The sequence below is a fragment of the Streptomyces sp. NPDC003300 genome (assembly GCF_040610915.1).
GTDB lineage: Bacteria > Actinomycetota > Actinomycetes > Streptomycetales > Streptomycetaceae > Actinacidiphila.
The window spans coordinates 1-49,286 of record NZ_JBEXNE010000043.1 but is presented as its reverse complement, the minus strand read 5'-3'; the positions used below and the strand labels follow the sequence as shown (position 1 = coordinate 49,286).

The 49,286-nt window shown below is 71.3% G+C and carries 32 protein-coding genes, 2 tRNA genes and 1 pseudogene; 8 read left to right on the top strand and 27 right to left on the bottom strand.

Annotated elements, in window-relative coordinates:
- Positions 1-78: 78 nt before the first annotated feature.
- The 3 genes from ABZX65_RS34880 to ABZX65_RS34870 form a co-directional block, all read right to left on the bottom strand.
- Positions 79-4,278 carry an Rne/Rng family ribonuclease gene (locus ABZX65_RS34880; RefSeq protein WP_355349567.1) on the bottom strand — a complete coding sequence of 1,400 codons (4,200 nt, stop codon included), beginning with the start codon at positions 4,276-4,278 and terminating at the stop codon, positions 79-81.
- A gap of 216 nt (positions 4,279-4,494) precedes the next feature.
- On the bottom strand, positions 4,495-5,277 hold the full coding sequence (locus ABZX65_RS34875) for a TIGR03936 family radical SAM-associated protein (protein WP_355349564.1): 783 nt from the start codon (positions 5,275-5,277) through the stop codon (positions 4,495-4,497).
- 216 nt (positions 5,278-5,493) lie between these two features.
- Positions 5,494-6,765: a hypothetical protein gene (locus ABZX65_RS34870; protein WP_355349561.1), complete on the bottom strand. Its 1,272-nt coding sequence runs from the start codon at positions 6,763-6,765 to the stop codon at positions 5,494-5,496.
- A 544-nt stretch (positions 6,766-7,309) separates the two neighbouring features.
- On the opposite strand from ABZX65_RS34870, the gene ABZX65_RS34865 reads away from it, so the two are divergent.
- Complete coding sequence (locus ABZX65_RS34865; RefSeq protein WP_355349558.1) at positions 7,310-10,717, top strand: CARDB domain-containing protein; 3,408 nt, start codon at positions 7,310-7,312, stop codon at positions 10,715-10,717.
- Between the two features lie 98 nt (positions 10,718-10,815).
- On the opposite strand, the gene ABZX65_RS34860 is transcribed toward ABZX65_RS34865, so the two are convergent.
- From ABZX65_RS34860 to ABZX65_RS34810, 11 genes are all read right to left on the bottom strand, one after another.
- Positions 10,816-12,741, bottom strand: coding sequence for a TIGR03960 family B12-binding radical SAM protein (locus ABZX65_RS34860; protein WP_355349555.1), 1,926 nt, complete (start codon positions 12,739-12,741; stop codon positions 10,816-10,818).
- A gap of 172 nt (positions 12,742-12,913) precedes the next feature.
- Entirely contained in the window at positions 12,914-14,512 is a 1,599-nt protein-coding gene (locus ABZX65_RS34855) for a CYTH and CHAD domain-containing protein (protein ID WP_355349552.1), read from the bottom strand.
- 93 nt (positions 14,513-14,605) lie between these two features.
- Positions 14,606-15,805 (bottom strand): rod shape-determining protein RodA, encoded by a 1,200-nt coding sequence (gene rodA / locus ABZX65_RS34850; protein ID WP_355349549.1) that lies wholly within the window; start codon positions 15,803-15,805, stop codon positions 14,606-14,608.
- Positions 15,802-18,012: a penicillin-binding protein 2 gene (gene mrdA / locus ABZX65_RS34845; RefSeq protein WP_355349546.1), complete on the bottom strand. Its 2,211-nt coding sequence runs from the start codon at positions 18,010-18,012 to the stop codon at positions 15,802-15,804. Before mrdA ends, rodA begins: the two co-directional genes overlap by 4 nt.
- A complete protein-coding gene (gene mreD, locus ABZX65_RS34840; protein WP_355349543.1) occupies positions 18,009-18,665 on the bottom strand; it encodes a rod shape-determining protein MreD in 657 nt (218 codons plus the stop codon). Before mreD ends, mrdA begins: the two co-directional genes overlap by 4 nt.
- Before the next feature lie 6 nt (positions 18,666-18,671).
- Positions 18,672-19,658, bottom strand: coding sequence for a rod shape-determining protein MreC (gene mreC / locus ABZX65_RS34835; RefSeq protein WP_355349540.1), 987 nt, complete (start codon positions 19,656-19,658; stop codon positions 18,672-18,674).
- Between the two features lie 124 nt (positions 19,659-19,782).
- Positions 19,783-20,805 (bottom strand): rod shape-determining protein, encoded by a 1,023-nt coding sequence (locus tag ABZX65_RS34830; RefSeq protein WP_355349577.1) that lies wholly within the window; start codon positions 20,803-20,805, stop codon positions 19,783-19,785.
- A 264-nt stretch (positions 20,806-21,069) separates the two neighbouring features.
- Positions 21,070-21,483 (bottom strand): nucleoside-diphosphate kinase, encoded by a 414-nt coding sequence (gene ndk / locus ABZX65_RS34825; protein ID WP_188282321.1) that lies wholly within the window; start codon positions 21,481-21,483, stop codon positions 21,070-21,072.
- Between the two features lie 206 nt (positions 21,484-21,689).
- The gene (locus ABZX65_RS34820) at positions 21,690-22,061 is read right to left on the bottom strand and encodes a DUF4233 domain-containing protein (protein ID WP_355349537.1); all 372 of its coding nucleotides are present in this window, start codon (positions 22,059-22,061) and stop codon (positions 21,690-21,692) included.
- 13 nt (positions 22,062-22,074) lie between these two features.
- Positions 22,075-23,565, bottom strand: a complete 1,491-nt coding sequence (locus tag ABZX65_RS34815; protein WP_355349574.1) for a folylpolyglutamate synthase/dihydrofolate synthase family protein — start codon at positions 23,563-23,565, stop codon at positions 22,075-22,077.
- 186 nt (positions 23,566-23,751) lie between these two features.
- On the bottom strand, positions 23,752-26,385 hold the full coding sequence (locus tag ABZX65_RS34810) for a valine--tRNA ligase (RefSeq protein ID WP_355349534.1): 2,634 nt from the start codon (positions 26,383-26,385) through the stop codon (positions 23,752-23,754).
- A 118-nt stretch (positions 26,386-26,503) separates the two neighbouring features.
- Between ABZX65_RS34810 and ABZX65_RS34805 the strand changes: the two genes are divergently transcribed.
- Positions 26,504-27,496 (top strand): hypothetical protein, encoded by a 993-nt coding sequence (locus ABZX65_RS34805; RefSeq protein WP_355349531.1) that lies wholly within the window; start codon positions 26,504-26,506, stop codon positions 27,494-27,496.
- 128 nt (positions 27,497-27,624) lie between these two features.
- On the opposite strand, the gene clpX is transcribed toward ABZX65_RS34805, so the two are convergent.
- The 5 genes from clpX to ABZX65_RS34780 all read right to left on the bottom strand — a co-directional run bounded on the left by clpX (position 27,625) and on the right by ABZX65_RS34780 (position 32,499).
- Positions 27,625-28,908: an ATP-dependent Clp protease ATP-binding subunit ClpX gene (gene clpX, locus ABZX65_RS34800; RefSeq protein ID WP_188282316.1), complete on the bottom strand. Its 1,284-nt coding sequence runs from the start codon at positions 28,906-28,908 to the stop codon at positions 27,625-27,627.
- A gap of 165 nt (positions 28,909-29,073) precedes the next feature.
- On the bottom strand, positions 29,074-29,748 hold the full coding sequence (locus tag ABZX65_RS34795; RefSeq protein WP_223187111.1) for an ATP-dependent Clp protease proteolytic subunit: 675 nt from the start codon (positions 29,746-29,748) through the stop codon (positions 29,074-29,076).
- A gap of 69 nt (positions 29,749-29,817) precedes the next feature.
- Positions 29,818-30,420 carry an ATP-dependent Clp protease proteolytic subunit gene (locus ABZX65_RS34790; RefSeq protein ID WP_355349570.1) on the bottom strand — a complete coding sequence of 201 codons (603 nt, stop codon included), beginning with the start codon at positions 30,418-30,420 and terminating at the stop codon, positions 29,818-29,820.
- Between the two features lie 399 nt (positions 30,421-30,819).
- Positions 30,820-32,214, bottom strand: a complete 1,395-nt coding sequence (gene tig, locus ABZX65_RS34785) for a trigger factor (protein WP_355349527.1) — start codon at positions 32,212-32,214, stop codon at positions 30,820-30,822.
- 208 nt (positions 32,215-32,422) lie between these two features.
- Positions 32,423-32,499: transfer RNA gene (locus ABZX65_RS34780), tRNA-Pro, on the bottom strand.
- Positions 32,500-32,619: 120 nt separating this feature from the next.
- On the opposite strand from ABZX65_RS34780, the gene ABZX65_RS34775 reads away from it, so the two are divergent.
- Positions 32,620-32,693 (top strand) — tRNA-Gly (locus tag ABZX65_RS34775).
- Positions 32,694-32,821: 128 nt separating this feature from the next.
- Here the strand turns inward: ABZX65_RS34775 and ABZX65_RS34770 are convergent.
- Entirely contained in the window at positions 32,822-33,274 is a 453-nt protein-coding gene (locus ABZX65_RS34770) for an Lrp/AsnC family transcriptional regulator (RefSeq protein WP_355349524.1), read from the bottom strand.
- Between the two features lie 193 nt (positions 33,275-33,467).
- On the opposite strand from ABZX65_RS34770, the gene ABZX65_RS34765 reads away from it, so the two are divergent.
- Complete coding sequence (locus ABZX65_RS34765) at positions 33,468-34,550, top strand: asparaginase (RefSeq protein ID WP_355349521.1); 1,083 nt, start codon at positions 33,468-33,470, stop codon at positions 34,548-34,550.
- On the opposite strand, the gene ABZX65_RS34760 is transcribed toward ABZX65_RS34765, so the two are convergent.
- Positions 34,515-34,709 (bottom strand): hypothetical protein, encoded by a 195-nt coding sequence (locus ABZX65_RS34760; RefSeq protein ID WP_093715861.1) that lies wholly within the window; start codon positions 34,707-34,709, stop codon positions 34,515-34,517. The two genes, ABZX65_RS34765 and ABZX65_RS34760, sit on opposite strands and share 36 nt — an antisense overlap.
- A 134-nt stretch (positions 34,710-34,843) precedes the next feature.
- Positions 34,844-35,989: a PP2C family protein-serine/threonine phosphatase gene (locus ABZX65_RS34755; RefSeq protein ID WP_355349518.1), complete on the bottom strand. Its 1,146-nt coding sequence runs from the start codon at positions 35,987-35,989 to the stop codon at positions 34,844-34,846.
- 117 nt (positions 35,990-36,106) lie between these two features.
- On the opposite strand from ABZX65_RS34755, the gene ABZX65_RS34750 reads away from it, so the two are divergent.
- Positions 36,107-37,336: a GNAT family N-acetyltransferase gene (locus ABZX65_RS34750; protein ID WP_355349515.1), complete on the top strand. Its 1,230-nt coding sequence runs from the start codon at positions 36,107-36,109 to the stop codon at positions 37,334-37,336.
- Between the two features lie 6 nt (positions 37,337-37,342).
- Here ABZX65_RS34750 and ABZX65_RS34745 read toward each other — a convergent pair whose 3' ends face one another.
- The 5 genes from ABZX65_RS34745 to ABZX65_RS34725 form a co-directional block, all read right to left on the bottom strand.
- Positions 37,343-38,167 (bottom strand): DNA-formamidopyrimidine glycosylase family protein, encoded by an 825-nt coding sequence (locus tag ABZX65_RS34745; protein WP_355349512.1) that lies wholly within the window; start codon positions 38,165-38,167, stop codon positions 37,343-37,345.
- Between the two features lie 8 nt (positions 38,168-38,175).
- Positions 38,176-38,664, bottom strand: a complete 489-nt coding sequence (locus ABZX65_RS34740; RefSeq protein ID WP_355349509.1) for a ribose-5-phosphate isomerase — start codon at positions 38,662-38,664, stop codon at positions 38,176-38,178.
- A gap of 42 nt (positions 38,665-38,706) precedes the next feature.
- Positions 38,707-39,291 carry a biotin transporter BioY gene (locus ABZX65_RS34735; RefSeq protein ID WP_355349506.1) on the bottom strand — a complete coding sequence of 195 codons (585 nt, stop codon included), beginning with the start codon at positions 39,289-39,291 and terminating at the stop codon, positions 38,707-38,709.
- 243 nt (positions 39,292-39,534) lie between these two features.
- Entirely contained in the window at positions 39,535-39,924 is a 390-nt protein-coding gene (locus ABZX65_RS34730) for a VOC family protein (RefSeq protein WP_355349503.1), read from the bottom strand.
- A gap of 37 nt (positions 39,925-39,961) precedes the next feature.
- On the bottom strand, positions 39,962-40,627 hold the full coding sequence (locus ABZX65_RS34725) for a DsbA family protein (RefSeq protein WP_355349500.1): 666 nt from the start codon (positions 40,625-40,627) through the stop codon (positions 39,962-39,964).
- Between the two features lie 236 nt (positions 40,628-40,863).
- Here ABZX65_RS34725 and pepN point away from each other — a divergent pair, with 236 nt between their 5' ends.
- From pepN to ABZX65_RS34710, 3 genes and pseudogenes are all read left to right on the top strand, one after another.
- Entirely contained in the window at positions 40,864-43,452 is a 2,589-nt protein-coding gene (pepN, locus tag ABZX65_RS34720; protein WP_355349497.1) for an aminopeptidase N, read from the top strand.
- Positions 43,453-44,457: 1,005 nt separating this feature from the next.
- The gene (locus tag ABZX65_RS34715) at positions 44,458-45,618 is read left to right on the top strand and encodes a hypothetical protein (protein ID WP_355349494.1); all 1,161 of its coding nucleotides are present in this window, start codon (positions 44,458-44,460) and stop codon (positions 45,616-45,618) included.
- A 202-nt stretch (positions 45,619-45,820) separates the two neighbouring features.
- Positions 45,821-49,164, top strand: a pseudogene (locus ABZX65_RS34710) (S8 family serine peptidase).
- The last annotated feature ends 122 nt before the right edge of the window (positions 49,165-49,286 follow it).

The following is a 49,286-nucleotide window of genomic DNA, read 5'->3' as shown; positions in this document are numbered from 1 at the left end:
GGGGGGCCCACCCCCCCCGGGGGGGGGCGCGCCGCGCGCCCCGGCCCCGGGCGGGGGCCGGCCCCCCGCGGGGCCGGACTACTCGGAGGGCGCGGCCGACTTCTTGGCGGCAGCCTTCTTCGTGGTCGTCTTCTTGGCCGCGACCTTCTTCGTCGCCGTCTTCTTGGCGGCAGCCTTCTTCGTGGCGGCCTTGCGCGGCGCCCGCTTCTTGGGCTCCGCGTCAGCGGCATCGGCGGCCGGTGCCTCGGCCGGGACGACCACGACAGCCGCGTCGTCGGCGCCCGACGGCGACCCGGCGGGAGCCGTCACCTTGCGCGTGGCACGACGACGGGCGCGCGCCGGGGGCTCCGTGGAGACCTCGGGCTCGGGCGCGGCCTCGACCGGGGCCGTGGGGGCCTCGGCGGGGACGACCACGACAGCGGCGTCCTCGGAGACCGCGGGAGACCCGGCGGGAGCCGTCACCTTGCGGGTGGCGCGACGACGGGCGCGCGCCGGGGGCTCCGTGGAGACCTCGGGCTCGGCGGCCGGCGCCTGCTCGATGACGGGCTCGCTGACCGGGACGACCACGACGGCCGGTTCCGGCTCGTGGTCGGCCGCGGGCGGCGCGCCCGCGGGCGAGGTGGCCTTACGGGCGCCGCGCCGCCGGGAGCGGCCACGGCTGCCGTGAGCGGCGGCCTCGGCCTCGGCCGCGGTGCCGAACCACTCCTCCTCGGGGTCGCCGACGGTCGGCACCAACTCGGCCTCGCCGACCTCGATCGGCTCCAGCTCGGGCAGTTCGTCGGCCGAGTCGACCGAGTCGGCGTCGTCCGCGTCCGCCTCCAGCACGTGCTCGTTCTCGTGGTCGTGACCGTCGCCCGCCGCGCCGCCGTTGCCGGACTTGCCGCGCCGCTTGCGCTTGCCGCCGCCACCGCCGGTGGTGGTCGCCTGGTCCATGTGGACGATGACGCCGCGCCCGTTGCAGTGCACGCAGGTCTCGGAGAAGGACTCCAGCAGGCCCTGGCCGACCCGCTTGCGGGTCATCTGCACCAGGCCGAGCGAGGTGACCTCGGCCACCTGGTGCTTGGTCCGGTCCCGGCCCAGGCACTCCAGCAGCCGCCGCATGACCAGGTCGCGGTTGGACTCCAGGACCATGTCGATGAAGTCGATGACGACGATGCCGCCGAGGTCCCGCAGCCTGAGCTGGCGGACGATCTCCTCGGCCGCCTCCAGGTTGTTGCGGGTGACGGTCTCCTCCAGGTTGCCGCCCTGCCCGGTGAACTTGCCGGTGTTGACGTCGACCACGACCATCGCCTCGGTCTTGTCGATCACCAGCGAACCGCCGGACGGCAGCCACACCTTGCGGTCCAGCGCCTTCAGAAGCTGCTCGTCGATGCGGTACGTCGCGAAGACGTCGATCTCCGAGGTCCAGCGCGACAGCCGGTCCGCCAGGTCGGGCGCGACGTGGGTGACGTACTCGTGGATCGTGCTCCACGCCTCGTCACCGCTGACGATGACCTTCGAGAAGTCCTCGTTGAAGATGTCGCGGACGACGCGGACGGTCATGTCCGGCTCGCCGTAGAGCAGCGTCGGCGCGTTGCCGCTCTTGGCCTTCTTCTGGATGTCCTCCCACTGTGCCTGGAGGCGTTCGACATCGCGGCGCAGCTCGTCCTCGCTGGCGCCCTCCGCGGCGGTGCGGACGATGACGCCCGCGTCCTCGGGGACGATCTTCTTGAGGATGGTCTTCAGCCGGGCCCGCTCGGTGTCGGGGAGCTTGCGGCTGATGCCGGTCATCGAGCCCTCGGGCACGTACACCAGGTAGCGGCCGGGCAGCGAGACCTGGCTGGTCAGGCGGGCGCCCTTGTGGCCGATCGGGTCCTTCGTCACCTGGACGAGGACCGGCTGGCCGGACTTGAGCGCGGACTCGATACGGCGCGGACCGTTGCCCATGCCGAGCGCCTCGAAGTTGACCTCGCCCGCGTACAGGACGGCGTTGCGGCCCTTGCCGATGTCGACGAACGCGGCCTCCATGGACGGCAGCACGTTCTGCACCTTGCCCAAGTAGACGTTGCCGACGTAGCTGGTGGCCTGCTCCTTGTTGACGTAGTGCTCGACGAGGACGTTGTCCTCCAGCACGCCGATCTGGGTGCGCTCGCCGTTCTGCCGGACCACCATGACGCGCTCGACGGCCTCGCGGCGCGCCAGGAACTCCGCCTCGGTGATGATCGGCACGCGGCGGCGGCCCTGCTCGCGGCCCTCGCGGCGGCGCTGCTTCTTGGCCTCCAGGCGCGTGGAGCCCTTGATGGACTGCACCTCGTCGGCGCCGGTGCCGCCACCGGACTCCGACTTCTGGCGCGGCTCGCGGACCTTGACGACCGTGCGCTCCGGGTCGTCGCCGCCGTTGGCGGAGTCGTCGGCGCCGGAGTCGGAACCGCGACGGCGACGGCGCCTGCGGCGACGGCTGGTGCTGGAACCCGAGCCGTGGTCGTCGTCGTGCGCCGACTCGTCGGCGGAGTCCTCCTCGTCGTCGCCCTCGGACGACTCGTCCTCGTCGTCGGAGGACGCGGTGTCCTCGTGCTCGCTGGACTCGCCCCGGCGACGGCGGCGACCGCCGCGGCGGCGACGGCGGGACGGACGGTCATCGCCGTCGTGCTCGCCGTCGGCGTCCGCGTCGTTGTCCTGCTCGTCGTCCGCGTCGGTGTCGGCCTCGTCCACGTCCACGGCGGTGGCCGCCTCGGCGGTCACCGGCTCCGCGGCGGAGCCGCCACGGCGACGGCGACGACGGCGCGGGCCGCTGTCCCGCTCCTCGGTCTCGTCCTCGTCGGCGACGGCGGGCTCCTCCGCGACGGCACCGGCCGCCACGGGCTCGGCCGTGGGCGCCTGGAAGACCGGCGGCTGGAAGACGGCCGTCGGCGGACGCGACGCCCTGCGGCGTCCGCGCGCCGGGCGCTCCTCGGTCCTGACCTCAAGGGTGATGGACGCGACGGGGATGCCGAACGCCTCGGCGAGGGCGGCCACCGCGTTGGCGTTCGCCTCCTCGACCGTCTGGCCGTAGCCGCGGATCTCGTACGCGTCGTCGACCTCGACGTTCCACTCGTCGCCGTCCTGGAGCGCCTTCCCGGTGTACTCGAAGCGCTCTTCCGGCGTGTCGTGCGCACTGGCGGTGACGGTGTCGCTCTCGGCCTCGGCCTCGTCCCGCGGCGCCAGCGCGCCCGGCTTCAGCCGCCGGGAGCCGTCGCCCGCGGAGAACGTCGCCGCAGGGGCTCCGGCCGTGCGCTTGCGCGACCGCCGGGCTCGCGGCTCCGGCTCGGCGGCCGGGGCGGGCGGCGCCACGGGCGCCGCGGGTGCGGGGGCCTCGGCGATCTCGCCCGCGGTGCCGTCGGCGGCGGGCGCCTCGGCGGGCGCGGCCACCTTGCGCGTGGCACGGCGGCGGGCGCGCGGCGGGGCCGCGTCCCCAGCGGGGGCCTCGGCGGCGGCGGGGGCCTCGGCGGCGGGCTCGGCGGTCACCGCGGCGGGCGTACCGCCGTCAGGGGCATCGCCCGAGGCGGTCTCGTCGGCGGTGGAGGCGGCCGGGGCCGCCACCTTGCGCGTGGCGCGACGGCGGGCACGCGGCGGGGCCGCGTCCCCAGCGGGGGCCTCGGCGGCGGCGGGCTCGGCGGTCGCCGGGGCGGGCGTACCGCCGTCAGGGGCATCGTCCGAGGCGGGCTCGTCCGCCGTCGAGGCGGCCGGGGCCGCCACCTTGCGGGTAGCACGGCGGCGAGCGCGCGGCGGCGCGGCGGGGGCCTCGTCGGAGGCGGCGGTGTCGTCAGCGGCGGAGCCGGACGACGCAGCGGTGTCCGTACCGCCGTCAGGGGCATAGCCCGCAGCGGTCTCGTCGGCGGTGGACGCGGCCGGGGCGGCCACCTTGCGCGTGGCGCGACGGCGAGCGCGCGGCGGGGCGGCTGCCTCGGACGCGGAGGCGTCGTCGGAGGCCGGAGCCAGGCTCTCGGCGGTCTCGGAACTCATGGGGGCGGCCGTGGCGCCGTCGGAGGCGGCCTCGTCACCGGCGGTCACGGCCGGAGCGGCGACCTTGCGGGTGGCGCGACGGCGGGCGCGCGGCGGGGCGGCTGCCTCGGACGCGGAGGCGTCATCGGAGGCCGGAGCCGGGGCCTGGGCCGCGGGCTCGGCGGGGGCGGAGCCGCCGGCGGCGTCGGTCGGGGGGCCCGCGGGGCGGGAGGCGGCCCGGCGGCGGCGCGGCGGCGCGGCCTCGGCGGCGGCCTCGGATGTGGGGGTGGGTTCGTTGGAGTCGGTCTGGTCGTGCATTCGGGCAATGCTCCCGTCGAGCTCCCGGGCGCCGCGTCCATGTCCGGTGCGGCGGGCCGCTTGGTCGCGGTGCCGCTGTCCGGGGGCGCGGGCGCCGCACGGGAGCTGCTGTGTCGCTCGTCGGCACCGCGTCGGCGGGTCGACGAAAGTCTCATGTGGTCTGCGGCGCCGGACCCGGGTGGCTCCCTGGTGCGTCGGCGACGCGTGACGACGTGGCTACGCGGACCCGGCAGGTACCGTCACAGCGTCGCGATCATGCGCGAGCGGGTCGGTGACCGTGCCGGACTCCTCGTCGAGCGGCCCCTGCGCCAGCCTGGTCACCGCTGCGGGGACCGGCGGCGCGAGGTCGGCCGTCGCATGGAGGCCGGACAGTACGTCGTCGGGCCGTACGGCAGGTGTCAGGTGCCGTACAACCAGCCGCAGTATCGCACAGGCGCGGTCCTGCGGCCTATCGGCACCCTGTTCGGACATGTCCGCGTCGTGCCCGGCGCCGTTGTCCGGCGTGTCGTCCACGACTTCCAGGCGCGTGACGGCGCCGCGGGTGTCGAACGTGCGGATGCCGTTCTTCGTCTTGCGCTGTACTTCCACGGTCTCCGCGGCGAGGAACGCCGCGACGGCCTGTCGTGCCTCGGCCGGGTCGACACCGTCGAGCCTGACCTGCCAGACGGACGCCTCGAGGCGTTCGGCGAGTCCCGAGGTCCGGGCCTCGACCGCCTCGATGACGTCGAGTCCCGCGGGCAGCGACTCGTCGAGCAGCAGCCGCAGCTTCTCCGGGTCGACGCTGCGCGCGAGGGCGATCTCCAGATACTCCGCCTCGCTGCCGACGCCGGTGGGTGCGGCGTTGGCGTACGACACCTTGGGGTGCGGGGTGAAGCCCGCCGAGTACGCCATCGGCACCTCGGCGCGGCGCAGGGCCCGCTCGAAGGCGCGCTGGAAGTCGCGGTGGCTGGTGAACCGGAGGCGGCCACGCTTGGTGTAGCGCAGTCGAATGCGCTGCACCGCCGGTGCGGGCGGCGGACCTTCGGGCTGTCGCTTGCCCAGTGTCGTTCAGTCCCTCGTGCGTACTCGTGTCCCGGGAGCCCGTCACCGGGCCCGCTTGTCTTTTACAAGGTTACGCCGCGTCGCGCGTTGCTGTTGACGGGTGACCCCCGCCCTGTGGACAACCCGGGGTCGACAGTCTCGGGGGAACGCCCTGAACCGGTGCCGGTCCCCCGCTCAGCGGTGGGTCGGCGGACGCCGCTTGGCGAGGTCGGGGCCGGGCTGCTTACGGTGGCGGGCCGCCGGCCGGGGCAGCGCTCGCGTGGCGTGCGCGCTTGCCACCAGCGCGTCGGCGGGATCGGGCGCCTCTGATACGTCGGCCGCGTCCGTCGCCGGTGCCGGGCCGAACGCCCCCGGCTCGTACCCGGCCCGCCGCGGCGGCAGCCGCCGCTCGGCGGCGCCGACCGGATCGCCGAAGAGCGCCCTGCGGGTCTCGGCGCGCAACTCGCGCAGCGAGCGGCGGGCGTCGGCGACCGCTTCCTTGACCGGCTGCCGGACCGCGCGCCGGTACCAGCGGCCCGCGGCCCGTACCGCGCGCAGTACGGGAGCGCCGGTCCGGCTCCAGACCCAGGCGGCGGGGACCGCGATCAGCACGCGAGCCAGCCACGCGATGCCGCGGCCGACGGCGCGCGAGACATAGCCGGTCACCCGCCAGGCGTGGCCGAGCGCCGCGCCGATCTCGCGTGCGACGGGGACGACGACGCGCCGCCACACGAAGCCGACCGGCAGCACGACAAGGGTTCTGACCAGCCAGAGCAGGCCGAGCCACGTCATCCGCAGCGTCCACGCGAGGCCGCGGCCGACGGGCGTGAGCACGTACCGCCACAGCGCCGCCAGCGGCCACACCAGCGCGTACCGCACGAAGAAGACGACGGCCGCGGCGAGGGCGAGGGCGACGGGCACCAGCAGGGAGTGCCAGAGCCAGCGGGCGGGCACGGCCAGGAGGTAGTGGCCGAGCCAGGAGGCGCCCGCGCCCAGGCCCGCGCCGAGGGTCAGCAGCGTCCAGCGGACGGCGCGGCCGACGGGCGCGAGGACGTACGCGTAGAGGGCGGTCAGGGGGACGACGAGCAGCCAGTGCGCGAGCAGTCCCGTGCCGGCGCCGAGCATCCGCAGTGTCCAGGCGGCGGCGTGGCCCAGCGGCACGAGCACGTACCGCCACAGGGTGACGAGCGGGACGACGACCAGGTAGCGGGTCAGGAAGGCGGCCGGGATCACCACCAGGGTGCGCACCGCCCAAGCGAGCGCGGCGCCGAGGACCCGCAGCGGCGGGAGCAGCAGGCGGCGCCATGTCCAGCGCAGTCCGGCCGAGGTCGCGCGCCCGGCCGTCGCGAGCGCGTCCCAGAGCAGGCGCAGCGGCAGCACGACGGCGAAGGCGACGAGACGGACCGGCATACGTATGGCGACGGTCAGGCAGCCGTCGCCGCTCCCCCGCGGGTGTTCCAGAGCCATGCGGTGAACCTACCCGCAGGGCTTGGCGGGTTGGCGTACCGCGCGGTGTCCGCAGCCGGATCGGCACCCGGCGGATACCGCCCGGAGACGTCTCGCGGCGGCGGCCGATCGCGTGGCACGGCCGCGTGTCACGGCCGCGTGTCACGGCCGCGCACACGGGCCGGGGCGCGGCTCGACGTGCTCCGGCGAGCACTCCTGCGAGTACGGCTCCACGCACGCCTCGAAGCGCGGCGCGCGGCACCGCGCGAAAACGCTCCGCCACGGCGCGGGCCAGGGGCCTTGCGCAGGTCCCGCCCCGTCAAGTCGTCGGCGGCGCGCATGTGTTGGGGATGCGCGGGTCTTGTCAACAAATCGAATGACGTGCGTAAACCGTTGACAAGCCGGTGACACGATCGCAACATGTGACTCGCAAAAAGCTGGTCAATGCTCTCTCAATTCTTCACATCTGTATGCAACTTCACGGCAGGAGCCGCCTCGCGTCCTGCGAACCCCGCGCGTCCCGCGCGTCGTCCGCGCTCTCTCGTTCCGACTGAACAGAGGACACATGAAACGGAAACAGCTCAGCCGTCGGCTGATCACCGGCCTGGTCACCGCCGGTCTGATCGCCATCGGGCTCCTGCCACTGTCCGGGGCCGCCGCCGCGGCCGACCGGCCCAACCTCGCCTCGGGGAAGGCCGCTTCGTCGAGCGGCGCGGTGGGCGGATACCCCGCCTCCGCGGTCACCGACGGCAACCAGGGCACGTACTGGGAAGGGCCGAACAACACCTTCCCGCAGTGGGTGCAGATCGACCTCGGCGGCAGCGGTGCCGCCGTCGACCAGGTGGTGCTCAAGCTGCCGGCCGGCTGGGAGGCGCGCACCGAGACCATCGCGGTGCAGGGCAGCACCGACGGCGCCGCCTTCAGCACGCTGTCCGCCGCGCAGGGCCGCACCTTCAACCCGGCTTCCGCCAACACCGTGACGGTCGACTTCAGCGCCGCGACGGTCCGCTACGTACGGCTGAACATCACCGCCAACACCGCGTGGCCGGCCGCGCAGATATCCGAGCTGGAGATCCACGGCACGACGGTCACCGACCCCGGCGGCCCCGGCCCCGGCGATCCCGGCCCCGGTGACGGCACGGGCAAGGACCTGGCGCGCGGCAAGCCGATCGAGGCGTCCTCGACGGCCCAGTCCTTCGTCGCGTCCAACGCCAACGACGGCCAGGTCGGCAGCTACTGGGAGTCCAACGGCTTCCCGTCGACGCTGACGGTCAAGCTCGGCTCCGACGCCGACATCACCTCCGTCGTCGTCAAGCTCAACCCCGACGCCGCGTGGGGTCCGCGCACGCAGAACATCCAGGTGCTCGGGCGCGGCCAGAGCGCGACCGGCTTCACCTCGCTGAAGGCCAGGGCGGACTACGCCTTCAGCCCGTCGAGCAACCAGAACACCGTGACCATCCCGGTCACCGGCCGGGCCGCCGACCTCCAGCTCGGGTTCTTCTCCAACTCCGGCGCCCCGGGCGGCCAGGTCGCCGAGGTGCAGGTCATCGGCGTACCCGCGCCCAACCCCGACCTGACCGTCACCGCGCTGTCGTGGACCCCGACCGCCCCGGTCGAGACCGACACCGTGAACGTCAGCGCCACCGTGAAGAACATCGGCAGCGCCGCGTCGCCCGCGACCACCGTCAATGTCAGCGTCGGCGGTGTCGTCGCGGGCAGCGCCCCGGTGGCCGCCCTCGCCGCCGGTGCGTCCGCCACCGTCCAGGTCGCCGTCGGCAAGCGGGCGGTGGGCAGCTACACCGTCTCGGCCGTGGTCGACCCCAATGGCACCGTCATCGAGCAGAGCAAGGACAACAACAGCCTCGCCTCACCGACGAAGCTGGTCGTCGCGCAGGCGCCGGGCCCCGACCTCGAAGTGCTCGGTATCACCTCCAACCCGGCCAGCCCCGCGGTCGGCGCGGCCGTCTCCTTCACCGTCTCGGTGCACAACCGCGGCACCACCTCGACGGGCGTCGCCACCGTCACCCGCCTCACCGTGGGCGGCACCACGCTCGACACCAGCACCCCGGCGATCGCCGCGGGCGCGACCGTCACCGTGAACGTCACCGGCACCTGGACCGCGACCAGCGGCGGCGCCACCCTCGTCGCGACCGCGGACGCCACCAACGTCGTCGCCGAGACCAACGAGACCAACAACACCTTCTCCCGCTCGATCGTGGTCGGGCGCGGCGCCGCCGTCCCGTACACCGAGTACGAGGCCGAGGCCGCCACCTACCAGGGCACGCTCCTGGAGACCGACCCGCTGCGCACCTTCGGCCACACCAACTTCGCGACCGAGTCCTCGGGCCGCAAGTCGGTACGGCTGAACACCACCGGTCAGTTCGTGGAGTTCACCTCCACCAACCCGACCAACTCGATCGTGGTGCGCAACTCGATCCCCGACGCCGCGAACGGCGGCGGCATCGAGGCCACGATCAGCCTCTACATCAACAACACGTTCAACCGGAAGATCACCCTTTCCTCGAAGCACAGTTGGCTGTACGGCAACACCGACGGCCCCGAGGCGCTGACCAACTCACCGCAGACGGACGCCCGTCGGCTGTTCGACGAGTCCAACGCGCTGCTGTCGACGACGTATCCGGTGGGCACCAAATTCCGCCTCCAGCGGGACGCGACCGACACGGCGTCGTTCTACGTCATCGACCTGATCGACCTGGAGCAGGTGGCGCCGCCGAAGGCCAAGCCCGCCGAGTGCACGTCGATCACCGAGTACGGCGCGATCCCGGACGACGGGATCGAGGACACCGCCGCGATCCAGCGGGCCGTGACCGCCAACCAGAACGGCCTCATCAACTGCGTGTGGATCCCGGCGGGCCAGTGGCGCCAGGAGAAGAAGATCCTCACCGAGGACCCGCTGCACCGCGGCCAGTACAACCAGGTCGGCATCAGCAACGTCACGATCCGCGGCGCGGGCATGTGGTACTCGCAGCTCTACTCGCTGATCCAGCCGCAGGACGCCGTGGGCAGCATCAACCACCCGCACGAGGGCAACTTCGGCTTCGACATCGACAACAACACGCAGATCTCCGACATCGCGATCTTCGGCTCCGGCCGGATCCGCGGCGGTGACGGCAACGCCGAGGGCGGCGTGGGCCTCAACGGCCGGTTCGGCAAGAACACCAAGATCAGCAACGTGTGGATCGAGCACGCCAACGTCGGTGTCTGGGTCGGCCGCGACTACGACAACATCCCCGCCCTGTGGGGACCGGCGGACGGCCTCGAATTCAGCGGGATGCGCATCCGCGACACCTACGCCGACGGCATCAACTTCACCAACGGCACGCGCAATTCGAAGGTCTTCAACTCCTCCTTCCGCACCACGGGCGACGACTCGCTCGCGGTCTGGGCCAACAAGTACGTCAAGGACCAGTCCGTCGACATCGCGCACGACAACCACTTCGTGAACAACACCATCCAGTTGCCCTGGCGCGCCAACGGCCTGGCGATCTACGGCGGTTACGGCAACACCATCGAGAACAACCTCGTCTACGACACGATGAACTACCCGGCGATCATGCTGGCCACCGACCACGACCCGCTGCCGTTCTCCGGCCAGACGCTGATCGCCAACAACGGCATCCAGCGCGGCGGCGGCGTCTTCTGGGGCGAGGCGCAGAAGTTCGGGGCCATCACCCTGTTCGCCTCCACCAGTGACATCACCGGCGTCACCATCCGGGACACCGACATCGCCGACTCCACCTACGACGGGATCCAGTTCAAGAACGGCGGCGGCGCCATGCCGGGCGTCACCATCAGCAACGTCACCATCGACAAGTCCAACAACGGCGCCGGGATCCGCGCCCAGGGCGGCGCGCGGGGCAGCGCCAATCTGTCCCACGTCACCATCACCAACTCCGCCAACGGCAGCGTCCTCATCGAGCCCGGATCGCAGTACGTGATCAACGGCTCGTAATCGAAGGCTCTCGCCCCCCGAAAAAACCCGTGGCCCCGCACGCGTCCTGCGTGCGGGGCCACGGGCCGTGTCGCCCTACCTCGCGGCGGCGCCGACCGTCACTTCACGACCGACAGCGGCAGCAGCTTCTGCCCCGTCGGGCCGACCTGGATGTGGGTGTCCATCTGCGGGCAGACACCGCAGTCGAAGCACGGCGTCCAGCGGCAGTCGTCGACCTCGGTCTCGTCCAGGGCGTCCTGCCAGTCCTCCCACAGCCAGTCCTTGTCGAGACCGGAGTCCAGGTGGTCCCAGGGCAGGACCTCCTCGGCGGTGCGCTCGCGGGTGGTGTACCAGGACAGGTCGACGCCGAAGGCGGGCAGTTCGGCCTCGGCGGCGCGCAGCCAGCGGTCGTAGCTGAAGTGCTCGCGCCAGCCGTCGAACCGGCCGCCGTCCTCGTAGACGGCCCGGATGACGGCCGACACCCGGCGGTCGCCGCGGGAGAGCAGGCCCTCGATGATGCCGGGCTTGCCGTCGTGGTAGCGGAAGCCGATGTTGCGGCCGTACTTCTTGTCGCCGCGGATCGCGTCGCGCAGCTTCTCCAGCCGGGCGTCGGTCTCCTCCACGCCGAGCTGCGGGGCCCACTGGAAGGGGGTGTGCGGCTTGGGCACGAACCCGCCGATGGAGACCGTGCAGCGGATGTCGTTCTGCCCGGTGACCTCGCGGCCCTTGGCGATGACCTTCTTCGCCATGTCGGCGATCTGGAGGACGTCCTCGTCGGTCTCGGTGGGCAGCCCGCACATGAAGTAGAGCTTCACCTGCCGCCAGCCGTTGCCGTACGCGGTGGCCACGGTACGGATCAGGTCCTCTTCCGAGACCATCTTGTTGATGACCTTGCGGATCCGCTCGGAGCCGCCCTCGGGGGCGAAGGTCAGACCGGAGCGGCGGCCGTTGCGGGTCAGCTCGTTGGCCAGGTCGATGTTGAAGGCGTCGACGCGGGTGGACGGCAGGGACAGGCCGATCTTGTCGTCCTCGTACCGGTCGGCGAGGCCCTTGGCGACCTCGGCGATCTCGGTGTGGTCGGCGGAGGACAGCGAGAGCAGGCCGACCTCCTCGAAGCCGGTGGCCTTCAGGCCCTTCTCGACCATCTCGCCGATCCCGGTGATGGACCGCTCGCGCACCGGGCGGGTGATCATGCCCGCCTGGCAGAAGCGGCAGCCGCGGGTGCAGCCGCGGAAGATCTCCACCGACATCCGCTCGTGCACGGTCTCGGCCAGCGGCACCAGCGGCTGCTTGGGGTACGGCCACTCGTCGAGGTCCATCACGGTGTGCTTGGACACCCGCCACGGCACGCCGCTGCGGTTGGGCACGACGCGGGAGATCCGGCCGTCGGCCAGATACTCCACGTCGTAGAAGCGCGGCACGTACACCCCGCCGGTCCTCGCCAGCCGCAGCAGCACCTCGTCCCGGCCGCCGGGGCGGCCCTCGGCCTTCCACGCGCGGATGACCTCGGTCATCTCCAGGACGGCCTGCTCGCCGTCGCCGATGACGGCCGCGTCGATGAAGTCGGCGATCGGCTCGGGGTTGAACGCGGCGTGGCCGCCCGCCAGCACGATCGGGTCGTCCAGCGTGCGGTCGGCGGCGAGCAGCGGGATGCCCGACAGGTCGAGCGCGGTGAGCATGTTGGTGTAGCCCAGCTCCGTGGAGAAGCTGAGGCCGAACACGTCGAAGGCGCGGACCGGGCGGTGCGCGTCGACCGTGAACTGCGGCACATCGTGCTCGCGCATCAGCGCTTCCAGGTCGGGCCACACGCTGTACGTGCGCTCGGCCAGGACGCCCTCGCGCTCGTTGAGCACCTCGTAGAGGATCATGACGCCCTGGTTGGGCAGGCCCACCTCGTACGCGTCCGGGTACATCAGCACCCAGCGGACGTCGGTGCTGTCCCACTCCTTGACGGTGGAGTTCAGCTCGCCGCCGACGTACTGGATCGGCTTCTGGACGTGCGGGAGAAGTGCTTCCAGGCGCGGGAAGACCGACTCGACAGGCATCTCGGCGACTCTCATCAGACGGCTGGGACTCCCCCGGCCGGCGGCGTGGGGGCTGGGTGACCCTCAAGGGTACCCGTGTCTCGCGGCGGCCCGGTCCCGCTCATCCGTCACGGCCCCGCCGCGCCCGGGCCCCGGCCACATGCAACGCCCCCCGCCGCGCGCCGGCCCCGGCTCAGATGTCGCGGTCCGCCGACCGCCAGACATCCGGCAGTTCCGCCTCCACGGCCGCCGCTCTGGCCCGCTCGGCCGCGATCAGCGCCGTGTACGCCTCGGTGGGCTCCCCCGCCGCCCGTGCCTCCCGCGCGGTACGGCCGAGCGCCGCCCGGCACATCACGCTGTCCTGGTGCTCGCCGAGGAGCTGCTGGACGGACTTCATCCGGCCGGTGTGGGCGGCGGCCCGCTTGCCGAGCACCGGCTGCGCGGCCTCGCCGCAGTAGCGGGCACGCTTGGCGGATTTGCGGGCCTCGTGCAGCGCGATGTCGCGGTCGTCGCCTGGCGGCAGCGCCAGCGCGGCCTGGATCTGCCGCCGCAGCCGCAGGTGGTCGCGGCCCACGGCGGCGGTGGCGGCCTCGTGGGCGGGCGCGGCGGCCGACACCAGGAACGGCGGCAGCACGAGCAGCGCCTCCAGGCGGTCGAGCAGCGCGAAGTAGCGGGTCCCGTTCAGCACCCGGACCAGGGCCGCGTGGGAGCGCGCGTGGCTGTCGGCGGCCAGGCCCCGCAGCCGGTCGCGTACGGCCGCGGTGACCAGCGCGGGGTCGGCCTCGGCGAGCAGCCCGTCCACGCGGTCCGCGAGGACCTCGCGGTCGCGTTCGGTGCCGAGGACGGCGGCCAGCCACTTCAGCTCCGCGCCGAGCGGGTCGGTGGCACCGCGGTCCAGCTCCCTGCGGAAGCTCTTGAGGGCGCTGCGGGCCCTGCGGGTGGCGACCCGCATCCGGTGCACGGCGTCCTCCTGGTCGCGCCGCACCAGCGGGTCGAGCGCGAGGATCGCGGTGAGCTGTTCGCGCAGGTACCCGGTGGCGACCTCGCCCGCGGTGGCGGGGGTGCCGGGCGGCGCGGGCGGTTCGGCGAGCCGGTCGCCGAGCGCGCGGGCCAGTTTGGAGCGGGAGCCCGAGCGGCGCTGTCCCGCCGCCGTCAGCCGTTCCTCGACGGCGTCCAGCAGGGTGGGCGGGCCGCGCATCAGCTCGACCTCGGTCTCGGTCCAGCTCGGGCCGTCCGCCCCCGCGTCGGCACCGGTCTCGTCGGCACCGGTCTCGTACGCACCGGTCTCGTCGGCACCCGCCTCGTAAGCACCCGCCTCGTACGCGCCCGCCGCGTACACGTACGCCCGGACCTCGTCGTGGGCGATCTCGGCGAGCGCGCCGCCCTCCGCGTCCAGCAGCAGGGTCCGGTGCCGGGTGGTGCGCAGCCGGACCACCGGGTTCAGCGGGCGGCCCCTGAGCAGCGCGGCGACCTCGGTGCGCAACTCCTCGGGCGGGGCGTCGTCGGCGGCGCCCAGCGGGACACGGACCTCGGTGCGGGTGTCGGGCTCGCCGGTGGGCAGTTTCAGGTGCCAGCCCGCGTCCTCGCCCCCGGTACGGCGGCGGAGCGTGGTGCGGTGGGCGGCCAGCGCGAGGCCGGCGGTGTCGTAGTAGACGGCGTCGAGGAGGACGGGGTCCAGGTGCCGGATTCCGGCGACGGACGGCAGTCCTTCGAGGTCGGGAGGCGTCAGGGGGCGGCCGGGGCCGTCACCGGCCTCGTACTTGCGTTCGGTCTCGCGCACTCGCTGACCCATGCTCGACGGTAACCGGGCACCCCGCCCGCGAGCAATGGCGCGGCCGGCCGGGACGGGATCCGCGGACCCCTTCCGACCGGCCGGGCCCGCGCGTCACGCCGACATCGGCCGTTGCATCCGTACGGACTGCAACAGACCTATGGCCACACAGTTGGCGAACATCGATGATCCGCCGTACGACACAAAGGGCAAGGGGATACCCGCGACCGGCATGATGCCCAGCGTCATGCCGATGTTCTCGAAGGACTGGAAGGCGAACCAGGCGACGATTCCGGCGGCGACGATCGTGCCGTACAGGTCGGTGGCATTGCGGGCGATGGCGCAGGCCCGCCACAGGATGAGGCCGATCAGCGCGATGATCAGGGCGGCGCCGAGGAAGCCCAGTTCCTCGCCCGCGACCGAGAAGACGAAGTCCGTCTGCTGCTCGGGCACGAACTGCCCGGTGGTCTGGCTGCCGTGGAACAGGCCCTTGCCGAGCAGGCCGCCGGAGCCGATGGCGATCCGCGCCTGGCTGGTGTTGTAGCCGACGCCCGCCGGGTCCAGGGCGGGGTTGGCGAAGGCCGCGAAGCGGTCGATCTGGTACTTGTCCAGGATGCCGAGCTGCCAGACGGCGAGGGCGCCGCCGATCCCGGCGGCGATCAGGCCGAACACCCAGCGGTTGGACGCGCCGGAGGAGAGCAGCACCCCGAGCACGATCGCCGCCATCACCATCACCGAGCCGAGGTCCGGCATCATCATGATGATCAGGATCGGCAGCGCGGCCAGGCCCAGCGACTGGAGCACGGTCCTGTGGTCCGGATGCTCGCGGTCGCCCGCGTCCACCCGCGCGGACAGCACCATCGCCATGCCGAGGATGATCGCGACCTTCACGAATTCCGACGGCTGGAGCGAGAAGCCGCCGCCGATCACGATCCACGAGTGCGCGCCGTTGACGGTCGAGCCGAGCGGGCTGAGCACCGCGAGGATGCCGAGGATCGCCAGCACGTAGTAGAACGGCACGATGCCGCGCATCCTGCGGTGCCCTATGACGACGACACCGATCGCGAGACCCGCGCCGATCCCGGCGTTCATCAGGTGCCGCATCAGGAAGTAGTACTGGTCGCCGTGGGTGAGATTGGTGCGGTTGCGGGTCGCGGAGTACACCAGCATCGTGCCGATGGCGGTCAGCGCGAGGGACGCGAAGAGCAGCACCCAGTCCATCCGGCGCGCTATCGAGTCGCGGGCGAAGAGCTTGCCCAGCGTGGACCGCTCGGGGGTGAAGCGGCGGATCGAGTAGCTGTTGGTGGCACTCATGACCAGGATTTCCTGCCCTGCAGCAGCTTCTCGGTGCGGGTCGGGGTGAGGGCCGCGAGCACCGGGCCCGGGTCGCCCGGCGTGCCGTGCTGCGACGGCGTCAAGGTGGTGTCGGAGGCGGGCACGACGACGCCGTCACCGGAGATCTTCGGCAGCGCGGCGACCGGCTTGGGCATGATGCCCTTGCTCGCGTCGATCTTCGGGCCGTCCTTCTCGATGCCGTACATCGCCTCGTAGATCCGGCGGACCGCGGTGCCCGAGGCGCCGGAGCCGGTACCGGCCTGCGAGATCGTCATCACGATCGTGTAGTCCTTGGTGTACGTGGTCAGCCACGAGGTCGTCTGCTTGCCGGAGACCTCGGCGGTACCGGTCTTGGCGTGCAGCGTGATCTTGTCCTGCGGCCAGCCGGCGAACTTCCAGTTGGCGGTACCGTCCGTGACGACGCCCGCGGTGGCCTTGTTGATGTACTTCAGCGTCGACTTGGAGTCGGGCAGCTTGCCCGCCACCTTCGGCTTGATCGGCGTGACGGTCTTGCCGTCCGCGCTGACCACGGCCTTCCCTATGGTCGGCTGGTACAGCGTGCCGCCGTTGGCGAGCGCCGCGTAGATCCGGGCCATCTGGATCGGCGTGACGAGCGTGTCGCCCTGGCCGATCGCGTAGTTGACGGAGTCACCGGCGCGCAGCACGTAACCGTCGGTGCAGTTCTCCCGCGCGATGGCGGTGGCCAGGTCGTTCTTCTTACTGGTCTTCTTGAGCTTGCACCAGTAGTCCTTCATCGCGTCGTAGTAGCTCTGCTTCCACTGACGGTCGGGGACACGGCCGGTGACCTCGCCCGGCAGGTCGATGCCGGTCTTGGCGCCGAGGCCGAACTGGTGGGCGGTCTTGTAGAACCAGTCCTTGGGGTGCTTGGGGTCGGTGCCGCCGTCCTTCTGCCACTGGTCGTACGCGATGCCGTAGAACACGGTGTCGCAGGAGACCTCCAGGGCGCGGCCGAGCGAGATGTCGCCGAAGCTCTCGTTCTCGAAGTTCTTGAAGACCTGGTTGCCGATGGTCATCGACGAGGTGCAGGGGTAGCCGCCGTTGATGTCGTAACCGGCGTTGACGGCCGCCGAGGTGGACACCACCTTGAAGGTGGAGCCGGGCGCCGACTGGCCCTGCGTGGCGCGGTTGAGCAGCGGGTAGTTGGACTCGGTCTCGTTGAGCGCCTTGTAGTCCTTGGCGGAGATCCCGCCGACCCACTCGTTGGGGTCGTAGGTGGGGGCGCTGGCCATGGCGATGACCTGGCCGGTGTTGTTGTCCAGGACGACGGCCGCGCCGGAGTCGGCCTTGTAGTTCTGGTGGGTGATGCTGTCGTACGTCTTGCGCGCGTCGGCCATGGCCTGCGCGAGTTCCTTCTCGGTGAGCGCCTGGACCTTGGAGTCGATGCTGGTCACCAGGTTCGCGCCGGGCTGCGCCGGGGTGTCGCCCGCCTTGCCGATCACCCGGCCGAGGTTGTCGACCTCGTAGCGGGTCACGCCCGCCTTGCCGCGCAACTGCGCGTCGTAGACGCTCTCCAGGCCGGAGCGGCCGATCTGGTCGGAGCGCTGGAGCGGCGCCTCGGTCTTCTCCGAGGCGGTCAGCTCCGCGTCGGTGACCGGCGACAGATAGCCGAGGACCTGCGCGGTGTTCGCCTTGGAAGGACTGGGGTAGCGGCGTACGGCGGTGGGCTCGGCGGTGACGCCGGGGAAGTCCTCGCGCCGCTCCATGATCTGGAGCGCCTGCTGGGTGGTGGCCTCGTCGGTGATCGGGATCGGCTGGTACGGCGACCCGTTCCAGCACGGCTTGGGCGTCTTCGCGTCGCACAGCCGCACCTTGTCGGTGACTTCCTTGGGGGTCAGCCCGAGGACACCGGCGAGCCGGGTCAGTACGGCCAGGCCGTCGTCGCGCTGCTTGAGCAGATCGGTACGGGAGGCGGAGACCACCAGGCGCGTCTGGTTGTCGGCGAGCGGCACACCGCGGTCGTCGAGGATCGAGCCGCGGACGGCCGGGGTGACGACCTGCTGGATGTGGTTGTTCGCGGCCTTCTGGTCGTACTCCTGGCCGTTGCGGATCTGGAGGTACCACAGGCGTCCGCCGAGGGTGAGCAGCAGGGACACCACGAGGATCTGGAGGATCACCAGGCGGATCGTGACCCGGGAGGTGCGCCCGGTCTCCGGGATGTTGCTCACCTTCTGACCCCCCTGGGCATCGAGGCCATCGTCTTGGCCCGGCCGAACAGGCCGCGCTGCGGGCTGATCCCGGAACCGGTCCTGGTACGGGTGGGCCGGGTGCGCAGCGCGCTGCCGCCGAAGCCGCCCGTCGGGTCCTCGGTGAGCGGATCGTGGTCGAAGCGTCTGGCCAGGGCCATCACGAGCGGCACCACGAAGGGCGCGAGCAGCAGGTCGTAGACGGTCGCGGTGAACACCAGCTTGGGCAGGCCCACATGGGCGCCCGCGGTGTCGCCGACGAGGCTGCCGACGCCCGCGTACAGCAGCGTGGTGCCGACGGCCGCGCCGATCACGACGAGCATGGGTCCGGCGGCCGTGCGCAGTTGGCCGCTCTCGGGCTTGGCGAGTCCCGCCAGGTAGCCGATGACGCACAGCACGAGCGCGTAGCGGCCGACCGCGTGGTCGGCCGGTGGCGCGAGGTCGGCGAGCAGTCCCGCGCCGAAGCCGACCAGGCAGCCGCCGACGTGGCCGTAGGCGATGGCCAGGCCGAGCACGGTCAGCAGCAGCAGGTCGGGGACCGCGCCGGGCAGGTGCAGCCGGGCCAGCACGCTGACCTGGGCGACCATGGCGATCACCACGAGGACGGTGGAGAGCACGATCCGGTTGAGGCGCACGGTGTCTCAGCCCCTCTTGCCGTTGCTTGTCGTATTTTCCGTGGTGCCGGCCGTGGTGCCGGGGGTGGTGCCGCCGGTCGGGGTCGAGCCGGGCTTGGGCGTGGATGTGGGCTTCGGCTTGGGCGACGGGGTCGGCTTCGGCGGCAGCACGCTGTCGCGCGGGTCGGCACGCGGGCCCTGGACGACGACACCGACGATGTCCAGCCGGGTGAAGCCGACGAACGGCTGCACCTGGACGGTCTTGGTGAGGTTGCCGCCCGAGGGGTCGACGCCGACGACCTTGCCGACCGGCACGCCCGGCACGAACGGCTTGCCCGCCTCGGAGCCGAAGGTGACCAGCCGGTCGCCGTTGTGCACCGTGGCCTTGCCGTTGAGGAGCTGCACGCGCATCGGCTGGTTGCCCTGGCCGGTGGCGAAGCCCAGCTCCATGGAGCCCTCCATGCGGGTGCCCACGGTGAAGTCCGGGTCGTTGGCGAGCAGCACCGTGGAGGTGGAGGGGCCGACGGTGGTGACCCGGCCGACCAGGCCGTCACCGTCGATGACCGTCATGTCGCGGGTGACGCCGTCCTTGCTGCCCGCGTCGATGGTGACCGTCCAGGAGAATCCCTGCGCGGCTCCTATCGCGATGACCTGCGCGCCCTTGATGGCGTACTGCCCGGCGCCCGCGGTCTTCAGCAGCTTGTCCAGCTCCGCCGCCCGGTTACGGGTGACGTCCTTGCTGCCGAGCTGCTGCTTGAGCGCCTCGTTCTCGCGTTGCAGGCGGCTGATGGTGCTGTTGCGTCCGCCGGAGTCGCGGACCGCGTCTATGGCGTTGCCCACCGGGTCGACAACGCCTGACACGGAGTTCTCGACGGGGCCGAAGACGGACTGCGCCGCCTGCCGTGGCCGGTCGAGCGGTGAGTCCTCACCGCCCCTGATGTCCACGGTGATCAGCGCGAACGCGATCACCACCAGCAGCACCAGCAGAAGCCGGCTCTCTCGTGTGTCCCTCACGGGCGCCAGTCCGTGCCTTCCTCATCGGACCTGCCGCCGCTGTGCACCGCGGCCGGTCAGAGCTTGTGGGGCGGGTTCCCGCCGTCGCTGCGGGCGACCGGTGAGCCCGTGTGCTGCCCGTGCCTCATCTGCGTGGCGAGGAGTCGAGCACCTGCTGGAGTGCCTCGAATTCCTCGACGCACTTGCCCGCGCCCAGCGCCACGCAGTCCAGCGGCGACTCGGCGATGTGAATGGGCATTCCCGTCTCGTGCCGCAGCCGCTCGTCCAGGCCGCGCAGCAGCGCGCCGCCGCCGGCCAGCACGATCCCGCGGTCCATGATGTCGCCGGACAGCTCGGGCGGGCACTTGTCCAGGGTGGTCTTCACCGCGTCGACGATCGCGTTGACCGGCTCCTCGATGGCCTTGCGCACCTCGGCCGCGGAGATCACCACGGTCTTGGGCAGGCCGCTGACCAGGTCACGGCCGCGGATCTCGGTGTGCTCGTCGTCGTCCTTGGAGGCGAAGGCGGAGCCGATGGTGAGCTTGATCTGCTCCGCGGTCCGCTCACCGAGCAGGAGGCTGTACTCCTTCTTGATGTGCTGGATGATCGCGTTGTCCAGCTCGTCACCCGCGACGCGGATGGACTGGGCGGTGACGATGCCGCCGAGGCTGATCACCGCGACCTCGGTGGTGCCGCCGCCGATGTCCACCACCATGTTGCCGGTGGCCTCGTGCACCGGGAGCCCGGCGCCGATCGCCGCCGCCATCGGCTCCTCGATGATGTGCACGGTACGGGCGCCGGCCTGCGTGGTCGCCTCGATGACGGCGCGTCGCTCGACTCCGGTGATGCCGGAGGGCACGCAGACGACCACCCGCGGGCGGGCCAGGTACCGCCGCTTGTGGATCTTGAGGATGAAGTAGCGCAGCATGCGCTCGGTGATCTCGAAGTCGGCGATGACGCCGTCCTTCAGGGGGCGCACCGCGACGATGTTGCCGGGGGTGCGGCCGATCATCTTCTTGGCCTCGGAACCGACCGCGAGGATGCCGCCGGTGTTGGTGTTGACGGCCACGACCGACGGCTCGTTCAGGACGATCCCGCGGCCCCTGACGTACACCAGCGTGTTGGCCGTCCCGAGGTCGACTGCCATGTCACGGCCGATGAACGACATGTTGTTCGCCATGTGGATACGTCTGGCCTTCCCGAGCTTGAGCGGAGATTCCATCGTAGTCGCGCCCGGCGGGGCACGGGGTCGGGGTTCCGACGTCATTGTCATCAGAACACACAGCGGACCTCTGTAATGGTGACGCCGTGTCGGGGTGTTTGGTTCCCGATCGCCGACGGCATATGCCCGGGGCGGCGGGATTCCCCCGGGCGCCTGGTCCGACGGGGCGTCAGCAACGGTACTCCGTACCCGAACAGCCAGGTCCCGGGATTAGGCCAGACCGGGGAAGAAGATCTTGATCTCGCGCTCGGCGGACTCCTCGGAGTCCGAGGCGTGGATCAGATTCTCCCGGACAATCGTCCCGAAGTCCCCCCGAATGGAGCCCGGCGCGGCGGCGATCGGGTCGGTCGGACCGGCCAGCGCGCGGACGCCCTCGATGACCCGCTCGCCCTCGACGACCATCGCGACCGCGGGGCCCGACGCCATGAAGTCCATCAGCGGCTCGTAGAACGGGCGGCCGACGTGCTCGGCGTAGTGCTGCTCCAGCGTGCCGCGGTCCAGGGTGCGCAGTTCGAGCGCGGCGACGGTCCAGCCCGCCTTGCGTTCGATGCGGCCGACGACCTCGCCGATCAGGCCGCGGCGGACGGTGTCCGGCTTGAGAAGGACAAGGGTGCGCTGCGACACGGGACGGCTCCTGCTGTGTGCGGTCTACGGGTTCGGTGTACGGGTTCTCTGTACGGGTGCGGCGTGCGGCCGGCGGGGTGCGGCCGCGGGGGGCGCGGCCGTATGGGCTCCGGCCGGCGGGGTGCGAAGTATGACGAGCCTACAAGGGCGGGCGGTGCCCGGCGGACACCGGGCCGGGACGGACGGGACGGACGGTGCGGCTGGGGTCACGCTTCCTGGGCCCGCGCACGGTCTTGTGCCCGCGCCTCGGCCTGCGCCGCGTGCCGGGCCTTCAGGACGTCCACCTTGCGCCCGTAGTGGATCGCCGCCCACCACAGACCGGCGAAGATCACGCCGAGGAAGAACATCGTGCCGACCCAGTACCCGCTGACCACCAGCGCGGCCTGGAGCACCCAGCCGACGGTCAGCGCGCCCGGCCGGGTGAGCATCCCGCACAGCAGCACGCACAGCGCCATGGCGATCCCGCACACCGTCCAGACGGTGCCCATCGACAGGTCGGGATGTTTCATCGCGACCAGACCGGCGAAGCCGATGACGAAGAACTCGCCGATCAGCGTGCTCGCGCACAGCGTCCGCATCGTCCCGCCCCCTTCACTTGCGGCCCAGCAGCAGCCGGGCCTCTCCGACGGTGATGACGGAACCGGTGACCAGCACTCCGGCCCCGGAGAACTCGCCCTCGTCCTCGGCGAGCGTGATCGCCGCCTCCAGCGCGTCGTCCAGCCTCGGCTCGACCTGCACCCGGTCGTCCCCGAACACCTCGACGGCCAGCGCCGCCAATTCGTCCACGTCCATCGCGCGGTGCGTCGAGTTACGGGTGACGACGACCTCGGAGAAGACCGGCTCGAACGCCTCCAGCAGCCCGCGTACGTCCTTGTCGCCGCTCGGCCCGACCACACCGACCAGGTGCGTGAAGCCGAACGCCTCACCGACCGCGGCCGCCGCGGCGGCCGCGCCCGCCGGATTGTGCGCCGCGTCCAGGACCACGGTGGGGCTGCGGCGCACCACCTCCAGGCGGCCGGGCGAGGTGACCGAGGCGAACGCGGCCCGCACGGTGTCCATGTCGAGGGTGCGCGACTGGGTGCTGCCGATGCCGAAGAACGCCTCGACGGCGGCCAGCGCGACCGCCGCGTTGTGCGCCTGGTGCTCGCCGTGCAGTGGCAGGAAGACCTGTTCGTACTCGCCGCCCAGGCCGCGCAGCGTCAGCAGTTGCCCGCCGACGGCGACCTCGCGGTGCACGACGCCGAACTCCATGCCCTCGCGGGCGACCGTCGCGTCCGCCTCCACGGCCCGCTTGAGCAGCGTCTGCGCCGCGTCGGCGGGCTGCTGGGCCAGGACGGCGGTGGCGTTCTTCTTGATGATGCCGCTCTTCTCCACCGCGATCTCGCCGGGCGTGGAGCCCAGCCGGTCGGTGTGGTCGAGCGCGATCGGGGTGACCACGGCGACCTGGCCGTCCACCACGTTGGTGGCGTCCCAGCCGCCGCCCATGCCGACCTCGACCACCGCGACGTCGACCGGCGCGTCCGCGAAGGCCGCGTACGCCATCCCGGTGAGCACCTCGAAGAACGACAGCCGGTGCGGCTGCGCGTCGTCCACCATGCCGACGAAGGGCTGGATGTCGCGGTAGGTCTCGATGAACCGCTCGGCGGAGATCGGCGCGCCGTCCAGGCTGATCCGCTCGGTGACGGACTGCACGTGCGGGCTGGTGTAGCGGCCGGTGCGCAGGTCGAAGGAGAGCAGCAGCCGCTCGATCATCCGGGCGGTGCTGGTCTTGCCGTTGGTGCCGGTGATGTGGATCGCCGGGTAGGCGCGCTGCGGGTCGCCGAGGACGTCCATCAGCGCCGTGATCCGGTCGAGCGAGGGCTCCAGCTTCGTCTCGGGCCAGCGGCCGAGCAGCTCCTCCTCGACCGTGCGCAGCTCCCGGTCGACGGCGGGGTCCGCGGGCCGCGCCGGTACGTCGTCCTCGGCCGCGACCGGGCTGACACCGGCCCGCAGCGTCCGGCTGCCCGCCTCGATGACGGCCAGGTCGGCCTCGCGGAGGGTACCGTCGGCCGCCCCGTCCGCGTCCTCGACGTCGTCGTCCACGTCGTAGGCGGTGTCCTGGATTTCGTACGCGTCGTCTTCGGGGCCGTCGCCGTTGTGCGGGTGCTCGCTCACAGCGCCCAGTCTACGGAGCCCGCGAGCGGAAACGGCCACGGGCCCGGACCGCGGGTGCGCGGTCCGGGCCCGTGGCACACGGTGGCCCTTCGGGGCGGGCGGCCCTCGGTGCGGTCAGGCCGAAGGGAGGGCCGCGATCTGCGCGGTGATCCGGGCGATGTCGGCCTCGGCGGTCGCCAGCCGCGTACGGATCTTGGCCACCACCGGCTCGGGCGCCTTGCCGAGGAACGCCTCGTTGCCCAGCTTCTTCTCGGCGTCGGCCTTCTCCTTCTCGGCCAGGCCGAGGTCCTTGGTGAGCCGCTTGCGCTCGGCCGGAACGTCGATCGTGCCGGACAGGTCGAGCGCGACCGTGGCGCCCGCGACCGGCAGCGTCGCGGTGGCGTGGAAGTCCTCGCCCGCGGGCTGGAGCCGGAGCACCTGGCGGATGGCGTCCTCGTGCGGCGCGAGCAGCGTCCCGTCCAGGGTCAGCAGCGCCGGGACCTTCTGGCCGGGCTGGAGCCCCTGGTCGGAGCGGAAGCGGCGGACCTCGGTGACCACCCGCTGGACCTCGGCGATCTCCGCCTCGGCCGCCGCGTCCCGGAAGCCGCTGTCGCTCGGCCAGTCCGCGACGACCAGCGACTCGCCGCCGGTCAGCGTCGTCCACAGCGTCTCGGTGACGAAGGGGACGATCGGGTGCAGCAGCCGCAGCATCACGTCCAGGACCTCGCCCAGGACCCGCCCGGAGACCCGGGCGCCGTCGCCGCCCGCGAAGAAGACGGTCTTGGACAGCTCCACGTACCAGTCGAAGACCTCGTCCCACGCGAAGTGGTAGAGGCTGTCGCTGAGCTTCGCGAACTGGTAGTCGTCGTACAGGCCGTTGACCTCGGCGACGACCGTGTTCAGCCGGGACAGGATCCACCGGTCGGTGGCCGACAGCTCCTCGGGCGCGGGCAGCGGGCCCTGGACCGTGGCGCCGTTCATCAGCGCGAAGCGCGTGGCGTTCCAGATCTTGTTGGCGAAGTTGCGGGACGCCTGGACCCAGTCCTCGCCGATCGGCACGTCCGCGCCGGGGTTGGCGCCGCGGGCCAGGGTGAAGCGGACGGCGTCCGAGCCGTACGCGTCCATCCAGTCCAGCGGGTCCACCGAGTTGGGGTTGGACTTGGACATCTTCTTGCCGAACTCGTCGCGGACCAGGCCGGTCAGCGCGATGGTGTGGAACGGCGGGGTGCCGTCCATCGCGTACAGGCCGAACATCATCATCCGGGCGACCCAGAAGAAGATGATGTCGTGCCCGGTGAGCAGGACGTCGGTCGGATAGAACTTCTCCAGATCCGGCGTCTGTTCGGGCCAGCCCAGCGTGGAGAACGGCCACAGGGCGGACGAGAACCACGTGTCCAGGACGTCGGAGTCCTGCGTCCAGCCCTCGCCGGACGGCACCTCGTCGTCCGGTCCGACGCAGATCTGCTGGCCGTTCGGCCCGTACCAGACGGGGATGCGGTGGCCCCACCACAACTGGCGCGAGATGCACCAGTCGTGCATGTTGTCGACCCAGTCGAAGTACCGCTTGTTCAGCTCCGGCGGGTGGATCCTGACCCGGCCGTCGCGGACCGCGTCGCCGGACGCCTTCGCCAGCGGCTCGACCCTGACCCACCACTGGAGGGACAGCCGCGGCTCGATGGTGGTCTTGCAGCGCGAGCAGTGGCCGACGGAGTGGACGTAAGGACGCTTCTCCGCGACGATCCGGCCCTGTTCGCGCAGCGCCTCGACGATCGCGGACCGCGCCTCGAAGCGGTCCAGGCCCTGGAAGGGGCCGGGCGCGGTGATGACCGCGCGCTCGTCCATGACGGTCAGCGACTCCAGGCCGTGCCGCTGGCCGATCGCGAAGTCGTTCGGGTCGTGCGCGGGCGTCACCTTGACGGCGCCGGTGCCGAACTCCGGGTCGACGTGCGTGTCCGCGACGACCGGGATCGTCCGGTCGGTGAGCGGCAGCTTGATCCGCTTGCCGACCAGGTGCCGGTACCGCTCGTCGTCCGGGTGGACGGCGACGGCGGTGTCGCCGAGCATCGTCTCGACGCGGGTGGTCGCCACGACGACCGTCTCGTCGCCCTCGCCGTACTTCAGCGAGACCAACTCGCCGTCGTCGTCCTGGTAGTCGACCTCGATGTCAGAGATCGCCGTCATACAGCGCGGACACCAGTTGATGATCCGCTCGGCGCGGTAGATCAGCTCGTCGTCGTACAGCTTCTTGAAGATGGTCTGGACGGCCTTGGACAGGCCCTCGTCCATGGTGAAGCGCTCGCGGGACCAGTCCACGCCGTCGCCGAGGCGGCGCATCTGGCCGAGGATCCGGCCGCCGTACTCCTCTTTCCACTGCCAGACGCGGTCGACGAACGCCTCGCGGCCGATGTCGTGCCGGGACTTGCCCTCGTCGGCGAGCTGCTGCTCGACCTTGTTCTGGGTGGCGATGCCCGCGTGGTCCATGCCGGGCAGCCACAGCGACTCGTAACCCTGCATCCGCTTGCGGCGGGTGAGGGCGTCCATCAGCGTGTGCTGGAAGGCGTGACCCAGGTGGAGCGTGCCCGTGACGTTCGGCGGCGGGATGACGATGGTGTACGCGGGCTTGTCGCTCTTCGCGTCCGCCTCGAAGTAGCCGCGTTCTACCCAGCGCTCGTACAGCGCCCCCTCTACCTCGGCCGGCGTGTAGGTCGTCGGCAGTTCGGGGGTGCTGTGCGGCCCGCGGTCGGGGCTCTGCTGAGAGTTGTCGGTCACGGCACGATTCTACGGTGGCGGACCATCCCGTTACGAATCCGTATCGCCCCCGCTGTAAGAACCCGATAAAGGATCGGCGAGGATGGTCCGACGGTCGTAAACGAGGGGACCACCTGACATGAGTGACAACCAGCCGCCGCCGAACCCGTACGGGCACCAGCCCCAGCAGGGCGGATACGGGCAGCCGCAGCCGCAGCAGCCGCAGGGCGGATACGGGCAGCAGCCGCAGCAAGGTGGTTACGGCCAGCCGCCGCAGCAGCCGTACGGCCAGCCCCAGGGGCAGCCCGGTTACGGCTACCCCCAGCAGGGCCCGCCGCAGCAGGCGCCGTACGGGCAGCCGCAGCAGCAGCCGGGCTACGGTTACGGCGGCCAGCCGCCCGTCCCGCCGCAGGGCGGTGGCGGCGGGAAGCGCACCGGGATCATCATCGGCGCCGTGGTGGCGCTGGTCGCGATCGGCGCCGGGGTCTTCTTCCTCACCAAGGGCAGTGACGGCGACAACAGCGCCAACGGCGGCAAGGGCGGCGGCGGCAAGAGCACCGTCAAGAACGACGGCAAGCAGTACAAGCTCATCACGCCCGAGACCGTCGCGGAGACGTACAAGAAGTCGAAGGACGCGGACACCGGCGACGGCTTCGACGCCAAGGACGTCACGCTGCTCAAGACGCTCGGCGTCACCGACCCCCAGCAGGTCAGCTCGGGCTACACCAGCGGGTCCCAACTCACCGGCAAGCTGCTGGAGTTCAGCGGTGTCTACGGCAAGGTCGCGGACCCGCAGAAGGTGGTCGACGGCATGTTCGCCGACCTGAAGAAGCAGGCCGCCGACGACAAGGAATCCGGCGGCGGCAAGACCGAACTGGTCGGCAGCCCGCAGAAGGTGCAGCCCGCGGGCATGGACGACGCCGTCATGTCGTGCCAGAACACCAAGTACACCGAGGGCAGCAAGTCGTTCACCACACCGATCTGCCTGTGGGCCGACTACAGCACCGTCGGCTACACCCTGCCGGTCGACCTGGCGACGGCCACCACCGGGGTCGGCAGCGGCATGCCGATCGACGAGGCGGCGGCGCTCACCGCGAAGGTCCGCAAGGACGTGCGCGTCCCGCTCAACTGACGCCGTACGCCGACGCGTTCGGCGTGAGCGTTCCGCGGTCAGCCGTTCCGCGGGGCCGTTCCGCGCAGACGGAAGGGGGCGCCCGGATCCACCGGGCGCCCCCTTCGCGTGTGCTCGTATCTGTGGCGCTACGCGCTCTTCTGCTCGCCCTTGCCGACGATGCGCGGCTCACGCGGCACCAGCGTCGGGTTGACGTTGGAGTGCACCACATCGGCCGTGATGACGACCCGGGCCACGTCCTTGCGGGACGGCACCTCGTACATCACCGACTGGAGGACTTCCTCCATGATGGCCCGCAGACCGCGGGCGCCGGTCTGCCGCAGGATCGCCTGGTCCGCGATGGACTCCAGCGCGCCGTGCTCGAACTCCAGCTCCACACCGTCGAGTTCGAAGAGTTTTTGGTACTGCTTCACCAGCGCGTTGCGCGGCTCGACCAGAATCTGGAGGAGCGCCTCGCGGTCGAGGTTGTGCACGCTGGTGATGACGGGCAGCCGTCCGATGAACTCGGGGATCATGCCGAACTTGACCAGGTCCTCGGGCATGATCTCGGAGAACTGGTCGGCCATGTCCAGCTCGCGCTTGGAGCGGATGGTCGCACCGAAGCCGATGCCCTTGGCGCCCGCGCGGGACTCGATGATCTTCTCCAGACCGGAGAAGGCACCGCCCACGATGAACAGCACGTTCGTGGTGTCGATCTGGATGAACTCCTGGTGCGGGTGCTTGCGCCCGCCCTGCGGCGGCACCGAGGCCGTCGTGCCCTCCAGGATCTTCAGCAGCGCCTGCTGCACGCCCTCGCCGGACACATCGCGGGTGATCGACGGATTCTCGCTCTTGCGGGCGACCTTGTCGATCTCGTCGATGTAGATGATCCCGGTCTCGGCCTTCTTGACGTCGTAGTCCGCCGCCTGGATCAGCTTCAGCAGGATGTTCTCGACGTCCTCGCCCACGTAACCGGCCTCGGTGAGGGCGGTCGCGTCCGCGATGGCGAACGGCACGTTGAGCATGCGGGCCAGCGTCTGGGCCAGCAGCGTCTTGCCGGAGCCCGTCGGGCCGAGCAGCAGGATGTTGGACTTCGCCAGCTCGATCGCGTCGTCGTGCCCGCGGCCGGCGTTCTCACCCGCCTGGACCCGCTTGTAGTGGTTGTACACCGCGACCGACAGGGCCTTCTTCGCGGGCGTCTGCCCGACCACGTAGCCCTCGAGGAACTCGTAGATCTCCCGCGGCTTGGGCAGGTCCTCCCAGCGCACCTCGGAGGACTCGGCCAGCTCCTCCTCGATGATCTCGTTGCAGAGATCGATGCACTCGTCGCAGATGTACACACCAGGGCCTGCGATGAGCTTCTTCACCTGCTTCTGGCTCTTTCCGCAGAATGAGCACTTCAGCAGGTCGCCGCCGTCACCGATGCGTGCCACGAGGTGTTTCCCCTTCGCCTGGGATCCGCCGAGATCAACGGAGCCTGGTGCTTCTCTCATCGACGGTACCTTGCCGCGACCCCCGTGTGGGCCCCCCTTGGACGTACTCACTCAGTGGAGTCCAAGGAGGGCCACCCGCGCGACCGGTCCGTTGTCCGACTGTGTTCAGACCGTCACAGAGGTCTTGCGGGTCGAGACGATCTGGTCGACCAGCCCGTAGGCCAGCGACTCCTCGGCGGTAAGGATCTTGTCCCGCTCGATGTCGTCGCGGATCTGCTCGATCGGCGTCGTGGAGTGCTTGGCCAGCATCTCTTCGAGCTGCTGCCGCATCCGGATGATCTCGTTGGCGGCGATCTCCAGGTCGGAGACCTGCCCGCGGCCGGTCTCGCTGTACGGCTGGTGGATCAGCACCCGCGCGTTCGGCAGCGCCATCCGCTTGCCGGGGCTGCCGGCGGCCAGCAGGACCGCGGCGGCGGACGCCGCCTGGCCCATGCAGACCGTCTGGATGTCCGGCTTCACGAACTGCATCGTGTCGTAGATCGCCGTCAGCGCGGTGAAGGAGCCGCCGGGGCTGTTGATGTAGACCGAGATGTCCCGGTCGGGGTCCATGGACTCCAGGCACAGGAGCTGCGCCATGACGTCGTTGGCCGACGCGTCGTCGATCTGCACGCCGAGGAAGATCACGCGCTCCTCGAAGAGCTTCGCGTACGGGTCGTACTCGCGCACGCCCTGCGAGGTGCGCTCGACGAAGCGCGGAATGATGTAGCGGGCCTCGGCACCGAACACACCGGGCCGCTCGGCCTCGGTGCGCTCGTACAGGCCGCTGCCGGGGAAGTTCATGCTGTTCACGTCCACCGTCCTGGTGATGATGCGGAAGCTGGGTGCTGTCGGCTGGGGTTCCTGAACGGATCAGGCGCCGGTGCCGCCACCGCCCGGGACCTCCGTGGCGGACAGCATGACGCCGTCCAGCAGGCCGTACTCCTTGGCCTCCTCGGCGGAGAACCAGCGGTCGCGGTCGGAGTCCTTGGTGATCTGGTCGAAGCTCTGCCCGGAGTGCTGGGCGATCAGCTCGGCCATGCGGCGCTTGGTGTGCAGCAACTGCTCGGCCTGGATCTTGATGTCGGTGGCGGAGCCGCCGAGACCCGCGGAGGGCTGGTGCATCAGGATGCGGGTGTTCGGCAGGGCGAAGCGCTTGCCGGGGGTGCCCGCGGTCAGCAGGAACTGGCCCATCGAGGCGGCCATGCCCATGGCGATCGTCACGACGTCGTTCTTGATGAACTGCATCGTGTCGTAGATCGCCATACCGGCGGTCACGGAGCCGCCGGGGCTGTTGATGTAGAGGAAGATGTCCTTGTCCGGCTCGGCTGCCAGGAGAAGGAGCTGGGCGGTGATCTTGTTGGCGATGTCATCGTCGACCGCCTGGCCGAGGAAGATGATTCGCTCGCCGAGCAGTCGGTTGTAGACCTGGTCGCCGAGGCCACCGAGAGTCGGCTCGCCGGCGGCGGAAGGCATCGGAGTCGTCACGTATCCACCTGCTCGTTGTCGGACGGCCGTGAAGCCGTCACAGGGTCTTCGTCCGGGCCGGGGCCGACCCCTTCTGGTGCCGGGCCCCCGCCCTCCTACTTACGGACCCTAACGCGCAGGTGGGGCCCAGCAATCCCCTACGCGGAACTGTTCGCTGCCAGCGGAGACCAAGACGCCGCGCCGGCACAGGGGGTTGGTGGCCCGGCCCGGACGTGCCTGCGCGTTCACCTCGCGGAGGCGGGTGCTTCGAGGGGCGCGGGGAACCGCGCGACACGTCCCCACCGGCCGGTGGTCCGAGAACAACCGTGACTGCCCCCTCCGGGGCCGGTGGTGACGTGCAGCCGTCGTCGTGGCTGATCGCGCGGTTCCCCGCGCCCCTGACGGGGCTCAGGCCTGCTCGACAGGCTCCGGCTTCTCGTCGGCGGCCTCGGCGGCCTCGACGGCCTCAACCGTCTCGCCGTCCTCGTCCTCTTCGTCCTCGAGGTCCACGACCTCACCGTTGGTGTCCGTGACCTTGACGGACTCCACGACGACCGCGAGCGCCTTGCCGCGGGCGACCTCGCCGACGAGCATCGGCACCTGGCCGCCTTCCACGACGGCCTGGGCGAACTGGTCGGGAGACATCCCGGAGGTCGCCGCACGGCGCATGAGGTGCTCGGTCAGCTCCTCCTGGTTGACGGAGAGCTTCTCCTTGTTGACCAGCTCGTCCAGCAGGAACTGGGTCTTGATGCCCTTGACCGCCTGGGCCTCGAGCTCCGCGTCGTACTCCTCGCGCGTCTTGCCCTCGCGCTCCAGGTACGTGTCCCAGTCCAGACCCATCTGCGGGAACTGGTGGTGCTCCAGGTTGTGGGTCCTGGTCTCGATCTCGTCCTTGAGCAGCTTCTCCGGGATCGGCACCTCGGACAGCTCGATGAGCGCGTCGAGGACCTTCTCCTGGGCGGCGGTCGCCTGGTCGTACTGCTTCATCCGCTCCAGGCGCTTGCGGCTGTCCGCGCGCAGCTCCTCAAGGGTGTCGAACTCGCTCGCGAGCTGGGCGAAGTCGTCGTCCAGGGCGGGCAGTTCGCGGGCCTGTACGTCGGAGACGTCGACCTTGACCTCGGCGGCGCTGCCGGCGGCGGAGCCGCCCTTCAGCTCGGAGGTGAAGGTGGCGGAGCCACCGGCCTCCAGGCCGATGACGGCCTCGTCGATGCCCTCGAGGAGCTGGCCGGAGCCGATGGTGTAGCTGACGCCCTTGGCGACGCCGTCCTCCAGCACCTCGCCGTCGACGGAGGCTTCGAGGTCGACGATCACGACGTCGCCCTCGGCCGCCGCGCGCTCGACCGTGGTGGTCGAGGCGAAGCGGTCACGGAGCTGCTCCAGCGAGGTGTCGACGTCCTCGTCGGTGACCTCGACGGCGTCCACGACGACCTCGATGCCGGAGTAGTCCGGGATCTCGATCGCGGGGCGGATGTCCACCTCGGCGGTGAACTTCAGCTCGTCACCGTCGTTGAACTCGGTGATGTCGACGTCGGGCTGGCCGAGTACGTTCAGCTCACCCTCGTTGACCGCCTCCGTGTAGAACTTCGGCAGCGCGTCGTTGATGGCCTCTTCGAGGACCGCGCCACGGCCGAACCGCTGGTCGATGACGCGCGCAGGGATCTTGCCCTTGCGGAAGCCCGGCACCGTGACCTGCTGGTTGATCTTCTTGTACGCCGCGTCGAGGCTGGGCTTGAGCTCCTCGAAGGGCACCTCGACAGTGAGTCGAACCCGAGTCGGGTTCAGAGTCTCGACGGCGCTCTTCACGGTTGGGTCTCCTTGGGGGCTTTACGTTGATGGGGGCGGCCGGATCATCCGGTGATCTCGCCGGATCGTCCGGTGATCTCGTCCGGCAAGCAGTACACGGCATGCCGCGCGCTCGGTCGCCAGCGGCCCATCCTACCGGTACCACAATGCGCACGGTCCGGGCCTTCGTGCCCCGGCCCCCAGAATCCCCTCGGGATCGCGGAACCGCTGGTCGGGGTGGCCGGATTCGAACCGACGGCCTTCCGCTCCCAAAGCGGACGCGCTACCAAGCTGCGCCACACCCCGCTGGTGCGACACGTAGAGTACATGCCCCCGTACGCGTGGGCAGCCGGTATTCCCCCGCCGGTTCACCGGTTCGACCGGCTACTATCCGATGTGCCACAATCACTGGCGCATCACACTCCCGCGGGCGTAGCTCAATGGTAGAGCCCTAGTCTTCCAAACTAGCTACGCGGGTTCGATTCCCGTCGCCCGCTCCACGGCCTCCGGCCCGGTCGGTACCACTCGACCGGTGTCCGGGGGCTTTCTGTTTCCCCGGGCCGCGACCGGCGCCGGGACCGGCCCGGGTCGGCCGGGGTCGGCTCGGGTCGGCCCGGGTCACGGCCTTCTAGTCGACCGGGATGCCCTGGGGGGACTTGATGCGCTTCATGATCATCTGGGAGTTGACGTCGCTGACGCCCGGCAGGTCGATGAGCTGGTCGGTCCAGAAGCGCTCGTAGGCGTCGGAGTCGGCGACGGCGATGCGCAGGAGGCAGCCGGGGGCGCCGTAGAGGCGGTAGGCCTCGACGACGTCGGGGGTGGACTGGACCTCGGCCTCGAAGGCGGCGACGGAGGCGCGGTCGCGGCGTACCTCGACGGAGGCGAAGACCTCGAAGCCGCGGCCGACGGCGGCCGGGGCGACGACCGCGCGGTAGGTCTCGATCACTCCGTCGTCCTCCAGCTGCCGCACCCGGCGCAGGCACGGGGAGGGCGTGAGGCCGACCCGCTGGGCCAGTTCCTGGTTGCTCAGCCGGCCGTCGGCCTGGAGCTCGCGCAAGATTCGTCTGTCGATGGCGTCCATGGTGGCAATACCTACCACTCGGTGGCCGAATACCGGTCGGTACGAGCAATCAAATGTCAGGTCTACGCGCATATCATTGCACCGGGTGCAGAGTGGGTAAGTGTCACCCCGAGGAGTGGGGACATCCGGCGGCGTCCGGAGAGCCCCGCGCGAACGCACCGGACGCGCACAATCAGACGGAGGCGAAGGCATCGTGCGACACGTCGTGGTCATCAGCACCGGGGGCACCATAGCCAGCCGATGGCAGGGCGACGGGTACGCGGCGGAGGCGGCAGGGCAGGAAGTGCTCGCCGCCGGCGCGGTGCCCGAGGGCGTCGAGGTCCGGGTGGTGGACCTGTTCACCGTCAACAGCTCGCGCCTGACCACCGACCACCAGCTGCGGCTGCTGCACGCCGTGCACGAGGTGCTGGCCGATCCGGCGGTGGACGGCGTGGTGGTCACCCACGGCACCGACACCCTGGAGGAGTCCGCCTTCTTCCTCGACCTCTTCCACGGCGACCGCCGCCCGGTGGTCTTCACCGGCGCGCAGAAGCCGCTGGACGCGGAGGACGGCGACGCGGCGGGCAATCTGTACGACGCGCTGCTGACCGCGGCCACCGGCCGCGACATCGGCGCGGTGATCGTCTTCGCGGGCCAGGTCTGGGCCGCCCGCGGCACCGTCAAGCAGCACACCGTGGACGCGCACGCCTTCGGCGCGCCGGACGGACTGCCGCTGGGCCGCGTCGAGTTCGGCCGGGTGACGTGGGGCCGCCGCCGTCCGCGCCCCGAGCCGCTGCCGCTGCCCGCGCCCGGCGCCGTACCGCCGCGGGTGGACGTCCTGATGCACCACAGCGACGGCGACACCGTGCTCTTCGAGGCGGCGCTGGGCGCGGGCGCGCGCGGCGTCGTCGTGGTCGGCACGGGCGCGGGGAACGCGAATCCGCAGGTCGCGGAGGCGGTACGGAAGGCGACGGCGGACGGCGTCCTGGTCGCGGTCAGCACGCGGGTCGCGGCGGGCGCGGTGGCGCCGCTCTACACCGGCGGCGGGGCGGTCGACCTGGTGGCGGCGGGCGGGCTGCTGGCGGGCACTCTGCGTCCCGGCCAGACACGTATCGCGGTGCTGGCGACGCTGCTCTCGCTCACGTCGCCGTCCTCGGACCTCCCCCGCCTGCCCTCGGAGCAGGACGGACGGTCCGGCACGGGCACCGCCACCGCCGCGTTGCGGCGGATTCTGGAGGCGGCCCCGCAGGCGCTGCCCGCGTCAGAGCTTTATCTGGTTGATGGTGTCGGCAAGTGAGGTCAGGAATCGGTTGACCGACGGCGCCATGTTGGTGGAGGCGAGGAAGAAACCGAAGAGGGCCGCCACTATCGCCGGACCCACCTTGATGCTCTTCCCCCGGATCATGACCACCAGGATGATCGCCAGCAACAGCACTACGGACAGGGAGATGGCCACAGCGGTTCACTTCCTCTTCACGGTACGCCTCGCCGGTCCGGGAGCATGGAGCCGCGCCCCCGCCCCGCCCGGTCCCATGGTGCCATCGGGGAACGACAGTTGGACCCGAAGGCCCATAGTCCCATTCCCGTCGGCTAGTCCCTGCACACCACGAGTAGCGCCCGGTCGTCGTTGACATCCTTGGCGACCGCTTCGATCAACCGCCAGGCGGAGCCCCGGAATCCGGTCGCCACGAAGCGGTCCGCCTCGCCGATCAGCCGGTCGATGCCCTCGGAGATGTCCTTGTCCGGCGTCTCCACCAGGCCGTCCGTGAACAGCATGAGGACGTCCCCCGAGCGCAACGTCCCCTTCACGCCGTGGAATTCGGCCCCGTCGTAGACCCCGAGCAGCGGGCCCTCCGCGGCCTTCTCCTCCCACCGGCCGCTGCCCGCGTGCAGTTGCACCCCTGGGAGGTGCCCGGCGGACAGCAGTTCGTAGTCGCCGCTCTCCAGGTCGAGCACCAGGTGCACGGAAGTGGCGAAGCCCTCGTCCCAATTCTGCCGGAGCAGATAGCCGTTGGCGGCGGTGAGGAAGGAGTGCGGCGGCAGCGAGCCGAGCAGGCCGCCGAAGGCGCCGGACAGCAGCAGCGAGCGGGAGGCGGCGTCCATGCCCTTGCCGGAGACGTCGGTGAGCACGGCCTCCAGCGTCCGGCCGCCGACCGAACCGCGGGTGGCCACCACGAAGTCGCCGGAGAAGGACTGGCCGCCCGCCGGACGCAGCGCCATCTCGGCGTGCCAGCCCGCGGGCAGCCGCGGCAGTCTGCTCTGGACCCTGATCCGCTCCCTGAGGTCGAAGAGCATGGTGTGGCCGCCCCGCCAGGGCACGCCGACCCGCGCCCTGAACTGGGCGATGACCAGGCCGGTGAGCGCCACCGCGGTGACCACCAGGACGGTGCCGGGCGTGACGCGGGCCGGGCCCTCGCGGTACGGGCCGAGCGCCGCGGATTCCGCGACCAGCGCGACGGCGGAGGCCGCGTAGAGGAGCAGCAGGCTGGAGGGGCGCAGCAGCAGGCCGCCGGTGAGGATCGGCAGGACCAGGGAGCTGGGCGGGCACCAGACGGGCAGGCTCACGGTGGTGTACGCCAGCGCGGGGACGGTGAGGATCAGTACGGTGAGGCCGACCCAGTCGGAGGCGCCGCCGCGGAAGTAGTCGACCCCGGCCCTGCGCACACCGAGCCGGGCCCGGTGCAGCCATCTGCTCCACCGCAGCCCGAGCCCCTCGCCCGCGACGCCCTTTGCCATGTCTTGGCGACCCTATCGACCGTTCGCCCCGCCGTGCAGGGCGGATACCCCCCGACCTGTCACGTAGACGGCGGAAATACGTTCGCCCGCGGACGGCGCGGCTGGTAGGCAGGGCCTATGACGACGGAACTGCGGGTGCTGGAACGGGACGACTGGGAAGAGTTCTACGGCCGCCTGGAGCGGGCTTTCGGCGGGCCGGCCGAGCCCCCGGAGGAGCGGGGGCTGTGGCGTGAACTGACCGAGCTGGAAAGGTCGTTGGCGGTGTGGGACGGCGGGGAGATCGTCGGCACCGCGGGCGCCTTCTCGTTCCGTGTGACGGTGCCCGGCGGGGCGTCGCTGCCCGCCGCGGGCGTGACCATGGTGAGCGTGCAGCCGACGCACCGCCGCCGCGGTGTGCTGACCTCGATGATGCGCAGGCAGCTCGACGACGTGCGCGAGGGACCCGAACCGCTCGCCGTGCTGACCGCGTCGGAACCGGCGATCTACGGCCGGTTCGGCTACGGCACGGGCACGTTGCAGCTCCGCGGCAACGTCGACACGACCAGGACCGCCGTCAGGGCCCTGCCGGGCGTGGACGACGTACGGCTGCGGCTGGTGCCGCTGGAGGCGGCGGGCGAGGCGTGCGAGGCCGTCTACGCGCGGGTGGTGCCGACCCGGCCCGGCATGCTGGCCAGGCGGCCCGGCTGGGAGCGGGTGCCGCTCCTCGACGCCCCGGCGAGCCGGGACGGCGCGGGCGAGCGGCTGTGCGTGGTGGCCGAGGTGGACGGTGAGGTACGCGGTTACGCGCGCTACTCGGTGAAGCTGTCGTGGAGTTCCTTCGGTCCCGACAACATCGTGAAGCTGAGCGACGTCGAGGCGCTGGACCCGGCGGTCTACGCGGCGCTGTGGCGCTATCTGTCCTCCATCGACCTCACCTCGCGGGTGGCGTTCTACAACCGGCCGGTCGACGACCCGCTGCTGCACCTCCTGTCCGACGTACGCCGCGGTGAACTGGCCTTCCGCGACAGCCTGCACGTGCGCCTGGTGAATCTCGGCGAGGCGCTGGAGGCGCGGACGTACACCGCCCCGGTGGATGTGGTGCTGGAGGTGGAGGACGCCTTCTGCCCCTGGAACGCCGGGCGTTGGCGGCTGTCGGGCGACGCGAAGGGCGCGACGTGCGAGCGGACCGCGGACGCGGCCGACCTGGCGCTGTCCGTCAAGGAGTTGGGCGCGGCCTACCTGGGCGGGCCGACGCTGCGCGGGCAGGCGGAGGCGGGGCTGGTACGTGAACTGCGGCCGGGGGCGCTGGCGGAGGCGTCCAGGGCGTTCCGCGGGGACGTCGAGCCGTGGCTGCCGCACGGCTTCTGAGATCGGTCAGCTCACCGGCGGATGCGCGGGCTGGCAGACCGGGCACCAGAAGAGATTGCGGGCCGCGAGCGGCCGGGTGCTGATCCCGGTGCCGCACACCAGGCAGGGCTGTCCGGTGCGCCGGTAGACGTACACCTCGCCGCCGTGGTCGTCCTGGCGCGGCGGGCGGCCCATCGCCTCAGGGGTGTGCTCGGGGCGCACGGTGTCGATCCGGTTGGTCCGTACGCCCTCGCGCATCAGCGTCACCAGATCGGACCACATCGCGTCCCACCGCTGACGCGGCAGTTCACGCCCCGGCAGGAACGGGTCGACGCCGTGCCGGAAGAGCACTTCGGCGCGGTAGACGTTGCCGACGCCCGCGATGACCTTCTGGTCCATCAGCAGCGCGGCGACGCTGATCCGGGAGCGGGACAGCCGCTGCCACACCCGCTCCGGGTCGTCGCCCGGCCGCAGCGGGTCGGGGCCGAGGCGGTCGTGTATCGCCCGCTTCTCCGGCTCGGTGATCAGCTCGCAGGCGGCCGGGCCGCGCAGATCCGCCCAGTGCGCGCGGTTCGCCAGCCGCAGCCGTACGGTGTCGGTCGGCGGGGGCGCCTTGCCGTCGCCGAAGGTGACCTTGCCGATCAGGCCGAGGTGGATGTGCACCCAGCCGGTCGCGCCGAAGCCCAGGAACAGGTGCTTGCCGTGGGCCTCGGCGCTCTCCAGCACCTGCCGGTCGACGAGCGCGGCGCTGTCGGAGAACTTGCCCTGCGGGCTGCTCGCCCGGACCGCCCCGCCGCCGAACCGCTCGCGGTGGTCGGCGGCCAGGCGGTGGATCGTGTGGCCTTCCGGCATCGCCCGCGTCAGCCCTGGCGGGGGTGGTGGTCCGGGACCGGCGGCAGCTCGCCGGTGGCCTCGTACGCGCTCAGCATGTCGATACGGCGCTGGTGGCGCTCCTCGTGCGAGTACGGGGTGGCGAGGAAGATCTCCACGAATTTCGTGGCCTCCGCCTCGGTGTGCATCCGGCCGCCGATGCTCAGCACGTTCGCGTCGTTGTGCTCCCGCGCCAGCGACGCGGTCTGCTCGCTCCACGCCAGCGCCGCGCGGACGCCCTTGACCTTGTTCGCGGCGATCTGCTCGCCGTTGCCCGACCCGCCGATCACGATGCCGAGGCTGCCCGGCTCCCCCGCCGCGCCCTCGGCCGCCCGCAGGCAGAACGGCGGGTAGTCGTCCACCGCGTCGTAGATGTGCGGCCCGCAGTCCACGGGCTCGTGGCCGTGGACGGTCAGCCACTCCACGAGGTGGTTCTTGAGTTCAAAACCGGCATGATCGGACCCGAGGTAAACGCGCATGCGATGAGTTTTGCATGTCCGGCGGGCCGGAGCGGGAGTGCCCTACCGGGTGAGCCGCCAGGCCGCGGGGAGCAGGCCCATCGCCAGGACGGCCTTGAGCGCGTCGCCCAGGAGATACGGGGTCAGGCCGAGGGAGACGGCCTGGGACGCGGACAGATGGGCGGACCAGGCGAGGTAGGGGACGCCGATCGCGTAGATCACCGCGGAGCCGAGGACCATGACGCCCGCGGTGCGCGCGACAGTGCGGTCGCCGCCGCGGCGGGCGAGGGCGCCGACCACGCCGGAGGCCAGGAGCATGCCGAGGATGTAGCCGAAGCTGGGCATGGACCAGCCGGAGGCGCCCTCGGAGAACCAGGGGAGCCCGGCGACACCCGCGGCGGCGTACAGGGCGAGGGCGGCGAAGCCGCGGCGGGCGCCGAGGGCGGTGCCGACCAGCAGCGCGGCGAAGGTCTGGCCGGTGACCGGGACGGGCGAGCCGTGCACCGGGACCGAGAGCTGCGCGGCCAGGCCCGTGAGCACCGCGCCGCCGACGACCAGAGCGGTGTCGCGGACGCGCGAGGCGGGCAGCAGGTCGGCCAGGACCGCTCCGGGGGCTCGGGAAACGGCGACGGATTCGGCGGTGGTCATCGGTACTCCGCGGGGTGAGGACGGTCGGGGACACCGTGACGCTAACGCAGCGGCCGAGCGTGATCATCGTGAGAAGGGAACAAAGCCGCGAGCGACCGGTTGGAGACTTCCGTGCACCGTCAAGTTATCGGCGCGGTCCGGGGAGTCGGGGAGTTTCGGCAGGTCGCGTGAGGCATCTCACGTCCGTGACATGCGTCGGGGCGGGACCTCGCGGGCCCGCCCCGACTGCCGTGCCGGTCAACGTCACTTGTGGGGTTCGATCAGATCCCACCGGTTGCCGTAGAGGTCCTGGAAGACCACGACCGCGCCGTACGGCTCGTAGCGCGGCTCCTCCTCGAAGACGACCCCGGCGGCGACCATCCGCTTGTAGTCGCCGTCGAAGTCGTCGGTGGTGAGGAAGAGGCCGACCCGGCCGCCGGTCTGGTCGCCCACGCGGTCCGCCTGGGCGAGGTTGCCCGCGCGGGCGAGCAGCAGCGCCGTCTCGGACGAGCCGCGGGGCGCGACCACCACCCACCGGCCGCCGTCCGCGCGGGGCGTGTCCTCGCGCAGCTCGAAGCCGAGCGCGCGGGTGTAGAAGTCGATGGCCTCGTCGTAGTCACGCACGACGAGCGCCACCAGCCCTAGATGTGCCATCGGCGCGGCACCCCGTCCCGAACCCGGTCCCCCGCGCTCACTCGAAGCTCGGGCCCTTGGTGCGGGTGCGCTTGATCTCGTAGAAGCCGGGGATCGAGGCGACCAGCAAGGTGCCGTCCCAGAGCTTGGCGGCCTCCTCGCCGCGCGGGGTGGGGGTGACGACCGGGCCGAAGAAGGCGATCTGCTCGCCGTCGTCGCCGGGGACGGCGATGACGGGGGTGCCGACCTCCTGGCCGACCTTGTCGATGCCTTCCTTGTGGGAGGCGCGCAGCTCGGTGTCGTACTCGTCGGAGTCCGCGTAGTCGGCGAGGTCGGCGGGCAGGCCGACCTCTTCGAGCGCGGCGACGAGGGTCTCGCGGGTCTTGGGCAGGCCCTGGTTGTGGAAGCGGGTGCCGAGGGCGGTGTAGAGCCGGCCCACGTACTCCTCGCCGTACTTCTGCTGGGCGGCGACGACGACCCGGATCGGGCCCCACGCGTCGCGCAGGAAGGTGGCGTACTCCTCGGGCAGCGTGTCGAGCTTGTCCTCGTTGAGCACCGCCAGGCTCATGGCGTGCCAGCGCACCTCGACCGGGCGGACCTTCTCGACCTCCAGCATCCAGCGGGAGGTCATCCACGCCCAGGGGCACAGCGGGTCGAACCAGAAGTCGGCCGGGGTCTTGTCGTTGCCTGGCCGGTTGTCGGTCTCGGGGGCGGTCGCGGTCACTGCGTACTCCTCGAACGGATCGTGCCGGGGCGGCACGGGGGGGCATGTGGGCTCACGGGGACATGAGTCCTCTGTCACGCACAACGCGCGACCGGCGCGACGGCATTCCCCGTACCCCTCCCCCGTACGCCCCCCGTGGGAGGATGCGGGACGCTGTGACCACCCGGGAGACCCCCGGGGCCGCCCATGAGCCCACAGACCCGCTGGGCCTGTGAGAACAGACAAAGGAGTCGCCCGTGCCCGGCGAGAACCTCAGCCGCGAGGAGGCCCGCGAGCGGGCCTCGATCCTGTCCGTCGAGCGCTACGACGTGGCCCTCGACGTACGGTCGGCGGTGGACCCGGCCGACGCGGGCGGGGACCGCACCTTCCGGTCGACGACCGTGATCGACTTCCGGTGCTCGCGACCCGGCGCCTCGTCCTTCGCGGACCTGCTCGCCCCGGCCGTCACCTCCGTCCGGCTCAACGGCCGGGAGCTGGACCCGGCGGCCGTCTTCGACGGCACCCGGATCGCGCTGGACGACCTCGCGGAGCGCAACACCCTCGTGGTCGACGCGCGTTGCGCGTACAGCAGGACCGGCGAGGGGCTGCACCGCTTCGAGGACCCGGAGGACGGCGAGGTCTATCTGTACACGCAGTACGAGCCCGCCGACGCGCGCCGCGTCTTCGCCAACTTCGAACAGCCCGACCTGAAGGCGCCGTTCACCTTCCAGGTGACCGCGCCCGAGGGCTGGACGGTGCTGAGCAACAGCGAGCGGGACGGCGAGCCGGTGCCGTACGAGGGCGAAGGCGGCGGCGCGGTGTCGCGCTTCCTGCCGACGCAGCCGATCTCGACGTACATCACGGCGGTCGTCGCGGGCCCGTACCACGTGGAGCACGACCACTACTCGCGGACCTTCGAGGACCGGGCGGTGCTCGACGTGCCGTTGAGCGCGCTGTGCCGCAGGTCGCTGGCCCGGCACTTCGACGCGGACGAGATCTTCACGGTCACCAAGCAGGGCCTGGACTTCTTCCACGACAACTTCGACTACCCGTACCCCTTCGGGAAGTACGACCAGGCGTTCGTGCCCGAGTACAACATCGGCGCGATGGAGAACCCCGGATGTGTCACCTTCCGGGAGGAGTTCGTCTTCCGCGGCAAGGTCACCCGCGCGTCGTACGAGGGCCGGGCCAACGTCATCCTGCACGAGATGGCGCACATGTGGTTCGGCGACCTGGTCACCATGCGCTGGTGGGACGACCTGTGGCTGAAGGAGTCCTTCGCGGACTTCATGGGCGCCTTCGCGATGGTGGAGGCCACGCAGTACGACGCCGGGTGGATCACCTTCGCCAACCGGCGCAAGGCGTGGGCGTACCGCGCCGACCAACTCCCCTCCACGCACCCGGTGGTCGCCGACATCCGCGACCTCCAGGACGCGAAGCTGAACTTCGACGGCATCACGTACTCCAAGGGCGGCTCGGTGCTCAAGCAACTCGTGGCGTACGTGGGCCGGGACGCCTTCCTGGAGGCGGCGCGCCGGTACTTCAAGCGGCACGCGTACGGCAACACCACGCTCGCCGACCTGCTGGCGGTGCTGGCCGAGACCTCGGGCCGCGACATGGCGCAGTGGTCGCGCGCGTGGCTGGAGACGGCGGGCGTCAACTCCCTGACCCCGCAGGTGGTCTACGGCGCGGACGGGAAGATCACCGAGCTGTCGGTGCTCCAGACCGCCGCCGAGTCGCACCCCGAACTGCGCCCGCACCGCGTCGCGGTGGGCCTGTACCGGCGGGTGCCGGGCGGCGCGCTCGAACGGTACGCGCGGGTCGAGACCGACGTGTCGGGCCCGGTGACCGTGGTGGACGGCCTGGCCGGCCAGGACCGGCCCGAGCTGGTGCTGGTCAACGACGACGACCTGACGTACTGCAAGATCCGCTTCGACGAGGTGTCACTGGACACGCTCCGCGCCCATCTCGGCGACCTCACCGACCCGTTGGCGCGAGCGCTGGCGTGGTCGGCGGTGTGGAATCTGACCCGTGACGGGCTGATGCCCGCCCGTGACTACCTCGGTCTCGTGCTGCTCTTCGCGGGCTCCGAGAGCGACATCGGGGTGCTCCAGTCGCTGCACCAGCAGGCGCGCTCCGCGCTGTCGCACTACGTGGCGCCCGACCACCGCGAGGAGGCCGCCAGGTCGCTCGCCGAGGGCGCGCTGCGGGAGCTGCGGCAGGCGGAGCCGGGCAGCGGCCACCAGTTGGCGTGGGCGCGGTTCTTCTCCTCCGTGGCCTCGTCGGCGGCCGATCTCCAGTTGCTGCGCGGGCTGTTGGACGGCTCGGCGAAGATCGACGGGCTCGACGTCGACCAGGAACTGCGCTGGACCTTCCTCGAGACCCTCACCGCCGAGGGCGACGCGGACGCGGCGGCGGTCGCGGCCGAGCGCTCCCGCGACGACACCGCCTCCGGTCACCGGCACGAGGTGCGCTGCCTGGCCGCGCGGCCCTCCGCGCAGGTCAAGGCGGCGGCCTGGGCCGATGTCGTGGACTCCGACCGGCTCTCCAACGCCTTGGTCGAGGCCACCATCGCGGGCTTCGCGCAGCCGGGGCAGCGGGGGTTGACGGCGCCGTACGTCGAGCCGTACTTCGCCTCGATCGAGCGCGTCTGGGGCGAGCGGTCGATTGAGATCGGCATGGCGGTGGTGCGGGGTCTGTTCCCGCACCACCAGGGTCCTGAGGCGCTGGCTGCGGCCGACGCGTGGCTCTCTGCCCGCGCCGACGCGGCGCCCGCCTTGCGGCGCTTGGTCGTTGAGTCGCGCGACGACCTCGCGCGGGCGCTCCGCGCCCAGTCCCTGCGGTGAGCTGACGGGGGGGGTGTCTTTGCCCGCCCGCCCACCCGTGCGGGTGTTTTCTTCGTCTGCGGGTGCCGCCTGTGCCTGGGTCGGTGCCGGTCCGGGGCACCTCCTCGAAATGCGGCTACCTGGCCTTTGCTTATTCGGCACCCTCCCTGTCACCGCATTTCTGCGGGGGCACCCCGGCCCGTCCCCTCCCGGTACGTCGGCGTCCGCCTGTCCGGTGGGGGTGGCCGGGAGGGGGGTGGGTGGGCTCGGGTACGTCGGCGTCCGCCTGCCGGTGGGGGTGGCCGGGAGGGGGGTGGGTGGGTACGGGTACATCGGCGTCCGACGGTCCGTGGATGGCCGGGATGGGTGTCCAAGATCGTGAGGGTGCCCCGAGCGCCCTCCACCCAAGGGGCTGGATGGGTGGGCACCCTCGGACGGTCCGCAGGCGGAGGGCTGTCGCAGACAGGCGGTCTCCGCCGATCCCCAGAGCGGAGGGACACCTCCCCCAGTTACAGCGCACGGGCGGACGCCGACGTAGCGGAGCCCACCCACCCCTCGCCGCCACCACTGGCCAGGCGGAGGCCAACGGACCGGGACCCACCCACCCCCGCCCCGGCACCACAGCGGACCGTCGGCTGTCCCCGCACCTCAGCCCACCCACCCCCTTCCCCGGCAACCCCCACCGGCAGGCGGACGCCGACGTACCGGGAGGGGACGGGCCGGGGTGCCCCCGCAGAAATACGTTGACGGCCGGGTACCGGATGCGCAAAGGCCAGGTGATACGGATTTCGAGGAGGTACCCCGGACCGGCACCGACCCAGGCACAAGCGGCACCCGCAGACGACAAAACACCCGCACGGGTGGGCGGGTGGGCAAAGAGCAGGCCCCCCGGAGGGGGTCACCCGAATAGGTGAAAAGGTAAGCTCGGCATCCGAACACGTGGACTTTAGCCCAGGCTTGTCCGGGTTTGTCGACGGGCGTGTAACAGCGGTTAGTGACGGGGCCGGCGGCGGGAACGACCACGGCATGAGCATCGAGAACCCCCACTCACACCGCACCGCCGACCACCTCCGCACCGCCCACAGCGTCTTGACGGTCCGTCAGCTCAGGGAGCGCGGCGTGACACCGGGCGTGATCGCGGAGCGGTGCCGCCCGGGAGGGCCGTGGCAGCAGGTGCTGCCGCAGGTGTACCTGCTGCACTCCGGGCCCCCGAACAGCGCGGAGCGCCTGGAGGCGGCGCTGCTGTACGCGGGCCGCGATCCGGGAGCGCACGGCCCGCTCGGCGGCGGCCGGGAGGCGATGGTGACCGGGCTGGCCGCCCTCGCCCTGCACCGCTTCTCTTCGGTGCCGCCGCTGCCGGGGCTGCCCCGGATCGACGTCCTGGTGCCGCGGCAGCGCAGGCTGCGCGACGCGGGCGACGTGGCGATCCGCAGGACCAACGCGCTGCCCCGCCCGCAGGAGGTCGCCGGACTGCCCTGCGCGCCGGTGCCGCGCGCCCTGGCCGACGCGGTCGCGGAGCTGGACGACGCCGAGACGGTGCGGCGGCTGCTGACCGAGGCGGTGCGCGGCGGGTACTGCGACGCGGGCGCCGTAATGGAGGAGCTGGAGCACGCGCGGCTGCTGGACCGGCCGCAGGTGGCGGCGGCGCTGGACGCGCTGCTCGCCGAGGGCCGGTCGGTCGCCGAGGACCGGCTGATCGCGATGGTGCGCCGCCACGCGCTGCCCGACCCGGTGTGGAACGTCGACCTGCGGCTGCCGGGCGGCCCGCCGCTGGGCGGGGTCGACGCGTACTGGCCGGAGCACGCGGTGGCGGTGGAGATCGACGCGCGCACCGTACGGCCGGGCCCGGCGGCGGGCGAGGACGGCCACGGCGACGTATACGCGACGGACGCGTACGGGGACGGGGACGCGTACGGACCGGGTGGCACGTACGGTCCCGGCGGCGCCTTCGACCAGCTCTTCGACCGGGCCTTCGAGCACGGTTTCGAGAACGCCGAGGACGACGCCGTGTGGTCGCGCTACGCCCGTGAGCGGGAGCGGCTGGAGGCGCTGGGCATCACCGTCATCCACCTCACTCCGGCCAAACTGAGGGACTCCGCCGAGCAGCAGGCGGCGATCGTCAGGACCGCGCTGATGGCGTCCGCCGACCGGACACCCGCCGCGTATGTGGTGGTCACCCCGAGGTGACCACCCGTCACACGAGGAAGCGGGGTCCCGGCGATTTACCCCGACCCGTACCGTATTCGTCCTGATGGCGGTTGGCGGAAACACGTCATGCCCAGACCATTGGACGGTCAACACTCCCCAAAGGGGAGTCAATTCCAGCAATGTGAGCGATCGACCGGCTCCGTTTTCCGAACAGACCACCTCGGTCCGAACAGGGATGCCCATGCCACTCGCTCACATTCCCGGCAAGAGACGCGCGGCCCGTATCGCGCTGGCCGCGGGTCTGGTTGCCGCGCTGTCGGCCGCCGGGCCCGCGCTCGCGATCGCGGACGCGCCCGCCTCGCCCTCGTCGCCCTCCTCCACCCCCGCGCCCGGCCCCGGCTCGCCGGACAAGGGCGCCGCCGACAAGGGCGGAGCCGCGGACAAACTCGGGTCCGCGGACGCCTCGCTGCTGGCCAAGGCCAAGGCGGACGGCGACAAGAACGTCACCTTCATGGTCGCCACCAAGCCCGGCAGCACCGGCCAGGTCGCCGACAAGCTGGACGCGCAGGGCGCCAGCGTGGGTCTGCGGTACGACAAGATCGGCTATGTGCGGGCCACCGTGCCGACCGGCAAGGCGGACCAGGCCATCGCGGCGGCGCAGAAGCTGTCCTCGGTCATCGCGATCGACCTCAAGCAGGAGATCAAGCTCGACGACCCGACCCCGGCGGCGGACACCACCGCGGCGGCGGCCAAGAACGGGAAGGCGTCGGCCACGACGTACCCCGGTCCCGGCAAGGACACCCCGGCCAAGAACCCGTACCAGCCGGCGTTCGAGACCGGCGCGGTCGACTTCGTCAAGGACAACCCGAAGTACGACGGCCGCGGCGTGACCATCGGCATCCTGGACTCGGGTGTGGACATCGGCCACCCGGCGCTCCAGAAGACCACCACCGGTGAGCGCAAGATCGTCGACTGGATCACCGCGACCGACCCGATCCTCGACGGCGACGCCACCTGGCGCCCGATGGTGACCGCGGTCTCCGGCCCGGCCTTCACCTCCTCGGGACGCACCTGGAAGGCGCCCGCGGGGAACTACTACTTCAGCACGTTCGCCGAATCCGCCACCATCGGCGGCGACATGAACGGCGACCTGAACCGCGACGGCGACACCACCGACAAGTGGGGCGTGCTGTACGACCCGGCCGCCGGTACGGTCCGCGTGGACCTGAACGACAACGGCGACTTCACGGACGACACCGCGATGAAGCCGTACAAGGACGGTTTCCAGATCGGCCACTTCGGCACCGACAACCCGGCGACGCCGATCTCCGAGTCGATCCCGTTCACCGTCGAGATCCGCAAGAACGTGCCCATGGACCCCTACGGCGGGACCTGGGTCGGCAAGACCGCGGACTTCGTGAACTTCGGCCTCGTGGAGTCCGAGCACGGCACGCACGTGGCGGGCATCACCTCCGCCAACAGCCTGTTCGGCGGCAAGATGAACGGCGCGGCGCCCGGCGCGAAGATCGTCTCCTCGCGCGCCTGCACCTGGAGCGGCGGCTGCACCAGCATCGCGCTCACCGAGGGCATGATCGACCTGGTCGTCAACCGGCACGTGGACGTGGTCAACATGTCCATCGGCGGTCTCGGCGCCCTCAACGACGGTGCCAGCGCCCGCGACCAGCTCTACAAGGAGCTGATCGACACCTACGGCATACAGCTCGTGATCTCCGCGGGCAACGACGGCCCCGGCGTCAACACCATCGGCGACCCCGGCCTCGCGGACCACGTGCTCAGCGTCGGCGCGTCCATCTCCAAGGAGACCTGGGCGGCCAACTACGGCTCGCAGATGACCGTTCCGTACTCGATGATGCCCTTCTCCTCGCGCGGCCCGCGTGAGGACGGCGGCCTCGCCCCGGTCATCACCGCGCCCGGCGCGTCCATCAACACCATCCCGACCTGGGAGCCGGGCGGGCCGGTGAAGGAGGCGGGCTACACCCTGCCGCCCGGCTACGCGATGCTCCAGGGCACCTCGATGGCGTCCCCGCAGGCCGCCGGAGCCTCCGCGCTGCTGCTGTCCGCGGCCAAGGCCAAGCACCTGACGGTCAGCCCCGCGCAGCTCCGTACCGCGCTGACCAGCACCGCCAAGTCGATCCCCGGCACGCAGACCATCGACCAGGGCGCCGGTCTCATCGCCGTCGGCCCGGCCTGGAACCTGCTCAAGCAGGGCGGCAAGACCAACACGTACACGGTCAAGGCGCCGGTCAACACGGTGCTGAAGGACTACCTCGTCACCCCGGGCTTCGGCACCGGCGTGTACGACCGTGAAGGCGGCCTCCAGGCCGGGCAGTCGCGGACGTACGACGTCACCGTGACCCGTACCAGCGGTCCGGTCTACGCCCAACTGCACACGCTCACCTGGGCGCACAACGACGGCACGTTCAAGGTGGCCAGCCCGCTGGTGCTGCTGCCGCTGAACAAGCCGGTCACCGTGAAGGTCACCGCGAAGCCGAAGTCGGTGGGCGCGCACAGCGCGTTGCTGAACATCGACGACCCGCTGACCCGCGGCATCGACTCGCAGATGTCGGCCGCGGTGCTCGTCTCCACCCCGGTCGCGGGCCCGTCGTACACGCTGACCCGCTCCGGCAGCATCGAGCGCGACACCACGAGGTCGTACTTCGTGACGGTCCCGGCGGGCGCGACCTCGCTGGAGGTCGCCATGGACGGGCTCAAGACCGGCAGCCAGACCCGGTTCCTGACGATGCACCCGTACGGCGTGCCGCTCGACTCGACCCAGACCATCGACTGCTACCCGAACTACGACAACCCCAACAACAAGTGCCGCCCGGACGTGCGCTCCTACGCCAACCCGATGCCGGGCGTGTGGGAGATCGCGGTCGAGGCGCGCCGCACCTCGCCGCAGCTCGACAACCCGTACAACCTGTCGGTGACGCTGCTCGGCGTGGCCTTCGACCCGGCGGTCAAGACGGTTCCCGAGGCCAAGGTCGGCACGCCGACCCCGGTCGACTGGACGGTCACCAACGGCTTCGCCCCGATCCAGGGCAAGCTCAAGGGCGGCCCGCTCGGCTCGGCGTTCACCGCCAAGCCGACGATCGCCGACGGTGACACGCAGACCACCACCTTGACGCTCGGCCCCGCGCCTCCCGGCTCGACGTGTCGATCGGCGGGACGTCCGACACGGCCGCCGACCTCGACCTGTACGTCTACCGGGACGGGGTGCTCGTCGCGCAGTCCGCCAGCGGCGGCTCCGACGAGCGGGTCAGCCTGGCCAACCCGCCCGCGGGGACGTACACCTTCGAGGTGGACGCCTACGCCGTACCGGCAGGGACGACCACCTACGACTACGAGGACGTCTACTTCTCCGACGCCCTCGGTACGGTCACGGTGGACGACACCACCACGGTCAACCTGCCGCACGGCGCCTCCGCCAAGGTCTCGGCCTCGCTCCTGGCCTCGGCCGCGGCACCCGAGGGACGCAAGTTCTTCGGTGAGGTGCAACTGCTCAACGCGCGCGGCTCGGTCGCGGGCAAGGGCAGCGTGATCATCACGAAGACGACGCCGTAACGGAGTTGTCCTTCGGGGGGTGCGGGGCCAGGATGATGCCGAGCGAGCCGCTGTGCGGCAGATACGCGGCCAGGATGATCGTCAGCGGCACGCTGGGCAGCACCAGGAACACGTTGGCCAGC

Excerpts from the sequence above, each read along its gene's own strand:
- ABZX65_RS34830 (WP_355349577.1), bottom strand. The coding sequence starts at position 20,805 with ATGTCGTTCATCGGCCGTGACATGGCAGTCGACCTCGGGACGGCCAAC.
- rodA (WP_355349549.1), bottom strand. The coding sequence starts at position 15,805 with ATGAGTGCCACCAACAGCTACTCGATCCGCCGCTTCACCCCCGAGCGG.
- ABZX65_RS34755 (WP_355349518.1), bottom strand. The coding sequence starts at position 35,989 with ATGGCAAAGGGCGTCGCGGGCGAGGGGCTCGGGCTGCGGTGGAGCAGA.
- ABZX65_RS34750 (WP_355349515.1), top strand. The coding sequence starts at position 36,107 with ATGACGACGGAACTGCGGGTGCTGGAACGGGACGACTGGGAAGAGTTC.
- ABZX65_RS34865 (WP_355349558.1), top strand. The coding sequence starts at position 7,310 with ATGAAACGGAAACAGCTCAGCCGTCGGCTGATCACCGGCCTGGTCACC.
- ABZX65_RS34735 (WP_355349506.1), bottom strand. The coding sequence starts at position 39,291 with ATGACCACCGCCGAATCCGTCGCCGTTTCCCGAGCCCCCGGAGCGGTC.
- ABZX65_RS34740 (WP_355349509.1), bottom strand. The coding sequence starts at position 38,664 with ATGCGCGTTTACCTCGGGTCCGATCATGCCGGTTTTGAACTCAAGAAC.
- ABZX65_RS34880 (WP_355349567.1), bottom strand. The coding sequence starts at position 4,278 with ATGCACGACCAGACCGACTCCAACGAACCCACCCCCACATCCGAGGCC.
- ABZX65_RS34770 (WP_355349524.1), bottom strand. The coding sequence starts at position 33,274 with ATGGACGCCATCGACAGACGAATCTTGCGCGAGCTCCAGGCCGACGGC.
- ABZX65_RS34855 (WP_355349552.1), bottom strand. The coding sequence starts at position 14,512 with ATGGGTCAGCGAGTGCGCGAGACCGAACGCAAGTACGAGGCCGGTGAC.
- ABZX65_RS34870 (WP_355349561.1), bottom strand. The coding sequence starts at position 6,765 with ATGGCTCTGGAACACCCGCGGGGGAGCGGCGACGGCTGCCTGACCGTC.
- ABZX65_RS34820 (WP_355349537.1), bottom strand. The coding sequence starts at position 22,061 with ATGCGGACGCTGTGCGCGAGCACGCTGATCGGCGAGTTCTTCGTCATC.
- ABZX65_RS34745 (WP_355349512.1), bottom strand. The coding sequence starts at position 38,167 with ATGCCGGAAGGCCACACGATCCACCGCCTGGCCGCCGACCACCGCGAG.
- ABZX65_RS34715 (WP_355349494.1), top strand. The coding sequence starts at position 44,458 with ATGAGCATCGAGAACCCCCACTCACACCGCACCGCCGACCACCTCCGC.
- ABZX65_RS34860 (WP_355349555.1), bottom strand. The coding sequence starts at position 12,741 with ATGCCTGTCGAGTCGGTCTTCCCGCGCCTGGAAGCACTTCTCCCGCAC.
- ABZX65_RS34730 (WP_355349503.1), bottom strand. The coding sequence starts at position 39,924 with ATGGCACATCTAGGGCTGGTGGCGCTCGTCGTGCGTGACTACGACGAG.
- ABZX65_RS34795 (WP_223187111.1), bottom strand. The coding sequence starts at position 29,748 with ATGAACTTCCCCGGCAGCGGCCTGTACGAGCGCACCGAGGCCGAGCGG.
- ABZX65_RS34790 (WP_355349570.1), bottom strand. The coding sequence starts at position 30,420 with ATGCCTTCCGCCGCCGGCGAGCCGACTCTCGGTGGCCTCGGCGACCAG.
- ABZX65_RS34805 (WP_355349531.1), top strand. The coding sequence starts at position 26,504 with ATGAGTGACAACCAGCCGCCGCCGAACCCGTACGGGCACCAGCCCCAG.